We start from the raw sequence: 55,824 nt of genomic DNA, 5'->3' as shown, positions 1-55,824 counted from the left end.
CGTCGTCGGCCGCGACGCGCCGGTCGAGAACCTCTACGAGCGCACTCGCGACCGCGACCTTCCGATCGTCGGTCACGGCGCTGGCTGTCGGGGCGAGTCGCTGCGCGCGTTCGCGACCGTCGTCGACAACGATCACGAGGCGATCTCTGCCGACGGGATCCGCGAGCGAGCCGAGAGTGGGATCCACGTCGTCGGCCGCTGTGGCTCGATCCGGGAGGACCTGCCGGCGCTGATCGAGGCGTTTCCGGACCTCGATCCGGGGAGCGTCTCGCTGTCGACCGACGGCGTCTGGCCCGGCGACTTACTCGAGGGCTTCGGAATGGCCGAGATCGTTCGCCGACTGCTCGACGCCGGGATCGAACCCGCCGACGCGATCGACGCCGCGAGCCGGAACACCGCCGCCCACTTCGGACTCGAGGATCGGGGCGTCGTCGCGCCCGGTGCCGTCGCCGACCTCCTCGTCGTGGACGACCTCGAGTCGATGGCCGTCGAGACGGTCCTCTCCGAGGGCGAGGTCGTCGTCGCCGACGGCGAGCCCCTCGTCGACGCCAGGACCGACCCCTACCCCGACTACGTCTACGACACCGTCTCGGTCGACGTCTCGCCCGAGCGGTTCACCGCGCCGCTCGCAGCCGCGCCCGGAGGTTCCGTTCGCGCGATGGCGGTCGATCGCGGGCTCGTGACGACCGAGACGACCGCCGACGCCGCCGTCGTCGACGGTCCGGACAACTCGAGCTGCCGACTCGGCCCCGACCCGGAGAACGACGTCCTCACCGCGACGATCTTCGATCGCGACCCGACGACCGACGAGCGGGGCTTCACCGGTTTCCTCACGGGCTTCGGCCTCGAGTCGGGAGCCCTCGCGACCTCGGCCGTCTGGGAGGCGACCGGGCTGGTGACCGTCGCCGCGGACACCGACGACGCCGTCGTCGCCGCCGACCGCGTCGCCTCGCTGGGCGGCGGGTTCGCAATCGCCCGCGACGGCGAGGTGGTCGCCGACCTCGCCATGCCGGTCGCCGGGGCCGCCGCCGAACTCCCGCCCGAGCAGTTCGCCGCCGCGTTCGAGGCGCTCGAGGATGCCCTCCGCGAGGGCGGCGTCGACATCGACTGGCCGCTGTTGACTGCCCAGACGCTGACCTTCCCCGGGGTCCCGACGCTGAAGCTTACGGCGTCGGGCTACGCCGACGTGTTGGCTCGGGCCGTCGTCGGCCTCGAGTCCGAGACGGACACCGACGACTGATCCACCGGATCGAGCGTCGGTTCCCGTCGATCGAACCGACCCCGTTCTCGTTCACCACTCGATTCCACCGATAACTGCCGTTTCACCCGGTAACACGTCTGTTAGCGAGAGTATAACCAGTTCGGGAACGAACCGGATACCGTCATGCAACGACGAACGCGGAACGCGGATCGAACCGACTCACGACCGATCGGACCGGCCGGCGCGGCGGCCGTGGAGGTGAGCCGCTGATGGCCTTCGAGAGCGGCCTCGCCGCCGTCGTGTTGCTCGCCGGCCGATTGCTGTTCGGCGGCCTGATAATCTATCAGGGAATCGACCACTTACTCGCGCCGGACGCGATGGCCGGCTACGCCGAAGCCAAGGGCGTCCCGGCACCGAAGTTCGGCGTCGTTGCCTCGGGCGTCCTCCTCGTTCTCGCGGGGTTCGGCCTCGTTCTCGGCGTCTACCCCGTCCTCGCGGCGGGAGCGCTGGCCGTCTTCTTCCTCGTCGTGACCCCGTTCATGCACGATTTCTGGGCAGTTCCCGAGGACCAGAAACAGGACGAGCTGACCCACTTCACCAAGAACGTCGAACTGTTCGCCGCGTCGCTGCTCGTGCTAGTGCTTGCGAGCCAGCCGTGGGGCTACGCGCTGAACGTCGGCCTGTAGATCGGTTCTCGCGCGAGCGGCAGTCGACGCCCGCCCCGATAGCATCCCCTCGCGGCCAGCAGCGGCGGCCGGCGGTCCGTCCGAACCGCCTCCGTGACCGGGCGGCGGTCGATCGACGACGGGCGAAACGCGACGCGTCGGACGGGCCGCGATCGTTCGGAGATGCAGAACCGTCGCCGTCCGTCGATTTACTGACGGAAACGGCGGCGATACCTACGCCTTTCGGCGAACGGTTCAAGCGACTCGTCGGCGACCGGACCCGTATGGCAACGAACCAAACGACCCCGGGTCCCGACACGACGAAGCGGTTCCTCGTGACCTGCGCCGACTGTGCCTACGAGCGCTCGGCGGCGGGCCGCACCGAAGCGACCCGACTCGGCGACGACCACCGCCTGGAGACCGGCCACGAACTCGTCGCGCTCGAGGTCCCGGCATCCGCCGTCGGCGCGTAATCCGGGTCACGCCCGCGTCGTCTCCCGGATACTGCGTGTGACGGCCGCTCTCGTCGAGCCCTCGAGAAACGGGAAACCGGCGATCCGGCTCAGTACTCCGGCGACTCTTCGGGTTCGCCGTCGCGGGCGTTGACGACGCGCGCGATCGTGAACAGACCGTCCGAGAGCCGGTTGAGATACTGCACCGCGTCCTCGTTGATCTGCTCCTCGCCGGCGAGTGCGACCGCGCGGCGCTCGGCGCGCCGACAGACCGTCCGGGCGTGATGGAGCGCGGCCCCGTCCTCGCTGCCGGTCGGCAGGACGAACGAGGTCAGCGGCTCGAGTTCCTCGTCGTAGGCGTCGATCCAGTCCTCGACGGTCTCGACGTGGTCGGACCGGATCGCGGGGTCGTCCTCGTCGGGGTCGGGGTTGGCGAAGTCGGCTTGCACGATGTGGAGGTGGTTCTGGATCGCCGACAGGTGGTCGTTGACGTCGTCGTAGTCGGTTGGACGGATCGTCCCGAGTAAAGCGTTGAGTTCGTCGACGGTCCCGTAGGCCTCGATGCGGGCGCTCGCTTTCGAGACGCGGCTCATGTCGCGGAGGTCCGTCTCCCCGTCGTCGCCGCGGCCGGTGTAGATCGACATGGCTGGACCGACGGACGGCGACTACTTAATTGCCGCGTCAGTCTCGCCGCGCCACCGGTGTCTCGCGTTCGCGGAACCAGTAACTTCAACTCGCTCGACCCGCTATCGCCGGACATGGCTATGGAACTCGACCACGAGTGCCCCAACTGCGGGGAAGAAAAGACCTTCTACCGCGCCGCCAGCACGATGTTGCACCTCGGCGAGAAGGTCAAGTGGCACTGCCCGGACTGTGACTACGGCTTCGTCCGGATCGGCGACAACGGGACCGCCGTCGACTCGAGTACGGCGTAGCGAACCCCCGTCGCGTTCTTTCTCCCGCTATCGCTCGAGAGTGCCTCTTCAGCCGACTGCGCCTCCGCCCAACCGTCCGCACGCGTGAGGACTGAGACCGGATCGCGGTACTCGGCGGCACCGTCGTGAACGGTCCGAAACGCCGACGGTCCCGCGAAACGGGCCGCGAGCGCTACTCGTCGTCCTCGAGTTGCTGCCACGACAGCCGCGGGCTCCGCGCGGCGCTGGTCTGGTCGATTCGACGGGCAGTCGTGCGTTCTGGGGCGTCAGCGAGCGTCGCGTCGTCCTCGTCGGCGACGGCGTTGAACGCGGCGGCGAGCCGGTCCAAGGTGTCCTTGCTCTCGACCTCGGTCGGCTCGGTCATCAGTGCCTCGGGGACGATCTCGGGCCACTTGGTCGTCGGCGGGTGGACGCCGTAGTCGAGCATCCGCTTGGCCACGTCGGCGGCGTCCTGCTCGCCGGCGCTGGCGACGAACTCGTGGTGGAAGGGGCCGTAGGGGACGTCATACTCGATTTGCTCCGCGAGGTAGTTCGCGTTCAGCACTGCGGAGGCGCTGGCGTCGGCCAGCCCCTCGTCGCCGAGCCGCGCGATGTAGGCGAAGGTCTTGAGCAGCACCAGCCAGTTGCCGTGGAAGCCGTGGACCTTGCCGATGGTGTGGTCGGGTTCGAAGAGTTCGTACCGGGGCTCGCCACCCGTCGACTCGGCGTCGCGCTGCCGGACACGGGGTGCCGGCAGGAAGGGGGCGAGGTCGTCGACGACGCCGACCGGCCCGGCACCCGGCCCGCCGCCGCCGTGGGGCGTCGCGAACGTCTTGTGGACGTTGTAGTGCATCACGTCGAAGCCCATGTCGCCCGGCCGCGCGCGGCCGAGCAGGGCGTTCAAGTTCGCCCCGTCGTAGTAGAGCAGTCCGCCCGCGTCGTGGACCAACTCGGCGATCTCGGTGATGTCGCGCTCGAAGAGTCCGAGCGTGTTCGGGTTGGTCAGCATCAGCGCCGCAGTGTTCTCCGAGAGGGCCGCCTCGAGCGCCTCGAGGTCGACCCGTCCCTCGTCGTCACTGGGCAGGGAAACGACGTCGTAGCCGCCCAGAGCGGCGGTCGCGAAGTTGGTGCCGTGGGCGCTCTCGGGGACGATGACTTCGTCGCGGTGGCCCTCGCCGTTGTGTTCGTGGTAGGCCGCCGCGACGCGAATGCCGACGAACTCGCCGGCGGCCCCGGCGGGCGGCTGCAGCGTCACCGCGTCCATACCGCCGATTCGGCCGAGATAGTCCTGCAGCCGATAGAGCAGTTCGAGGGTCCCCTGGATCGACTCCGCCGAGCGGTCGGGATGAACCGCGGCCGACGGCAGTGCGGCCACGTCCTCGGTGAACTTCGGGTTGTACTTCATCGTACACGACCCCAGCGGGTAGGGCCCGCTGTCGATCCCGTAGATCATCTGGGAGAGCCGCGTGTAGTGGCGCGCCAGTTCGGGTTCGGAGAGGTCCGGTAGCTCGAGCGAGTCGCGGGTGAGGTCGTCGGGCAGCGGCGATTCGCCGTCGGCCGCGTCCTCGTCACCGCCGCCGATCTCGACCCGCGTCAGGTCCTTTTCCGAGAGCAGCGGTTCGTACTCACCGTTCTCGACGTAGCGGGCCTGATCGTACCGCACCTGCGGGTCGTCCGGCCGCTCGTCGCTCATCGGATCACCCCCTCGAGCGCCGCGACGAAGCGATTCAGCCGCTCGTCGGGGACGCCGGCGACGCAGACCTGGATCTCGTGATCGCCGACGACGTGGACCGCGAAGCCCCGTTTCTCGAGGTCCGATGCGACGGCGCGAGCGGGCTGGTCGACGCGGGCGACGAACTCCCGGAGGTGGTGGCGGTCGTGGACCGGCGCTTTGACGCCGACGAGGTCGTCGAGCCGGGTCGCGAGGTCGCGGGCGCGCCGGACGTCGCGCTCCGCGAGGTCGACCATGCCACTCGGGCCGAGGACGGCGGCGTGCATCGCGGTCCGGAGCGCGATCCAGGCTTGGTTCGTGCAGATGTTGCTCGTGGCCCGCTCCCGGCGGATGTGCTGTTCGCGGGTCTGGAGCGTCAGCGTGTACGCTCGCCGGTCGGTCGCGTCCTCGCTGGCCCCGACGAGCCGGCCGGGAACCTGCCGGAGATACTCTTCCCGCGTCGCGAACAGGCCCATCCCCATCCCGTAGCTCGTCGGGAGCCCCAAGACGCTGGCGTCGCCGACGACGACGTCCGCGCCGACGTCGGCGGGCCGCTCGAGCAGGGAGAGCGCGATCGGGTCCGAGCCGAGGACGAAGAGGGCGTCGTTGGACGCGGCGAGGTCGCCGACAGCCTCGAGTGCTTCCTCGATCGTCCCCCGGACGGTGGGGTTCTCGGCGTAGATCATGACGACCTCCTCGTCGGCGATGGCCTCGAGACCCGCGCGGTCGACACCGGCGTCCTCGACCGGATAGGTCTCGACCGCGAGGTCGGTGCCGGCGACGTAGTTCTCGAGCGTACTGCGGCGCTCCTCGCGAAGCAGTTCGGGGACGAGAACTCGATGGCCCGTGGTATCGCGGACGCGATCGGACAGCGTGGCGGCCTCGCCGAGCGCCGTCGCGGCGTCGTACATCGAGCAGTTTGCGACCGGGAGCCCGGTCAGCTCGACCAGCAGCGACTGGTACTCGAACAGGGCCTGCAGGAACCCCTGGGACACCTCGGGCTGGTACTGCGTGTAGGAGGTCAGAAACTCCGAGCGGTCCGCGAGGTGATCGACCAGCGACGGCACGTAGTAGCCGTAGTGGCCCCGCCCGAGCAGTTCGGTCACCTCGTCGTTACGGCCCAACAGCGAGCGTACCAGCCGCCGCGTTTCCCGTTCCGATCGCGCGTCGATGTCGAAGCGGCCGTCGAACGAGACCTCGGCCGGCACGTCGAAGAGGTCCTCGACGGAGTCCGCGCCGACCGCCTCGAGCATCGCCGTGCGGTCCTCCTCCGTGTGGGGAGCGTACGGGCTCCCCGTGGCGTGTGATCCGTGCATAGCTAGACGTGGCCTCGGTCGACCGACCCGATCGGTTGCCCCCGAATCGTCGGCGGCGTTCGATCCGAGACACGATACTGGCCTCTAGCGGACAGGGGATAATGAACGCACCCGTTTCGGCGTACCTGGCCGAGAGCCGCGGCCGCGGTCGCGATACGGACGACTGAGTCGCCCGCCGACCGATCAGGAATCGCCGTCCGCACCGCTCGAGTCGGCGTCCCCCTCGGAACCGGTGGCCAGCCCGCCGGCATCGGGTGTGGCCCCGTCGATTGGGTCGTCCGTTCGAGCGCGCGCGAAGCAGTCGAGGGTGAGTTTCGCCCCGCCGAGGACGACGGGTCCGATGAAAAGGCCAACGGCACCGAAGACGATGAGGCCGCCGAAGATGCCGACGACTACGATCGCGGAGTTGAAAGCACTGGACCGGCCAATCAGCGCGGGTCGGAGGTAGGAGTCCGAGAACGTGACGACCAACCCGTAGACGAACATCGCGACGCCGGCGCTCAGTCGCCCCATCGCGACCAGATAGATGGTCGCCGGGATCCAGATCCCGAAGGCCCCGACCAACGGAAGCAGCGTGAGGATGAACGTCGCGACGGTCAGGAAGATGACTGCCGGAACGCCGGCGATCAGCAGCCCGACACCGAGCATCACCGACTGAATGGCAGCGACGGCGACGTTTCCGACGACCGACGCCCACATCAGCCGGTCCAGCCCGACCTCGAGTTCGTCGAGGACGTCGTCCTCGATCGGCAACACCCACCGGAGCCACGAGACGAGCCGCTCTCCGTCACGCAACAGGGCAAAGAGGACGAACAGCGTGACGGTCAGGCCGATGAACATACTCGGCAGACTGCCCAAGAGTTCGATCGCTCCGTTCGTGACCTCCTGAACGGCCGTCGCGATCCGGCCCTGGTTCGACTCGTACAGTTCGACGAGATCGACGGCGTACCCGTTGCGCTCGAGGACGGACTCGATCGTCTCGACGTCGATCTCGCCTTGCCTGATCGACCGGACGAGTCGGAGCGACTGGCCGACAGCGAGCGAGAGGACGTACATCAGGGGCAACAATACGACGAGCAGGGTCGCCGTCACGACCGCAAGCGCCGCGACCGTCGGCGTGACGTAGGTCTCGAGACGCCGCTGGACCGGAAACAGGATGTACGCGAGGACGACCCCGAAGAGGACGTACTGAAGATACGGCAGCAGAACGAACAGTGCGAGAAGGGCGCTCGCCAGCGCGAGCAGGGTCAATCCCGGCCGCTTGACGAGCCAGTCCGGGGGATCGGGACTGTCGGACATATACGAGTGTGCTACAGCCCGTCAAATTAGTCTACTGATACGACGTTCGGGCAACAGGCCGAAATCGCCGTCGCTACTCGACGTATCGATACTTCCGCACACCCATCCCGGCGGACCTTTTTCCTCGCTCGCGCTGACGCGCTCGCTCGCAACAATCTCCACCAAAAAACACTCGCCAAAACCCCCTCGCTACTCGACGTATCGATACTTCCGCTCACCCATCCGGCCCCAGCCGTCGAAAACGAACTCCTCGTCGGGCGTGGTGAACTCCTCGACGTCGACGTCCATCTCGTGGTTGTGGGCGTCGTGGATCTCCTCGTAGTCGTCCCACGACATCTCGTAGCGGTCGGACAGCTGTTCGTCGACGTTCAGCGCCTCGATCTCCTCGACCCAGCCGTCTCGAACCGTCTCGGAGTGGATCTCCGCCTGCGCACCGCTGCCGTAGGAGCCGACCAGCAGTTTCTCGCCGACCATCCCGCGGTCGTTCTCGAGCGCGTGTTTGAGCGCGCTCGCGCGGGCGACGTGGACCGAGCCGGTGTACCAGTTGCCGACCTCGCGGGAGATCGTCAGCGTCGGATCGATCGTGGCGTCGTACCACTCGGCGTAGCGGTCGGTGTCTTTGAGCGCGTCCATGTACGCCCGGAGCGCATCGCGGTACTCGTCGTCGGAGTCGAACGCCTCGGGGCGGGGCTGGCGACCGATCTCTTCGGCGAGTTCGTCCTCGACCGCCGTGTTCCGCGTGACGTGGCGGAACGCGAGCAGCGCGGCCTTCCGGACCATTCCCGGGAACGGCGTGTGGAAGGGCGCGTACGCGAAGTCCTCCTCGTGGACCTCGCCAGCGACGCTCTCGAAGTCCTCGAGGGCCTCGCGCATCCGCGCGAGATAGACCTGCACGGAGCGTTTGCCGTCGACGCTCGGGAACTGCTGGTTGGGCTTGAGGAAGTCCGTCTCGTCGGCCGAGCCGTAGCCCTGCTCGGCGGAGAGTTCGACGAGGTTCGGATCCTCGCTGATGAGCATCGCGACGGCACCGGCGCCCTGCGTCGCCTCGCCGTCGTCGCCGCGGGCGTACAGCGCCGTGTCGGTCGCGATGACCAGCGCCGAGCGGCCGCGATTGCGGCCCGCCCGGATCCAGTTGTACGCGTCGTCTAAGCTCTGTGTCCCCGCGATACAGGCGAACTTGCGTTCGCCCTTGTTCGCGTGGTGGAAGTCTCCCTCGTAGACCTGCTCTAAGCAGCCAGCGACGTACGTCGAAACCGGCTTCGAGTTGTCGAAGGCGCTCTCGGTCGCGACGTCGATACGACCGATATCGTCGGGCTCGAGGCCTTTGCGCTCCATCAGCCGGTGGGCGGCGTTGGCCCCCATCGTGACGATGTCCTCGTAACTGTCGGGGAAGGAACTGGCGTTCAGGCCGAGTCCTTTCGTGTACTTTTCCGGATCTTCGCCCTTCTCGGGGGCGAACGTGCCGGGTAAGTCGAGTTTGAGGTTACCCGTCCAGATCTCGACGGCGTCGATGCCGACTGCAGTCATACCTTCTCAATGCAGGTGACGGTACAAGATATTGTCGTTCGACGTTTCGACGATCGACGAATATCGTGCGATGAACGACAGCAAGTGACACCAGACCAATAACCTATTTTATGTATCTATACACGAAAATGATCGTACAGGTGAAGAAAGCGTATCAGGAGCCTTCCGGTGGCGTGAACGTAACCGTCACCTCGTCAGTCGTTCCATCGGCGTACTGATAGTCGACTGTCGCAGTGATCGACCGCCCATTCATGTCGATCGGCGTATTCGTATTCCGTTGTTGTTGGAACTCGGTGAGGATCACGCTTACCTCTTGATTCCCCTCGACAGTGGCTGTGTCGTCCAAACCGATACGATCGCCGAGTCGGTAGCCGCCGCTCCCTAACTGCCACGCGAATCCATTGTCTGTACTTTGGACAAGTACCTCGGGAACGGCGAACCCAACATCGTCGCTCCGAATCTTGTCGGCTGGGCCGGTTTTCTCCACCGTAACACCCTCGACCGTTACTGAATCGGTACCCGTATTCACGAGGTCGAACGCGACCTGTGAGTCGGTCCCAAGCTGGGATCCCTCGGATGTCCGTGCCGTGCCAGCATATTCGAGACCCCGCTGCTCAGCAGAGTCTTCGTCTTCGACAGTGAACTCCATGACACGACCGTCGACGGATTCGTTCGTCCAGACGCCGCGGGTGTCCTGTGCGCGAACACCTACGGTATAAGTGGTGTTTGTCTCGAGGTTTTCCGTATCGATCGTCCCGTTCGCCCACAGGGTTGTCGCTCTATTGAACTCCTCGGACGAGAGGGTCCCGTTGCGATCGCCCTCAACGAGATACCACTCCGCATCGACGATGGGCGTCCCGCCTCGTAGATCGGTGGCGGCACCCCTGTTGTCGAATTTGCCTGCTATGTCGACCGTCTCTCCGCGAGTGACGGTAACCGGATCGAGTTCAAGATCGGTCACCTTTGGACCAGCAAGCGTGGTTCCGCCCTTTGAGTCTGCCTCCTCGTCGATATCGAAGTCCTCACAGGTGGTGTCGCTGTCTCCGATGGCAACGCAGGCCATTTGAAGATCGTACGGTTCTCCACTCTTCGCGAGTTCGATCGGTAGCTTCCCGTCGGCGTATCCGGACGGCACGACTCTTGCGTTCTCCTGTCCGGATTTCGGTCCAAAGTCGGTTCCAATAGTCTCGTTCCACACGTCCGGCGACTGCGTCGGAACCGTGATCGTAATGTTATCGCCGGTCGACTCGAGACTGACCGGATCCGTAGGGCCACTCAGCGATCTGGTATCGACGGTCGTCGCGCTGCTTGAGGACGTTGATAGGTCTCCGTCGACGAGGACGATGGTGACTCGGTCACCGTCGATCAGCGGTTGATCGGTGAGTTCGACCGTAGCGTCGCCGAAATCGTTGAACGCGAGCCCGTGTTCGATTCGAGTCGTAGGAGCGTTTCGATATTCGTTGTAGTGTGGTCCGTAAACAACCGTTCTCGTCTCGTGAGACCCGAGTACTCGATCCTCCAGTTCACCCTCACTGTACCCACCGAGAGGAGCGGTCACGTCCGCATTATCGATCGTAAGAAGGCTCGGATCGGTCGTCTCGAGGGTGCCCGTCGGGTCCGGCGGGTTCATCAGAAAGGTCCGGGTCGGATACTGGGTCCCGAGAGTCACCGAAACCGACGTTGAGCTACCCGTAATCCCGGCGTTTTTGATCGCGTTTCGAAGTTCTTGCATCTCGCCGTGGACCTGCTGGTTGTGTTCGCTCTCGATCGCCTGATTTTCCGCGGGCACGGCGTTGACCTGATAGAGTGCAAGCGCGGTGAAGACGATCGCGAGCAAGAGGACGGCTCCGATCTGGACCGTCACCGCGCGCTCGCCGTGCCGACGTCTCATAGCGGTGGATGGTCACCGGCGCTTAAACGTCTGGTGGCCCGGCGCGGCGAAAACGAGACCCCGTCCTACTCGTCTTCCTCGACGACTTCCGGATCGCTCATCGCGCTCTGGAGGCTGTCGAGTCCGTTGATCCACTCCGTGACGAGGCCGTACTCGAGGTCTTCCGCGACACCCATGTCGAGTTCCTCGCCGTCGATGATGAGCGTTCCCGCCTGGGCGGCGTAGCCGAGCGCCGCGTCCAGGTCCTCCTCGGCCTCGGCGTCGGCCGCCGCGCCCAGATAGTCCCCGACGCTGCCGTCTTCGGCCGGCCCGTTGGCGACGTACTCTTCGGCCGCGAAGAAGACACAGACCAGACTCGTCTGGACGCCGTCGACCAGGATCAGTTTCTCCTCGTCCTCGATGTCGACCTCGCCGAGGACGATCTCGCGGACGTCTTCGATCTCCGCGAGGGCGTCCTCCCCCTCGAGTTCGCCGTCGTCGTAGGCGGCGACGATCTTCGCGATCGCAATCGCGGTGTCGTCCTGCAGGTTGAGCAGGAGTCGGGCCGAGTCTTCGTCTTCCGGATCGATGTCTTCGTCTTTGATGCGACCGATCCAGTTCTGCCAGCGTTCCTCCGAGTAGAACTCGGTCGGGGGATTGCTCATACAGACACCTACACCGGCCGCTTGAAATGCCTTTCTCTACACTAGCCGCCGAAAGTGAATGTTTGGACAGGCTAGATAATCGACTAAAACGTCCCTACAGCCGCTCGTACGCGCTTAGGGGACGTTTTATCCCGCCGGATAGCACGGGCGTTTAACGATAAGAAGGGATTATCCATCCCGCTCGAGCGTCGCTTCGGTATCGATCCCGTAGACCGCCTTCGGCGTCTCGACGTGGGCGATCTCGACCGCCTCGTCGTACCCGTTCTCGAGCAGCCACCGGACCCGCCGCGGGACCGTCTTGGGACCCAGCACTGCGCCCGGTCGGTCGGGGTCGTCGATGTAGTCGGTCTCCATCAGGAACGGCTCGCCCCGCTCGGCGGCGGTCTCGAGCCGGTCCTTGTCGCTCATCACGCTCGGCGTCGGCCCCTCGAGACGGCCGCTCGCGTAGTGTTTGACGACGCGATGGGGCTCCATCCCGGCCTCGGTGGCCCAGTCGGCCACCTCGGTCATGTCCTCGCTGGCCTCGGCGTGGAGCTGGACCGCACACTCGAGGTCGGCCCCGTGATCGAACGCCCGGCGCATGACGGCGTTCGAGGCCGCCCAGACGTCGTCGTCGACCTCGTAGTGGGGGCGACCCGATTTCAGCGCCAGCGCGTCGCCCGACTCGACGTACTCCGCTGCGACGTCGATCCCCGCCTGCATGAGATCCCGCGCTTCGTCGGGCGAGAAGTCCCGGTCGTCGACCAGCCGGGTGATCAGGCCGGGGTGGACCCCGAGGACGGGCCAGGCCCGGCCCTCGAGTTCGCTCGAGGCCTCGTCGACGATGTCGATCGTGCGCTCGAAGACCAGCCGGAAGTCGTCGCCGGTCTCGGCCTCGACGCCGAGGTGCCAGGAGGGTTTGTTCACCACCAGCAGGTGGGTGCCGCCGACGCGGGCGAAGTCGCGGACGGCGTCGATGCCCCGATGGTTGTCCGGATCGAGGTGGAGGTGGTCGTCCAGCACCGGCCGATCGTCGATCATACGCGTGGATGGGCGGGCCGACCCCGAAAAGTCACCGGGTTCGGACCGCCGTCGCCGGTCCGTATCGACCGTCGCCGGCCGCAATGGACCGAACGACCGGCGAGTTCGACGACCGATTGCCCCCGATGCCGTCAGTAGGAACCGATACCTAAATGATAGACCTCGCGCGTACTGCCAGAAGGATCGATAGCGACCGACGAGAACCACGAATCCAATACTGTCAGAAATAGCTATAATGATCGATGTCAATACTACGACCGCGTGCCAATATGAGTGATCACATATGAGTGACGCTGGCGACGAACCGACCGACCAGTTCACACAGCCCGACAGCGACGGCCCCACAGTCGAGTTCTACGGCGGCCGCGGGATGAGCGCGTTCCCGATCGCCTTCTTCATCGTCTGGGCCATCGTCCAGACCGCCCTCTGGCGGATCGGGGACACCGGGGGGCTCATCGTGGGCATCCTGGTCGGGCTCATCGTCGGAATGTTCTTCGCTCGAGGCGACTGGAAGGACTACGCCAACACGATCTTCGAGGGAATGACCCAGCCCGTCGCGGTGACGGCGATCGTCGCGTGGATCTGGGCCGGCATGTTCGCCCAGCTCCTGCAGGACGGCGGCTTCGTCGGCGGCCTCGTCTGGCTGGCCGACACTGCCGGTGTCGGCGCAGCGTTGTTCCCCGCGATCACGTTCGTCCTCGCGGCGGTCTTCACGACGGGGATCGGGACCGGCTACGGCTCGAGCGTCGCGTTCGTCGGCCTCTTTTTCCCCGCCGGGGTGTTGCTCGGCGCGAACCCCGTCCTCCTGTTCGGCGCGATCCTCTCGGGAGCGATCTTCGGCGACAACTTAGCGCCCGTCAGCGACACGACGATCGTCAGCGCCGTCACGCAGGACGCCGACATCGGGGGCGTCGTCGCTTCCCGGTTCAAGTACGTCATCATCGCCGCCATCCTCACCTTCCTCGGCTACGTCGCCGCCGGCGGCGCGATGGACGGCCTCGAGATCGGGGCCGAAGCGCAGGCGATCTTCCTCGAAGAGAGCGAGGCCATCGGACTGGTCCACGTCGTCTCGATGGCCGCCGTGATCGGAACGGCGATCGCCGGCCGACACATCGTCGAGGCGATCTCGTGGGGGATCGTCGTCGCCGTCGTCTTCAACCTCGTCTTCGGCCTCGCGGGCCCCGGTGACATCGTCATGTTCAACGCCCCCGAAGACGCACCGCTGGCCGGGCCGCTCGAGTCCCTACCGATTCTGACGATCGTCGAGGACCCCGACGCGGTCGGCGTCGGCGGCAGCCTGATGAACGGCGTCGCCGGCTTCCTCGAACTCTCGATTCTCGTGTTGCTGATCATCGGCGCGGCCCAGATCATGATCCGCGGCGGGGCCTTCGAGGTGCTGCTCGAGTGGTCGATCGAGAACCTCGCGACGAACGTCCGCAACGCCGAACTGACGATGGTCGGGACCGCGGCGCTGATCAACGCGATCATCACGATCAACACCGCCGCCGAGGTCGCGATCGGGCCCTACATCTCGAAGATCGGCGAGCGGTTCAACCTGAACGGCTACCGGCGGGCGAACATCCTCGACGGGCAGACCGCGGCCATGGGCTACATCTTCCCGTGGTCGGGCGGGGTGCTGGCCGGCTACTCGGCGATGCAGCAACTGCCCGGCGACTACGACTGGTTCGAGCAGTCGATGCTCGTCACGCCGATCGACGTCGTTCCCTACGTCTTCCAGGGCTGGCTGCTGGTGGCGGTGTTCGTCATCGCGGCGCTGACCGGCTTCGGCCGCGAGTACCTGATCGACCGCGAGAGCGAGGAGGTGGCACGCGTATGAGCATCTTCGGAAAGTATCTCAAAGGCTGGACGTTCCGGGCGAACCGACCCTCCCTCGAGGTTGGGAGCGAAATAGACGTCTTCATCGCCGAGACCAACGGCTCGGCGGGACGGGCCTACATCGGCGACACCGAACTGCTCGTCGAGGGAGCCGGCCCGGAGACCGTCGAGAAGCAGGTCCGGGTCCGCGTGACCGGCTTCGACGAGACCACGGCGACGGGCGAGGGCGACCTCGTCGAGGTCGTCGGCGAAAGCTCTTATAGCGGTTAACCGTCCGTCTCGAGCGTGACGGCCTCGTCGGCCGCGTTTCGCAACGCGTCCGAGCGGCCGTACGACCCCGGCGCGATCGCGTACGTTTTCACGCCGAGGGTGCCCGCGTGTTCGAGAACGGGTTTGAAATCGGTATCGCGCGAGGCGATCGCGAGGCGGTCGATCGTGGCGTCGCCGGCCAGCGCGGTCGCGTCGACCGCGAGTTTCACGTCGACATCGCCGCTGGTGACGATCACTTCGAACCCGCGGGCCTCCGCGGCCTGAATGAGGCCGGGCGTCGCGTGTTCGTCGAGGTAGAGTCGAATGACGCCGACGCGGCCGAGTTCGCCGGCGGCATCCCGGAGATCGTCGAGATCGACGTCGAACTCGTCGCGGAAGACGTTCGGCCCGTCGACGAACAGCCCTACCGTCGGCTCGGTTTCGGTATCGGGCGCGAGACGGGTACGAACGCGGTCGAACATAGTCAGTTGCCCGCTCTTTCCCGCGCCCGGAGATAGGTGTGGCGAAACGACAGCGTCGCCGCTGTTCTCGCCGACCCGATCGATAGGCCGATCGAGACCGGAGAGTGGCGGGAAAATACACGGCCACCGGATAAGAAACAAATTTTTATTGGGTTTATTATCTACCACAACGGCGGACCGAAGACCGCGCAATCGTGGTTGCTAACAGTAATAGCGGCCATTCTATATAGTATACTACTGGTATATATTTTGTATTAACTCTCAATGAATTTGGAAATTCTTTAATACCTGAACGAAATCGTTTCACACGCATCATGGCTGATGATAACCGTTCACACGTGAATCGACGATCGATCCTCGAAGCAGCCGGTGCGTTCGGTGCGATCCTCGGTCTCGGCGGCGTGACGTCCGCAACGCCGGGACGCGAGCCGGGACCGAAAGAGGACGAACTGATCGTCGGTGTCGACGCCGACGTTTCGGATATCGAGGCGGCAGTCCAACCGAAACTCCCGACCGACGCGAACGTCGTACACACGAACGAAACGCTCGGCTACGCGTCGGTAGAGCTGCCCGACGAAGCCTCCATACAGGCCAAGGAAACCGTCCAGCGAACCCTCATGGACGCCAACGAGGTCCAGTACACGGAAGACAACGTCACGTACCACGCACTCGAGGCCGAGCCGCTCGAGTCGGGAACCGACGGCGGGACGGCGGACGCACGAGGTGGTGCGTCGCCGCTGTACACTCCGAACGATCCGAACTTCGGAAGCCAGTACGCGCCACAGCAAGTCAACTGTGAGGAGGCCTGGGAAGAGACCCTCGGCGATCCGGACGTGACGATCTCGATCGTCGACCAGGGAATCCAGTACGATCACCCGAATCTCGCGGAGAACATGGACGACAGCGTCTCGAACAACGGCGAGGACTTCGTCGACGCCGACGGCGATCCGTATCCGGAGGAGGCGAGCGAGAACCACGGCACGCACGTCGGCGGCATCGCCGCCGGCGGCACCGACAACGGGACCGGTCACGCCGGTATTTCGAACTGTTCGCTCCTCTCGGCCCGCGCGCTCGGATCCGGTGGTGGCGGATCGCTCTCGGACATCGCCGACGCGGTCCAGTGGTCGGCCGATCAGGGTGCCGACATCATCAATATGTCCCTCGGCGGCGGCGGTGAGACGGACCTGATGCGACAGGCCTGTGAGTACGCACAGTCGCAGGGCTCGTTGCTCGTCGGGGCCGCCGGCAACGATTACGGCAGCCCCGTCTCGTATCCGGCCGCCTACGACACCGTTCTGGCCGTCTCCTCGCTCGACGAGGGCGAAACGTTGTCGGACTTTTCGAACGTCGGTCCGAAAATCGAACTGGCCGCACCCGGTGGCGACGTCCTCTCGACGATTCCCTTCGACGACTACGATACCTTCAGCGGTACCTCGATGGCGTCGCCGGTCGTCGCCGGCGTCGCCGGACTGACGCTGTCTGCCTGGCCGAGCCTCTCGAACGAGGACCTGCGGACGCACCTCAAGGAGACGGCCGTCGACATCGGGCTGGACGCCACCGAACAGGGAAGCGGTCGTGTCGACGCCGGGAACGCCGTCACCACCGAGCCCGGTACGAGCCCCGATCCGGACCCGGATCCGGATCCCGAACCCGGCGACTGCGGCGACGAAGTGAACACGGCCAGTAAGGACGGCCAACTCAGCGGCGACTGGTGGGGCAATCCGAGCGACACCTACACCTACACCCTCAAAACGGCGAATCCCTGCAGCGCCACCGTCTCCCTCGAGGGGCCGGAGACCGCGGACTTCGATCTCTACCTGACCCTCGACGGACGGACGCCGACGCAGCGGGACTACGATGAGCGGTCGGTCGGTAACGACTCGAACGAATCGATCGACGTGGACCTCAGCGGCGACGAGGAGTTCGGTATCCTCGTCAGTCGATACAGCGGCAGCGGTTCCTACACCGTGAGCGTCGAAGAACTGGGCAAATAACCGTTCAGTTCTGAACCGCCGACGACGGCCGCAGTTCGAAGTCACCGCCGGAGACGACTCGCTGACCCGTCGCCGCTTCGGGAAACCCTCACTGCGTTTCTCGGGTTTCGTCCGGGTGCCGTAACCCGCCGCCTCCACATATTCATCCACTATTCGTGTATATAGTTTCGTTCTATCAGTATCCGGTCGGTTATTTCGAGAATAAATTAGACGAAGTTCGATAAGAGTTTACTAATTTCAGGTAGTGATGACTGTCGACCGATGACACAGAACAATCCGCCGGACGACGACGCCGACCGCACACACGACCGCCGATCGATCCTGACTGGTGTCGGATCGATCGCTATCGGCGGATTGATCGGCGCGTCCGGTCTCACGAGTGCAACGCCCGGCCGCGACCCGGGACCGAAAAACGACGAGATCATCCTCGGCATTTCGCCTTCGGCCTCGGACGTGGCCGATGAAGCACGCGCCGCAGTTCCCGGGAACGCAGACGTTGTGCATACGAACGACACGATTCGCTACGCAGTCGTTTCGTTCCCATCGGACGCGCCCGAGCGGGCCCGCGAGGCGTTCATCGACGCGGTCACCGACTCGCCCGCCGTCGAGTACGCCGAACCCAACGTGACGGTCCAAACGGTTTTCGAGCCGAACGACCCCTACTACGGCTACCAGTACGCCCCAGAACTGATCGGCTGTGAACGCGCGTGGGAGACGACCCGCGGGAGCGAGGACGTCGTCATCGCGGTCGTCGATCAGGGGATCCAGTACGACCATCCCGCGCTCGAGGCCACCGTGGACGATCGGATCGGCAGGGACTTCGTCGACGGCGACGGCGATCCGTACCCCGGCAGCGGCGGGGACCACGGCACGCACGTCGGCGGCATCGCTGCCGGCGGGACCGACGACGGCACCGGGCACGCGGGGATCAGCGACTGCTCCCTGCTCTCGCTCCGGGCCCTCGACGCGGACGGCGTCGGCTCGCTGTCGGACATCGCCGACGCGATCCAGTGGGCGGCCGACGCCGACGCGGACGTCGTCAACCTCTCGCTGGGCGTCGACGGCTCCTACCGGACCCTGACCGCGGCCTGCGAGTACGCGGCCGATCGGGGCGTCCTGCTGGTCGGTGCCGCCGGTAACGCCGGCAGCGATCGCGTCTACTCGCCGGCTGCCGAGGACAGCGTCGTCGCCGTCGCCGCCGTCGACGACGCCGATTCGATCGCCTCCTTCTCCAACACCGGCCCCGAGATCGAACTCGCCGCCCCGGGCAGCCGCATCGTCTCGAGTACGACCGGCGGCGGCTACGGACGGATGTCCGGCACGTCGATGGCGGCCCCGGTAGTCGCCGGCGTCGCCGGGCTCGCGCTGTCGGCCCATCCCGACCTCTCGCGGTCGCAGCTCCGCGACCACCTCCGGGAGACGGCCGTCGACCTCGGCCTCGCGGCCGACCAGCAGGGGTACGGACGGGTCGACGCGGCCGCCGCCGTCGAAACCGATCCATTCGGCGACGATCGCGACGATAGCAGCGAGACCGAGTCCGACACCGGCGAGTGCGGCGACGAAACGGTCACCGCGAGCGCGAGCGGCTCCCTCGACGGCAGCGGCTGGTGGGGTGAGAGCAAACGGTACGGCTACTCACCTCTCACCGACGATCCTTGCTCGATCACGATTTCCCTCGAGGGCCCCTCGAGAGGTGATTTCGACCTCTACGTGACCACCGACGGCAGTCGACCGACGAGATGGAGCCACGACGAGGCGGCCGCGGGCTCGGGGACGGCAGCGGCTGGTGGGGTGAGAGCAAACGGTACGGCTACTCACCTCTCACCGACGATCCTTGCTCGATCACGATTTCCCTCGAGGGCCCCTCGAGAGGTGATTTCGACCTCTACGTGACCACCGACGGCAGTCGACCGACGAGATGGAGCCACGACGAGGCGGCCGCGGGCTCGGGGACGGCAGCGGCTGGTGGGGTGAGAGCAAACGGTACGGCTACTCACCTCTCACCGACGATCCTTGCTCGATCACGATTTCCCTCGAGGGCCCCTCGAGAGGTGATTTCGACCTCTACGTGACCACCGACGGCAGTCGACCGACGAGATGGAGCCACGACGAGGCGGCCGCGGGCTCGGGGACGGCCCCCTCGATCGCCCTCGACCTCGAGGGCGACGAGTCGTTCGGGCTGCAGGTCCACGCCAACAGCGGCAGCGGGGAGTACACGCTGCGGGTCGAGGAGCGCGGGCGGTAGCGACGATCGGTCGATAGACCCGAGACGTTGTCTCTCATAGTGTACTCGAACAGACCGATCTGATTCCGACTCGGATGAGTCGACGGAAACGGAACCGGATGGCGTCGAAAAGAACGACGACGGACGGGTCGCTGCGAAGACCGTCGCGAACTCGAAGGGCGGCTGGACCTCGAGCGAGTAGCTACTCGAAGACGAAGTAATCCCGCTCCTCGCCCTGCACGGAGATCCACTTGGGCTCGGTGAGTTCGCGGGTGATCCACTCGCCGTGGTACCGGCCGAGCCCCGACTGCTTGACGCCGCCGAAGGGCGCGTTGTGGTCCTCGTTGATCGGCTGGTCGTTGATGTGGACCATGCCGGCTTCGACCCGATCGGCCAGATCGCGAGCGCGCTCTTCGTCCTCGCAGAAGACCGACGCCGAGAGGCCGTACTCGGTGTCGTTCGCCAGTTCGATGGCCTCGTCGTCGTCCGAGAACGGGATCACGGGCGCGACCGGACCGAAGTGTTCGTTACAGGCGGTCGGCATGTCGTTGGTACAGTCCGATAGCACCGTCGGCTCGACGAACAGCCCGTCGGCCTCGCCGCCGGTCTCGAGGGTCGCGCCCGACTCGAGCGAGCCCTCGATAAATTCCACGAGGGCGTCGCGCTGGGTCTCGTTTTGAACCGGGCCGAACGTGACGTCCTCGTTCTCGGAGGGGTCGCCGACGACGAGCGACTCGGCGTGGTCGACCAGCAGGTCGACGTACTCGTCGTAGACCGACTCGTGGACCAGGTGGCGGTTGATCGAGATACAGACCTGCCCCTGGTGGAAGAACGAACCGAACGCGCCGGCGCGGGCGGCCCGCTCTACGTCGACGTCGTCGGTGACGATGAAGGGGGCGTTCCCGCCGAGTTCGAGGGCCGGCAACGCGAGGTTCTTGCCGGCCTGCTCGGCGACGCCCTTGCCGACGGACGTCGAGCCGGTAAAGGAGACCACCCGCGGCGTCGGGTGATTGGCGATCCGGTCGCCGATCTCCGAGCCGCGGCCGGTGACGACGTTGACGACGCCGTCGGGGACGCCCGCGGCCTCACAGAGTTTCGCGATGAGCAGTCCGCCGGTGATCGGCGTGTCCGTCGCCGGCTTCAGGACGACGGTGTTGCCCAGCGCGATCGCGGGCGCGACCGCTCGCAGGGAGAGATGCAGCGGGAAGTTCCACGGCGAGATGACGCCGACGACGCCGACGGGTTCGTAGACGATGTGGTTGTCCTTGTCGTCGATCGAGGGCGAGGGCCGGACCTCCTCCTCGGGCGGTTCGAGGTCCAGTGCCATCTCCACGTCGCCGGTCGCAGTGGCGAACTCGCCCATGGCGCGATAGCCCGGGGTGCCGGCTTCGGTCGCGAGCAGGCCGGCGATCTCCTCGAAGCGCGCGTTGAGTTCGTCCAGCAGGTTCTGCACGATCTCGTCGCGCTCCGCTCGAGGGGTCGCCGCCCAGTCGGACTGAGCCGCCTCGGCCGCCTCGTAGGCGGCGTCGACGTCGGCTTCGGTCCCCGACGGCACCTCCGTAAACACTTCCTGTTTCGCCGGGTTCTCCACGGGGATCGTCTCGCCGCCGGTGGCGTCGCGCCACTCGCCGTCGATGTACAACTGGTTCCAATCGGCCTGTGGCTCGAGTGTCGGCGCACTCATACTGTACCCCGGATACGTTATTTTCGAACATATGTTTTCGGCAACCGGAGACAGTGGCTCGTATCGTTGTAACCGAAACGAGTTACCCCAGTCGTATCGGGATGGATTTCGACGTCGAGCGGGATTGCACACTCGTTTCGTCGGGTCGCGGGCGATCGCCGGCGCGTTCGGCCGACGAAAAGACATTACTACTCCGCGGATGACTGTGTAGATATGCCGCTTCAGACGCCGCCGTTACGTGGGTTACACGACGAGCGCGGGGCGAAGTTCACGGAGTTTGGCGGCTGGGACATGCCGGTCGAGTTCGATTCGATCCGGACCGAACACGCGGCCGTCCGAGACGCGGTCGGGATCTTCGACGTCTCGCATATGGGCCAGCTGCACGTCACCGGCCCGGACGCGACCGAGCTGATGCAACGGCTGACGTCGAACGACGTCTCGCGGCTCGCGGTCGGCGACTCCCAGTACGCGACGATCACCGACGAGGACGGAGTCATCATCGACGACACCGTCGTCTACCGGCTCCCCGACGGTGACGGGAACGCGTCGGACGACGCCGACGGCGATCCGACCTACCTGTTCGTCCCCAACGCCGGCACCGACGAGGCCACCCACCAGCGGTGGATCGACTACCGCAACGAGTGGGACCTCGAGGCGACCGTCGACAACCGGACCGACGAGTACGCCATGTTCGCGGTCCAGGGACCCGATGCGGTCGAGTTAGTCGACGGCGTGACCGAGGAGTCGGTCGCCGATCTCGAGCGCTTCGAGGCACGGTACGCGACGATCGACGGCGTCGACTGCTGGACGGCCCGGACGGGCTACACCGGCGAGGACGGGTTCGAACTGATCGTCCCCTGGACGGCCGCCGAGGAGATCTGGACCGCGCTCGACTGCCAGCCCTGCGGACTGGGCGCTCGCGACACGCTCCGCATCGAGGCCGGCCTGCTGTTGGCCGGACAGGACTTCGATCCCGACGACGACCCACGAACGCCCTACGAAGCCGGCATCGGCTTCACCGTCGCGCTCGAGACCGAGTTCGTCGGGCGGGACGCCTTGGCGGAGATCCACGAACGGGGCGTCGAGGAGCGACTGGTCGGCTTCCGGTTGATCGATCGCGGCGTCCCCCGACACGGCTACGACGTCACGAACCCCGAGGGGCGGGTCGTCGGCACCGTCACCAGCGGCACGATGAGCCCGACCCTGGAGCAGCCGATCGGACTGGGCTACGTCCCGGTCGAGTACGCCGAGCCGGGGACGACGCTGCAGGTGGTCGTCCACGGCCGGTCGAAAAAAGCAAGAGTTGAGACCACACCCTTCATCGATACAGTATGAGCTTCGACGTTCCCGACGACAGACGGTACCTTGAATCACACGAGTGGGCACTCGAGACCGACGGCGTCGTCCGGGTCGGTATCTCGGACTTCGCACAGGACGAACTCGGCGACGTAGTCTTCGTCGAACTCCCCGACGAGGGCGACGATCTCGCACGGGAGGCGGAGTTCGGCGTGGTCGAATCGATCAAGGCCGTCTCGGACCTCTACGCGCCCGTCGGCGGCGATGTCGTCGCCGTCAACGACGACCTCTTCGACGCGCCCGAACTCGTCAACGAGGACCCCTTCGGCGACGGCTGGATGCTCGAGATCGAGCCGGCCGATCCCGACGACCTCGAGGCGCTTCTCACCGCCGACGAGTACGAAGAGCAGATCGCCTGAGACGGACGATGCCGCGGGTACGGCGGTGATCTCTCAGAAGACGAACCGCTCGACGATCCGGCCGACCAATCCGGGTCGGCGGGACTCGTGTGCGTGGACGCCGAGGGCGGGCGAGTCGGTCGCGTCGATGAGCCGGTCCGCGAGGTCGTTTCCGAAGACGGGTCGCAGCCGCCCACCCGACCGGCCGACGACGAGGAATTCGGCGTCCCGCGCGATATCGATCAGTGCCGAGACGGAGCCGTCTGTCTCGACGAGTTCGGTCGTCACGGACGCGGAACAGAGCTCGCTCAACTCCGCCTGATACTCCTCGACCGTCCGCTTGAGATCGGCCGAGGCCGACGACTCGACGGCGTAGACGAGCCGCACCGTCGCGTCGAACTCGCCCGCGAGCGCGTCGGCGATCCTGACCTTCGAGGGATCGAACGGGCTCCGGTCGGTCAGGACCGTCACCTCCGAGACGGCGTCGAAGTCGCGGTCCTCGACGAGGACGACGTCACACGGCGCGTGTTCGAGGATCCACTCGACCGGGCTCCCGATCAGCTGGTGGCGGAGCCCGCCGGGCTGGCGCTCCATGAGGAGGACGTCGTCCCCCTCGTGGGCCGCGAAGTTGACGATCGCGTGTTTCGTGTCGTGGCTGACGATCTCGCCGTAGGTGATCGGCACGTCGAACTCCGCCGAGAGCTGGTCCGTCTGTTCCTCGAACTGGAGGTCGGCCGGCGACTGCGTCTCCGAGGCGTAGTCCAGCGACACCTGATCCGGCACCTCGTCGAACTGAACGACCGTGACGCCGCCGCCGCGCTCGCGGGCGACGTCGGCGGCGATGCGGATCAGTTGCCGCTCGCGTGCCTGCCCGGTCCCCTCGGTGAGGGCCACGAAGACGTCGTCCGACCCCGACTCGAGGACGTCCTCGGTCCGGTCGACGGCCGAGCGGCCGGTACTCCGCCGGACCGTGTTGACGGCGATCCCGGCGCGGTCGATCCGGGGCCGCGCGTAGAGCGCGTACCAGGCGATGCTCCCCGCGGTGATGACGGCCGCGCCAACGAGGGCGACGGTCCCCATCTGCGTGAGGAGGACGAGTCCGCTCGCGACGCCGAACAGCTGGACGGCCGGATACAGCGGCGACTCGAACGTCGGCTCGTACTCCTCGGGGTCGGCGTAGCGAAAGGCGATCACGGCGACGTTGATGAGGACGAACACGAGGATCTGGAACGCGCTCGCGAGCTTGGCGATCTCGAGGATGGGGACGAACGCGATCAGGGCGAGCATGACGCCGCCGGTCAGCGTGATCGCGGTGATGGGCGTTCCGAACCGATCGCTGACCGTCGCGAACCGGGGCGGCGCGAGGTCGTCGCGGCTCATCGCGAACGGGTAGCGCGACGAGGAGAGGATCCCGGCGTTGGCGGTGCTGACCAGCGCGAGGATCGCCGCGAGGACGACGGCGATGACGCCCGGAGACGCCAGCGCCTCCTCGGCGGCGACCGCCATCGGCGTCGCCGAGTCCGCCAGTTCCTCGAGCGGGGAGACGCCGATCATCACCGCGACGATGAGGACGTAGAGGATCGTCGTGAACGTCAGCGAGCCGAGGATGCCGAGCGGGATGTTCCGTCCGGGATCCTCGATCTCCTCGGCGACGCTGGCGACCTTGGTGACGCCGGCGTAGGAGACGAAGACGAGCCCGGTCGCGGCCAGCAGGCCGCCGAGCCCGTCGTCGAGGGAGCCGTCGAACTGTCCGGGATCGACCGTCGTCGCACCGCCGCCGACGAACCAGGCCAGCGCGGCGAGCATGACGACGACGATCGCGACCTGGAGTTGGCCGGTCTGTTTCGCCCCGAAGACGTTGACCGCGATGAGCACGACCGCCAGCGTCAGCGCGACGGGTTTGACCGGCAGATCGAGCAGGAGAACGAGATAGGGGACGCCGCCGACCAGCGCCAGCGCACCCTTGAACGCCAGCGAGAACCACGTGCCGACGCCGGCGACGGTGCCGAGCAACGGCCCCATCCCCCGCTCGATATAAATGTAGGTCCCGCCGGCCTCTGGCATCGCCGTCGCCATCTCGGACTTGCTCAGCGCCGCGGGGACGACCAACAGCCCCGCGAGCAGGTACGCGATCACGACGCCCGGACCGGCGATTTCGATCGCCAACGCAGGCAGGATGAAGATCCCGCTTCCGATCATCGCGCCGATACTGATAGCCATTACCGAGGCCAGTCCGAGGTCTCGCTCGAGGTCTTTCGTCATTGGTTACTGAGTTGCGGTGATGTGGGCGTTTGGCCCCTCGAACGGGCCCGGCATCGAGTCCGAACCCATCGTTTCGGGATACTCACCCGGGCAACGGGCATCGAGAGACACGTGCGTCGGTATCCAGAAACCGGATACTCGCTTACGAGAGGGACGGGGCGGAGACAGCATAAACGTCACGGAAGGCGAACGTATGTGGGGCGTATTCGAATCCCCACCGATTGAAAAATCCTGAAAGCTCGGAAATACACGACAGAACCCAACAAATGAGAAAGGGTTGTGTGGTGATCGGAGCGCGATCGACGGTGGGAGCGCCCACGAAACGACACGAGACGTCTCGAGCGCCGCTATTCGATCGAAACCAGACTGTCGAGGACGTCGTCCAGATCCGCGTTCGTCACGGCCAGCGAGTAGCCGTCGATGCGCGCGAGTTCCTCCGCGTGATCCCAGAGGTCGTCCTCCGCGAGGCCGTGGAGGATGACGGCGTTCGGCGTCGGGTTGACCACCCGCAGGGCGATCCCGACGCCCTCACCCTGCGTGACGTTCGTAAAGACGAGGACGCGGTTCGTACTCTGACCGTAGAGCCGAAAGAACTCCTCGCTCGAGAGCCGCGTGATCGCCTCGATGCTGTCGATGACGGTGTGACCGCTGACCCGGTCGGTGCCGCTCGAGGCGACCTCGGTCGCCTCGAGGTCGTCGTGCAGTCGCTCGAGGGGGATCGAGGTGGCGTACTCCCGGAGGTCGTAGACGACGTCGCTCTCGAAGCCCGCCGAGAGGACCCGGCCGTACTGGCGGATGCGCTCGCCGCCGCGGCGCTCGTCGATCGCGAGCAGTCCCTCGACGAGTCGGCCGACGACGCCGATGCCGGGGCTCTCCCGGCGACCGCTCTCGTAGTCGGAGATGACCGACGAGGAGACCTCGAGTTCGGTCGCCAGATCGGTCTGAGAGACATCGAAATCGGTGCGCCACTTGCGCAGGGTCGCGCCGGGGTCGTCGCTCAGCGTGATCTCGCCGGCGATCTTCTCCGCGAGTTCCCGTTTGGGTCCGCGTCCGCTCATACCCGACGGTCGCCCGGTCGGTCCAAGTAGCTACCGGAGACGACCGCGGCCGGCCGCTCGTCGCCTCGAGACCGGGGTCGATCGACCGACCGCACGATACCGGGAGCGACCACGGACGTATTTGTGGCCGGTGTTCGAAGACGGGGTATGAGCTGTCGACCGATTGACGCCCCGCCGACGTGCGAATGAGGGGGTACTATCTCCGATACCTGCAGGTCCTCGTACGGTTCCTCCCGATCGCGATCGCCTTCCTCCGGGACCGACGGCGGTTCCTCGTGTTCGGGCCGCCCAGACGGGTCGCCGAGGCCACTCACCGGGAGCGTGCTCGTCGGCTGACCGAGACGATGGTCGACCTCGGACCGGCGTTTATCAAGATCGGTCAGGTGCTGTCGACTCGGCCCGACCTCGTGCCGCCGATCTACGTCGAGGCGTTCGCGTCGCTGCAAGACGAGATCCCCGAAGACGCCGGCGGCGATCCGCTGACCGTCGTCGAGGCGGAACTCGGCGACGACCTCGATCTCGAGACGCTCGAGCCGGTCGCCGGGGGGTCGCTGGCGTTCGTCTACACCGTCGACTACGAGGGCGAACGGATCGCGCTGAAGGTCCGCCGGCCCGGCCTCGAGCCGATGATCGAGCGGGACCTCCGCGTCGTCAGGGGGCTCGTCCCGCTGCTGCGGGCCGTCGCCGACGAGGACCAGCGCTACTCGATCGAGAACGTCGCCGACGACTTCGAGGCGATCGTCCTCGAGGAACTGGATTTCGCTCGCGAGGCCGAGATCATGCGGACGATCGCGGACAACTTCGCCGACGACGATCGGGTCCGCATTCCGGCGACCTACGACGACCTCTGTTCCGAACGGGTCGTCGCGATGGAGTACATCGAGGGGACGAAGATCACCGACGATGACGCGCTCGCGGCGGCCGGACGCGGGCCGACCGAGATGGCCACGCTGATCGCCCGAACGTATCTGAAAATGGGGCTGGTCGACGGCGTGTTCCACGCCGATCCACACCCCGGCAATCTCGCGGTGACGGCGGATGGCCGACTCGTCATCTACGATTATGGCATGAGTCGGCGACTCTCCGAGGCGGAACAGGAAGACATCACGAACCTCTACCGGCACCTCGTCCGCCGCGACATCGATGGCCTGCTGAACACGCTGATCGCGCTCGAGGTGCTGGATCAGTCGGTCGACCGGAGCGCGGTCAGGCAGGTCCTCGAACTGGTGATCGAAAACCTCGAGGGCCGGTCGGAGATCACCTGGCGGCGGATCATTACCGAACTGTTCTCGACGCTCCAGGAGTTCCCGTTCCGGATCCCGCCGAACGTCATGTTGCTCGTCCGGGTCGGGACGGTCGGCGAGGGCGTCTGCCGCAGCCTCGATCCCGAGTTCGACTTCATCGCGGTCACGCGCTCGTTCCTCGTCGACCACGGGTTCATCGAGAGCGAGATCGACGCGCTGCTGGCAGACGTCCGGACCGACCTCCGCGAGTCGGCCCCCGTCCTGGCTCGGGCCCCGGCGCGGTTCGATTCCGTCTTCGGCCAACTCGAGCGCGGCGAACTCGTCGTCAAGACCGACCCGGTCGAGCCCAGCGACGGCGGCGATCCGGCCGTCGGGTACGCCGTCGTCGCCGGGTCCCTGTTGGTCGCAAGCGCCGTCCTGACGTTCCACCCGGAGCCGCTCGAGGTCGGAAGCGCCGTCCTCGCGCTCGTCTTTCTCGGGCAGTACGTCCGCCACCGCCGAACGGGGTAGGGACGCGTTCGCCGCCGAGGGTCGAGTCCGCGACACCGGCCAAACAATCAAGCCCCCGCGGTTCGAGTCGCCGAGATATGCCATCGACGGTCGTCCACGTCGCGTTCGCGGGACTGGTCGGGACCGCCCTGCTGGGCGACGAGTTCGACACGCGGGCCATCCTGCTCGTGATGGGCGCGAGCGCCCTGCTCGATCTCGATACGCTGATCGGCATCGTCGTGCCGGGGACCCACCGCGCGGCGTTGCACAACCTCTGGATCGTTCTTCTCCCCGCCGCTGCCCTGCTGTGGGACGCCCGACACCGCGAGGAGTCGCTCGTCCGGAGGCGGTGGGGCGCGTACGGCCACCGCCTCGCGTGGGCGACGCTGGCCGCGTTGCTGTTCGCACACGTCCTGCTCGACGCTTTCTTCAACGGCGTCAACCTCCTCTGGCCGGTCCACGACCGGTTCTACGACCTCTCGGGCGAACTGCTCGTCACGGATCGGCGCGGCCTCGTCCAGACGTTCGTCGAACTCGAGGGAAGCGGCGTCGCCGAGACCACGGCGCGGGGCACGACCGAGGACACCCACTACCGGACCGGCGTCGATCCGACGCGAGACGAGCCCGAAACGGGGATCGAACGGGTCTTTCCCATCGCGGCGACCGGCGAGCGGTTCGTCCTCACCGTCGCGGGCCTCACCGCGGTCGCCGTCCGAATCCTCGAGGACCGGCGGGCGAACTGACCGGGCGTCGAGGGCGCTCCCGACGGCCCGTCACTCGTGTTCGGACGGCGGCTCCGTCGTCTCGACGCGCTCGCACAGCCACTCGACGGCCGCGTCGACCGTCTCGGGATCGGTACTCGAGACGCGAAGTCGACCCGGTCGATGCTCGCTGCGGGGGTAGCTGCCGACCGCGACGTCGAACCGCTCGGCGACGCCCTCGAGGGCGTCGTGGAGCGACCCCTCGGGAGCCGGAGTATAGATCGTCCGGGCGACGGCGTCGCCCTGGAACTCGTCGGCAACGGCCTCGAACATGGCCTGCATCTCGTCGGGGATGCCCGCGAAGACGTAGACGTTCTCGACGATACAGCCGGGGGCCCACCCCTCGTCGACGACGATCGGCGTCGCGCCCTCGGGGATCGAAGCCGCGGCATCGATATCGAGCTGGAGGTCGTACTCGTCGACCAGGTCGGGGTTCTCGTCCCGGAACGCGGCGGCCTTCTCGACCAGTCGCTCGCGGATCTCGCCGTGGACGACGAACGCCCGATTCAGGCCGTCGGCGACGGCCTCGACGGTCACGTCGTCTGGTGTGCCGCCGATGCCGCCGGTGACGATCACGGCGTCGAACGCCTCGCTCCAGCGAGCGACGGAGTCGGCGATCAGATCGCGGTCGTCGGGGATCGTCAGGATGCGCTCGACGCTGCTGCCCCGTTCTGTGATCCGCTCGGCCAGCCACGACGCGTTGGTGTTGGTCGTCGACCCCGCGAGGATCTCGTCACCGACGGTGACGATCGCGACGTTCATGGGCGGCGTTGGGACTCCGAGCAGTTAGCCGCTCCGGGACGCGACCGACGGTCGATCCGGCCCGGCAGCGGCCGAGCGGTCTCGAGCAGCGGGCCCGTCTCGCCCGTAGCGCCACGGTTTTGATAGTCCTGTGCCAAGTGCCCGTATGGTGGTATTCAGCGGCAGTTCGACGACGACGGCACTGGGCCGCTCGGGATCGCCCGGGTGGAACCGATGGTAGACCTCGCCTTCTCGGTCGGGCGGCTCCTCTTCGCTCTCTTTCTGGTCTTCCTGAACGGCTTCTTCGTCGCGGCCGAGTTCGCCTACGTCCGGATCCGACCGACCCAGATCCAAACCCTCGTCGACGAGGGACGCCGGTCGGCGAAACTCCTGCAGGAGGCCGAGGAGAACCTCGACGACTACCTCGCGACGACCCAGCTGGGCATCACGATCGCCTCGCTGGGACTCGGGTGGGTCGGCGAACCCGCGATCGCCTCGCTGCTCGAGCCCGTGCTGGGACCGGTCCTGCCGGCCGGAACGTTGCATCTCGTCTCGATCGCGATCGGGTTCAGCGTTATCACCTTCCTGCACGTCGTCTTCGGGGAACTCGCGCCGAAGACGCTGGCCATCGCCGACGCCGAGCGCATCGCCCTGCTCGTCGCCGCGCCGATGAAGTTCTTCTACTACGTCTTCATTCCGGGGATCATCGTGTTCAACGGGACGGCGAACTTCTTCACGCGCCTGCTCGGCGTCGCGCCGGCCTCGGAGCGCGATGAAAGCCACAGCGAGGAAGAGATCCTGCGGATCGTCGCCAAGTCGGGCGAGCAGGGCGTCGTCGACACCGACGAGGTCGAGATGATCGAGGCGGTGTTCGACCTCGGCGACACCGTCGCTCGCGAGGTGATGATCCCCCGTCCGGACGTCGCCACCGTCTCCGCCGACATGCCCCTCTCGGAACTCCGCGGAGTCGCCGCGGACGGCAACTACACCCGCTACCCCGTCGTCGACGAAGACGCCGACGACCCGGTCATCGGATTCGTCCACGCCAAAGACGTCCTCCAGGCCATCGAAGCCGCCGACGGGGAGGACGCCCCAGCGGACGAACCGACCGCGCGCGACCTCGTGCGGGACGCGATCATCGTCCCCGAAACGCGCCGAATCGACGGCATCCTCGCGGAGTTTCGCCGGCAGGACGCCCAGTTGGCCGTCGTCATCGACGAGTGGGGTGCCTTCGAGGGGATCCTGACGATCGAGGACGTCATCGAGGAAGTCATCGGCGACATCCGCGACGAGTTCGACGCCCCCGACGCGGAGGCGTCGATCGACGAACTCCCCGACGGCCGTTACGCCGTCGACGGCGGCGTCACGCTCGAGACGGTCAACGAGACGCTGGACACTGCTCTCGAGGGCGAGGCGTTCGACACCGTCGGCGGCCTGGTCCTGAGCCGCCTCGGCCGCGCGCCGGAGGTCGGCGACTCGGTCGCGGCTGACGGCTACGAGGCCATCGTCGAGGAAGTGGACGGAACGCGGATCTCGCGGGTGATCCTCGAGGCGGCCGCGCCGGCCGAGGAATCGCAGGACTGATCGGCCACCGGCGGCCCCGCCCCGATCGCTCGCGTCTGATAGCCGGACCGTCATCGAACCCGACTGACGTCACTTCTTATTACGCCCGACGTGGTGGCTCCCGTATGACCCGCCCGACGCGCGCCGCCTCCGTCAGTCGAGGTGTCCCGACATGAGCCACGACGCGGACGACGGCCCTCACTCCACCGAGGGCTCGAGCTCGGAACCCGACTCGCCGGCGGTCGACGGGCGAAAGAGCGACGACGAGCCGGCGACGATCGAACGGGACGGACGAACGATTACGTTTCACTCCTGCTCCCGAGCCACGGTGACTGGCAAATTCGAGGACGGCGATGTCGCCTACGCGAACGCCGGGTTTTACGACGACGGGCTGTACGGCGACACGATCCTCGAGGACGGCGTCACCGTCGGCGACGACGTCGACGCGCCGTTTTCGGGGACGGTCGTCTTCGAAATCGGCGAGGGCCCGGGCGTGACCGTCGAATCGGATCGCGTCGTCGTCACGGTCTCGGACTACGGGAGCGACGGAACCGTCATCGCGTCGCTGACGACCCGACGGGAGGACTACCGGATGGGCGCGCCGACCCACGAGCATCCACGGGCGAGCGAGTGTCTCGAGGCGATCGGCCCCGATTAGGTGGCAAATTCGTGTTCGAAGGGCCGTCCGGAGACGCACGTCCGAGATGACGGTGGACGACCGCGGCCCTCTCACGCTCCCGTCGGAGGTCCGGGAACGATACGGAGACCGGTATCACCTCGTGCAGCTTCCCGACGGGATCAAGCTGATTCCGGTCGCCGACGACCCGCTCGAGGCGCTCAGAGACGGGTTTTCCGACGTCGAGAAGACCGCCGTCGAACTCCGGTCAGCGGCTCGAGCGGCGGCTCTCGACGCCGAGAACTGAACCGACTGCGTGGGAGGCTCGTATCACGACCGCCCGCAACCGATCGGCGACGAGTACCGCTCCGCAACCACTAAACGCGACTCACCCTGACCACGGGGCAATGACCGACTGGACGGAAAAATCAATAGAATATGATGTCGATTCGATGTACCGAGTGTGGTAATCGCTATTTGCGAACGAGTGGACGAGCTCGGTAGCTGCACCCACTGATGGGTATCCCGATAAATTAGGGGAATTTTTTTATTTTCGCCCACCGAACATCAAGGTATGTCAGACGTAGCGCTGGACGACCGTGGTCGCCTCACGCTCCCAAAGGAGGTCCGAGAGCGATACGGGGACCGATATCACGTCGTGCAGCTTCCTGATGGGCTCAAATTGATTCCTGTCGCCGACGACCCGCTCGAGGCACTCAGGGACGAATTCGCGGACGTCGAGAAGTCGGCCGGCGAACTTCGTAAAGAAGCACGTGAAGCAGCGCTCGATGAGGCCGGACGATAGATGTATGCGGAAACCGATTTCCTTCTCGCGCTGATTAAGAACGATGACTGGCTCGGCGACGCTGCCGAGTCGGTATACCGAGAGCACCGCGACGTGTTATGGACATCGCAGTTTACGCTCATCGAACTCCTGATGGTCGCCTACCGCGAGGAACGTGATACCGAACGCGTCGTTTCGAACGCCGCCAACCTCGTTGAGGTACGTGGTGATGTGGAGACGGTCGTTACGGCGGCGACATATGTGGAAGACCACGGGTTCACACCGTTCGACGCACTTCACCTCGTTGAATCGAATGGAGAGACCATCGTCTCAAGCGACGAGACGTACGAGGATGTCACATCCCGTCTGGACCTGAAGACGGTCGACGAGCACGAGGAGTGAGGCTCCGCAACCACTAAACGCGGCTCATCCCTACCACGATGCAATGACCGACTGGACGGAGAAGTACCGCCCGACGACGCTGTCGGAGGTACGCGGCAACAACAAGGCCCGCGACAAACTCGAGGAGTGGGCCGAGACGTGGGACGACCACCGCGAGTCGGTGATCGTCCACGGCAGTCCCGGCGTGGGGAAGACCTCCGCCGCCCACGCGCTGGCCAACGACATGGGCTGGCCGGTGATGGAACTCAACGCCAGCGACAGCCGGGGGGCCGACGTCATCGAGAAGATCGCGGGGGAGGCGGCCAAGAGCGGCACCCTCACCGCCGGCGAGTCGGGCCGGCGACTGGTCATCCTGGACGAGGCCGACAACTTCCACGGCAACGCCGACTACGGCGGCTCGCGGGAGGTCACCCGCGTCGTCAAGGACGCCAGCCAGCCGATCGTCCTCGTCGCGAACGAGTTCTACGACATGAGCCAGTCGCTGCGAAACGCCTGCGAGACCATCGAGTTCCGCGACGTCTCGAAGCGGTCGATCGTCCCCGTCCTACGGGACGTCTGCCGGCGGGAGGGCATCGAGTTCGAGGAGGAGGCCCTCGAGAAGATCGCCGAGTCGACCAGCGGCGACCTCCGGTCAGCGGTCAACGACCTGCAGGCGGTCGCGGAGGAGACCGAGCGCCTGACCGTCGAGGACGTGGTGACGAGCGAGCGCGACACCACCGAGGGGATCTTCGACTTCCTCGACGAACTCATCAAGGAGAAAGACGCCGAGAGCGCGCTGCGGGCGTCCTACGACGTCGACGAGACGCCCGACGACCTGCTCAACTGGATCGAGGACAACGTCCCGAAGGACTACGCGGGCGCGGAACTGGCCGACGCCTACGAGTTCCTCTCGAACGCCGACCGCTGGCTGGGGCGGGTCCGCGCGACTCAGGACTACTCCTACTGGCGGTACGCGACCGACAACATGACCGCCGGCGTCGCCGCCTCGAGACGCGGCGACAAGGGCGGCTGGACCCGCTACGGGCCGCCCAGCTACTGGTCGAAACTCGGCCGAACCAAAGGAACGCGAAACACCCGCGATTCGATCGCCGAGCGCATCGCCGAGCGCGAGGGAGCCAGCGTCGCCACCGTCCGTCGGGAGATCCTCCCGTTCCTCTCGGCGATGACCCACCACTGCACGAACCGCGACCTGACCGTCCGGATGGCCGCCGCCTACGACCTCGACGAGGCGGAGGTCTCCTTCATCACCGGCAGCGGGAAGGATACCAACAAGGTCCAGTCGATCGTCGAAGACGCCGCGGAACGCACGGCCGAACTGGCCGTCGAACACTCCGGCGACGCCTTCTTCGAGGCCGAGCGCTCGAGCGGGGACGCCGCGGAAACGCCGACCGGTACCGACGCCGACGGCGAGAGCCAGCAGACGCTCGCGGTGTCCGGTGCCGAGGACGGCGGCGAACAGTCCGGCGAGGAGAGAAGCGACGACGCGGCGGTCGACGAGCCCGACGACGATCAGTCGGGACTGAGCGACTTCATGTGACCGTTCGTGGCCGCTCCGTTCGTCGGTGCCGAGTTGTATTCGCCGCGAACATCTCAATTCATAGACTGACCGACACTATTACGTCGATGAACGGTGAGACTGTCTCCTGGTGATCGGCCGAATGACAGGCCACAACTGCCCGCTCTGTGCCGAGCCGTACGACGACCGCAACGGGCTTCGGGTCCACCTCGAGGTGGAACACCGGAAATCGGAGATCGTCACCACGCTCATCGATCTGAACGCCGCGGGATCCGACCGCGCCGCCGACGGGGATCGGACGACGGTCGGTGACGAGCCGCCGGCACCGCCGGTCTGAGCCCCTCAGTCGTCGCCGACTGGTAGTCGATCGCGAAACGCCGGCGACAGCGCGTCGGCGACGCCGGCCGCGAGATCGCGGGGCGTCGCGCGGTCGCCGTCCTCGAGCGGCGGCACCGTCTCGACCGCGTAGCCGGTCATTCGCTCTAACTCGTCGGGATTCGTCCGCTCGGCGAGCGTCTCGCCCGCGTACTCGTTGACGACGACGCCGCGGACGTCGATCCCCCGGTCCTCGAGCGCGTCGACCGAGAGCGCGGTGTGGTTGAGCGTCCCCAGCCCCGAGCGCGTGACGACGACCGCCGCCGCGTCGAGGTCGGCCACGAGGTCGATCACTTCCTCGTCGCCGGCCAGCGGCACCCGGAGCCCGCCGATCCCCTCGACGATCGGGACCGGCGTCGCCGCGATCTCGCGTTCGCAGGCCTCGCGGATCGGCTCGTAGGCGAGGTCCTCGCCGGCCACTTCGGCCGCGACCCGCGGGGCGAGTGCCGGCTCGAGGTAGCGCGGACAGGTGGCGGCGTCGGGGTCGTCACAGGCCGCGGCGACGAACCCGGCGTCACCGACGAGCGAAGTTCGTCGAGCCGACGACTGTGACTCGTCGACGTCGTCGGGCGGGTGGCCGGTCTGGGCGGGCTTGATCGCCCGCGCCTCGTGGCCGGCCTCGCGGAACAGCCGGGTGAGACCGGCCGTGACGACCGTCTTGCCGACGCCGGTACCGGTACCGACGACGGCGAGCGGCCGAGTCACAGCAGCCCCACCTCCTGACCTGCGGCCTGAAAGGCCTCGAGACAGGCGATGACGTCGTCGCGGTCGTGCGTGGCCATCGGGGCGACGCGGATCCGACTGGTCCCCTCGGGCACCGTCGGCGGGCGGATCGCCGGCGCGACGACGTCGCGTTCCCGGACCCCGTCGGCGAGGGCGATCGCGTCCCGCCGGTCGCCGACGACCACCGGGAGGATCTGGGAGTCGCCCCAGACCTCGAACCCCATCGACTCGAGGCCGTCCCGGAGGTGGGCGACGTTCTCCCAGAGTCGCTCGCGCGCGTCGCCGTGGCGGGCGACGTGGAGCGCCTCGCTGGCGGCCGCGGCGGCCGGCGGCGCGAGTCCGGTCGAGAAGACGAACGAGCGCGCATCGTTGCACAGACATTCGATCAGCTCCGAACTCCCGGCGACGTAGCCACCCTGACTCGCCAGCGCCTTCGAAAGCGTCCCCAGCTGGATCTGGACGCGGTCCTCGAGCCCCTCGGCCTGGACGACGCCGCCGCCGTCGGCGTAGAGGCCGGTCGCGTGGGCCTCGTCGACCATCACCCACGCGCCGTATTCTTCGGCGGCGTCACAGATCGCCGACAGCGGCGCGACGGTGCCGTCCATGCTGAACACCGAATCGGTGACGATCAGCCACGACTCGTCGGCCGGCTCCCGGCCCTCGCGGGTCGCACGCTCGGCCCGTTCCTCGAGGGTCGCTCGCAGGCTCGCGGCGTCGCAGTGGTCGTAGACGACCGTCTCGGCGTCGGCGAGCCGGCAGCCGTCGACGATACTGGCGTGGTTCAGGTCGTCGGAGAAGACGACGTCCGGCTCGAGGGCGGCGATCGTCCCGACGTTGGCGGCATAGCCCGACGAGAAGGCCAGCGCGCGCTCGGTCCCTTTGGTCTCGGCGAGCTGGCGTTCCAGATCGCGGTGAACCAGCGTGTCGCCGGTGACGAGCCGGCTCGCGCCGGCTCCGGTACCGACGGTCGCGGCCGCCTGTCGGGCCGCATCCTGAACCCGCTGATCGTCGGTCAGCCCCAGATAGTTGTTCGACGCGAAGACCAGCGCCTCTGCGCTATCGAGGACGGGAAGATCGCCGCCCGAGGGCTCGGCGAAGTAGCCCCGCTCGGCGACCCGGTCGACGGGCGAGAGGGCGCGCTTCAGATCGTGTTCCTCGAGGGCGGTGAGTCGTCCCTCGAGATCGAACCCGCGGTCGGCCATTCGGGTAGATTGACTCAGCGCCACGGTTTGACTCTCACGGTTCGTGTCGGTCGGCCGGTTCGGCTCGCAGGCGGATCGAGCCGGTCGATACGCGGCGGTATCGGGAATTGTCTAGGGTTACTCATGAAAACGATCGGACCGGAAATCGGCGCTCAGAAGCCGGGCATCAGATCCGCCGGCCCGAAGACGCCGTACTCGCCGGCGCGGTTGCGTCGGACGCCCGTTTTCAGGTACCCCAGCGCCGGACCGTTGACGTTGGCCTCCATGCTCGTCTCGTCGCCCAACTGGAAGGTGTTCGTCGCCGTCTCGCCGTCGAAGGTGCGACCGGTCACGCGGACCGTCGTCGTCGTCGGCTTCTCGTCGTTGCGCACGTCGAGGATCCCGCCCACCGTGACGTCTTCGGCGTCACAGACGCCGGCGCGCTCGAGGAGGACGTCGTCGGCGTGTTCCATGTCCTCGAACTCGATGACGCCGTCGTGGTCGTCGATGATCGCCTCGATCTCCGCCTCGGAGAGGTCGCGGGCGGTCTCGATGTCGTACTCGGGGAGGTGCGCGATGTCCTCGCGGACGGTGCCGCGGTTGTCCTCGTACCCCGATTTGAGGCCGACGCCCCAGTGGATGTCGACGTCGGTGACTTCGACGAACGACTGGGCGGCCAGCGCGGCCGCGCCGGTCAGGAGCCCGGGCGTCGCGCCCGCACCGCAGACGAAGGTGATACCGGCGTCCTCGAATTCCTCGCTGCGGTCGTCGAGCATGTCGATCACGCGAGAGCGCTTGAGGACGTCGATCATCACGCCCGAATACCCGCCCTCGGCGAAGCGGTCGGCGGTTCGGGGAATGAAGTCGTGTTCGTAGTTCGGGAGCGCGAGCAACACGGCGTCGATCCGGTCGCCGCGGTCGATGATCTCCTGAATGGGCTCCTCGCTCGGACGGGCCTGACTCGAGGCGACGACGCCCTGCTGCTCGCCGTGTTGTTTGACGCCGCCCGCGGCCGTCGCCGCGGCCGGGCCGCCGTCCGTCGCCACCTCGTTGTCTATATTGCCCTCCGTCGCCGCGAGCAACTCGTCGACGTCGAGGCCGTCGAAGTCGACGGCGACGCCGTGGCGGTCACACGCCACGACGGGCGTCAGCGCGTCCTTGTGCTGGCTCACTTCGAGCGCTCGTCGGCCGATGCCTCCGGTTCCGAGTACCGCAAACGTGATTTCGTCCATGGTGTCGATGTGCTGCATTCGTCGCGTCGTCAGTCGTCGCTCGGTTCCGCGCCGGTACTCGCCGTCTCGGTCGACGATTCCGCCGCCTCGCCGTGTCGGGCCTTGACCGCCTCGGGGTCGAACTCGTTCGTGTCCGTGTTGGGCTCGAGTCCGGCGCGTTCGATGATCTCGATGTCGTCGCCGGGGGATTGCCCCTCGGTCGTCAGGTAGTCGCCGGTGAGGAGGCCGTCCGCACCGGCTTCCAGCGGCAGGTGTTGCTCTTCGGGCGCTAAGTTGACTTCGCGGCCGCCGGTCAGGCGGACCCGCGAGTCGGGGTGGAGCAGCTTGTACACCGCGACCGTCTTGACGATCTCTTCGGTGGTGATGTCGACCCCCTGCTCGGCCAGCGGCGTCCCCGCGACCGGGTTGAGGACGTTGACCGGCAGCGAGGAGATCCCGATCTCCTGTAAGGCGATCGCGGCCTCGACCCTGTCGGTCGGCGTCTCGCCCATCCCGAGGATCACGCCCGCACAGAGGTCCATCCCGGCCTCCTTGGCGACCTCGAGGGTCTTCACGCGATCCTCGAAGCTGTGGGAATCGACGATCTCCGGGAAGTAGTTCGGGGAGGTCTCGATGTTGTGATTGTAGTGGTTGATCCCCTCCTCGGCGAGGATCGCGGCCTCCTCTTCGGTCAGAATGCCAAGCGAGGCGTCGACCTCGAGATCGCACTCGTCGCGGACGAGGCGGATCGACTCGAGGACCTCCGCCCACTCCTCGGGGCGGTGTTCCTTCGAGACCCCCTTCTCGGCGACGACGATGCCGAAGCGCTGGGCACCGTCGCGTTCGGCCCGTTTGGCCGCCTCGAGGATCTTCTCGGGCCCGAGGAAGCCGTAGGTGTCGATGCCGGTGTCGAAGTGAACCGACTGCGCGCAGAAGCCACAGTCCTCCGCGCAGTTGCCCGCCTTCGCGTTGACGATCGAGCAGGCGTCGACCGTGCCGTCGCCGAAGTGATCCCGCACGGCGGCACCGGCCTCGGCGAGCGCGTCGACCGGTTGGGCCATCAGCGCGACCCCGTCGGTCCGATCGAGTCGTTCGCCGGCCATGACCCGCTCGAGCGCGTCGTCGACCGTCTCGTTGCCAGTCTCGTAAACCACAATTCGAATGGGGGTTGACGATAATATAATGATTGTGGATTCTCACTGTGGGTGAAACGCACTGGTTGTCGGAGCGGTTCGATCGATCGGCGGACCGCTCAGTCGGTATCGAGGACCCGCGTCGAGACCGCGTACGTCTCGCCGTCGTAGTGGTAGTAGCGAGTGTCGTCGATCCCGAAGATCGGCGTCCAGGCGTCGTACTCCTCGAGCCGGACCCGGTCGGCGTCGTACTCGCGGGCCAACGCGACGGCGTCCCGCAACTGATCGTTCCGCAGGAGCGTTTCCCCGATCAGTTCGGTTCCCGCCACGTCGTCGTTCGTTCGGACGAGTTCGTACGCGCCCAGTCGCGCGTCGTCACCCTCTGGTGCCACGCGATCCGAACTCGCAACGAGGAGATCGTCCTCCCACTCGATGCTCGTGATCGCGTCCGTCGTCGTCAGCGACAGGGAGTCCGCCTCGAGTTCGAATCGGGCGCAGAACCCGACCGAGCCCTCAGCGGGGCCGTCGTCGAAGTCCCCGTCGGTTCCGAAGGCGTACTCGCCGCCGCCGAGACCGGCGATCGGATCGGGTTCGGCGACGCCGTGACCACCGGTCGATCGCCCGTCCTCGATCCCGTCGTTATCGACGGTGAGATCCCAGGCGAAGCTGTCGCCCGGTTCGAGGGTGTGTGCCGGCTCGTTTATCCCCCGTGGCGCAACGTAGTACCAGCGGCCGTCGACGCGCTTGTGCAGGGACCACCGATACGGGTTGTGTGTGAACCCGCTGTCCGACTCGTTGGACAGCGTGAACGTCAGTCGCTCGGACTCGGTGATCGACGCGGCCGACGGCTCGAGGCAGATCGCGGTCTCCGCGGGATCGATCTCGTCGAACGCGACGAGCCGATCGACGTCGTAGTCGGGGTAGCCGTCGGGATCGGTCCCCGGCGGCGGGAGCGTTCGGTCGTCGTCGGGAAGCGGCGTGAGGTCGTCGTCCGGACGCGAGTCGTTCGCGAGCGACTCGTCGTCGCCGGCGAGACAGCCGGCGAGTGCCATGCTACCGATCGCAGCGAGGAGGGAGCGGCGCGGGCGGCGCATGACCGTTTCTGCAGCCGACACTGGTAAGTATTTTGTCGTTATATGGCGGTGGTTTAGGGAGCCGTCGAAGCTATAGCAACAACTGAAACGATTTACACACCGATCGCACAGCCGTCGTGCGATCGGGTGTGCAATGACTGTCAGTGGCTACTATAGGTGTGCAGTGACTGTCGGCGGCTACCATCGGAGTTGGCCGACGACCGGTCGGACCCGCTCCGACGGGACGACCCGCGTCGGATCGACGACGGTGTCCGAGCGCAATACCGATCGGGTCGTTCACGTCGATTTCCCAATTTTTGTATAGTGTTGTATGATATCGTGCAGTATGGTTGTTAGTATCACTGAGGAGCACTTCGAGGACGTTCCGGACTTCGACTACGAACCGCAGTACGTCGATATCGGCGAGTTGGACATGGCGTACGTGGAAACGGGCGGTAGCGAGGGCAACGGCGACGCCGAGGAGACGTTCCTCTGTCTGCACGGCGAGCCGACCTGGTCGTTTCTCTACCGCAAACTGATGCCGACGCTGGCCGAGCGCGGCCGCGTCGTCGTCCCCGACCTGATCGGCTGTGGCCGCTCGGATCGGTACGAGGACCGCGACGACTACACCGTCGAGATGCACTACGACGCGCTCCGGACGTTCGTCGAGGAACTCGAGTTGACGAATATCACGCTGGTCTGTCAGGACTGGGGCGGGCTGCTCGGCCTCGCGCTCGCCGCCGAGCAGTCCGAGCGGTTCGCCCGCCTCGTGCCGATGAACACCGGCCTCCCCGACGGGACCCAGGAGATGACAGACACCTGGCACGCGTTCGCCGAGATGGTCGCCACCGCCGAGGACCTCGATATCGGCGAACTGGTCGCGAACGGCTGTTATCGGGACCTCTCCGAGGACGTGATCGACGCCTACCGCGCGCCGTTCCCCGACGAGCGATACATGGCCGGCGCGCGGACGTTCCCCGGCCTCGTCCCGCAATCGCCCGACGATCCCGGTGCCGATCTGTTCGCCGATGCACGGGACCGACTCGCGCAGTGGGAGAAACCCGCGTTCGTCCTGTTCGCGAAGGAAGACCCGATCACCGCCGACAACCGCGATCCGCTGCGCGAGTTGCTCCCGACCGCGAGCGACCAGCCCGACGTCTGGATCGACGAGGCGGCTCACTTCCTGCAGGAAGACGCCGGCGAGGAGATCGCCGACCGCATCGTCGACTTCGTCGACCGGACCTGACCCGGCCTCCGAATCGGGGTCGCTCGCACGAGATCGGTTTCGATCCGACGACCGACGACTACTGGCGGTCTTCGAAGAACTCCCTGAGCAGGGGAGACCACGCACCGCAGACCGCTCCGAACACGAGCAGCGCGTAGAACGCACCCCAGTGTCGGTACGGCACCGGAGACGCGTTCGCGGTGACGAGGCCGAACGCGAACGGCGCTCCGTAGGCGATGACGGCGACCCACAGCACGACGCCGTAGGCAGTTCCCAGACAGGCACAGAGGAACGGGTTCCGATAGCTCTCCGCAAGCGGTCGCGGAACGCGTCGCTCCCTCCGCAAGCGGTTCACGAGCGCGACGAACGGGCCGGTGGCGAGGACGCTGTGTCCGAACACGAGCGTCCACTCGTTGACGACCCCCTCGAGTCCGTAGATGGCGGCGACCGTTCGAAGGTTCCCGGTTACATGTAACACGCCACCGAGGGCCACGCCGGCGATCAGCGCAGCCGTCACCGTCGTGAGAACGGTGACCGGTGAAGGGAACCCACCGCGCCGTGATCGTCTATAGGCCATGTGTAGCCAGCCAAACTGCACCCATAATAATCTCTCCAAATTACTAGACAAACGTCTAGTTTTTGATAATATCTGCTAAGTCGTCGAACAAAAGACGGCACTCCCTGGAGAGGAACGGTATCGCGACGTCTCCGAACCGATATCGGTCCGCACTCGACACCCCAATCGTACTGGCTGACCTGCACACGCTCGAGTAGTAGGCGTTGTATCGATTCACAGTCGGCGAGGAACAGCCGAATCGACGTCGATGTCTCCGAAACGTTGATTCTGCGAATCACCAGCCATGACGCAGATTGACTGGACAATTATCAAATATCGTTTCCATCAGATGCACCCGGCGGCCAGTAGACTAATACGACAGCGATCTCATCCTTCGTGACTGAAAAAATTCCAAAAATTAAAGTCGTGTGATAATCCAGTAGTAGAGAGCGAGCGTATGCACGATAGTACGACGGACATCACTCCGGGCGAGGGCGCGTTCGAGGCGGGCTCGAGCGCCGCCGACCACCTCGGGGGCCTCGAGGCGGCAGCCGAGTCGGGCGACGAACACGCGACCGGAATCGACGCCGTCGAGGACCGGACGGCGGCGGACGTCTTCGATCAGCTTCGGGACGACGCCGACGCGGGCGGGGCCGACGACATTCTCGCCGACGAGAGCCCGGACGATATTATCGCAAGCGCGGACGACCCCGATCCGGAGACGGAGGCGGTCGACGACGCGCTGCTGGCGGACGAGGACGAACTCGCGGACCTCCTGCTGACCGGCCGTTCGACCGACGGCGAGGGCGAGTTCCACTGGGTCGATCCCGACGATTCGGGGGAACCGACGGCGGCCGCCGATTCCGAGTCGGCGTCGGACGCGGAGTCGACATCGGCCTGGGAAGCCGACGGGACGGACCTCGACGACGTCTTCGGCGACGCGGTCGACGACGAGGACGCCGAGTCCGAACTCGACGGGACGGCCGAACCGGGAGAGGTCGACGACACGGCGGACGAGCCCGAGGCCGGGGCGGGGGCGGCCCTCGAGTTCGACGACGCGTCGACCGACACGGAGACGACCACGGCCCTCGAGGACGAATCCGACGACGCGACGCCGATCGAATCCGAATCGCCGTCCGACGGCGACGCGGCGCCCGAAACTGACGACGCGAGTTCGGACGCCGACGTCGAGGTGTCGCCGGCGGACGCCGAGACCGAGGACCCCCTCGAGGACGCTGACGCCGACACCGCCACGAGCGAGCGCGACGACGAGAGCGGTGCCGACGCCGACGACGCGCCCGACGCGGTCCCCTCCCTCGGGACCGACGACCGCGACGCGTCCGCGGACGGGGCCGACGGTCCCACGGACGACGAGTCCACGGCCGGGGACGACGGATCCGCGTCGGATGCCGACGGCTCGAGCGGACTGCTCTCCCGGCTCCGGTCGGTGCTGAAGGGGTTGTTCTGATCGCTCGCTGCCGTCGCCTCGCCCGCGCGGTCAGGCGGGTCGTCCCTTTTCCATGATCTGACGCCGGTCCCGAGCCGGCCCGACCGTCACGGATCGGGGTGCCAGTCGAGTCCCGACCGCCGAACGGAGAACGACCGCTCGCCACACGACGGACAGCGCGTGCCGCCGCCGGGTACGGCTTCTCGCTCGGGAATCGTTCCCTCGAGGCCGCAGCCGTCGCAGTCGACCCAGGCCGGCATAGCCGTGACTCCGAGGGCCATCCGTCTGAAACTGTTGCAGGAATTCGACTGCAGTCGCCGCTCGAGCGGGTCGACGCGACACAGAGAAAAGAACGGAAAGGGAGAGTAGCCGCCGCGCCGGTCACGGACCGACACAGAGGCCGACGGCGTTAGTCGAGGAAGCCCTCGATGTGGTCGGCGACTTCCTCGGGGGTGTCGCCGACGGGGACGCCGGCGTCGTTGAGCGCCGAGATCTTGCTCTCGGCGGTCCCGGTGCCGGAACCGGAGACGATCGCGCCGGCGTGGCCCATCCGTTTGCCCGGGGGCGCAGTACGGCCGGCAATGAAGCCAGCGACCGGCGTCTCGACGTTCTCGCCGATGAACGCGGCCGCCTCTTCCTCGTCTTCCCCGCCGATCTCGCCGCACATGACGATGGCGTCGGTGTCGGGGTCGTTTTCGAACAGTTCGAGGGCGTCGACGAAGTCGGTCCCGATGATCGGGTCGCCGCCGATGCCGATAGCGGTCGTCTGACCGATGCCGCGAGAGGTCAGACTGTCGACGACCTGGTAGGTCAGGGTGCCCGAGCGAGAGACCAGCCCGACGTTCCCCTCGGCGAAGATGTTGCCGGGGAGAATGCCGAGTTTGGCCTCGCCGGGGGTGATGAGGCCGGGACAGTTCGGCCCGATCAGGCGGGTGTCGGTCTCGGAGAGGCGCTTGTTGACCCGCGCCATGTCCTGGGTCGGGATGCCCTCCGTGATCGCGACCGCCAGATCGAGGTCGGCGTCGAGCGATTCGAAGATGGCGTCGCCGGCGAACGCCGGCGGGACGAAGATGACCGAGGTGTCGGCGTTCTCCTCCGCAACCGCTTCGTGGACCGTGTCGTAGACGGGGACGCCCGCGGCCTCCTGCCCGCCCTTGCCGGGGACCGCGCCAGCGACGACGTTGGTGCCGTACTCCATCATCTGTTCGGCGTGGAACTTGCCCTCCCCGCCGGTGATGCCCTGTACCACGACGCGCGTGTCGTCGTCGACTAGTACGCTCACGCGAACCACCCCGTGGTGGTGAGCGTGAGGTTGATAGTCGCAGCCGAGCGAGCGTCGCGAGCGTTGGATCGTCTATCAGAACTCATTGTTCGTTCACCTCGTCAGCGTATTCGACAGCACGCTGGACCGCGCCCTCGAGGGTCTGATCGACCGTCACGAGGTCCTCGTTCAGAATCTCCATGCCTTCCTCCCAGTTGGTGCCGGCCAGTCGGACGACGACCGGCTTGGGGATCTCGTCGAACTGCTCCAGGGCCTCGTTGATCCCGCGGGCGACCTCGTCGCCGCGCGTGATGCCGCCGAAGATGTTGAAGACGACCGAGTCGACGTTGTCGTCGGAGAAGACCATATCGAGCGCGTTCGCGATGCGGGCGGCCTTCGCGCCGCCGCCCACGTCGAGGAAGTTGGCGGGTTCGCCGCCGTAGTAGTCGACCAAGTCGAGCGTCGTCATCACGAGCCCGGCACCGTTACCGATGATGCCGACGTTACCGTCCAGCCGGACGTAGTCGAAGCCGTACTCGTCGGCTTTCTGCTCGAGTTCGTCGCCGCCGGCCGCCTCTTCTTCCATCTCGGCGAGTTCGGGCTGGCGGAACAGCGCGTCCTCGTCGATGTTCATCACGGCGTCGGCCGCGATGACCTCGTTATCGCTGGTGACCATCAGCGGGTTGATCTCGGCGTCGGAGCCGTCTTTCTCGTCCCAGAGTTCGTACAACGTCGTCAGGACGCTCGAGACGTCGCGCGCGATCGACTGGTCGACGCCGGCGTCGTAGACGGCCTTGCGGGCCTGGTAGGGGTGCATTCCGAACGCGGGATCGATGTGTTCGCGGGCGATCGCCTCGGGATCTTCCTCGGCGACCTCCTCGATGTTGACCCCGCCCTTGGTCGAGACCATCGCGACGGGCTCGCCCTCGCCGCGGTCCATCGTGATCCCGACGTAGAGTTCGTTCACGAAGTCGACCGCTTCCTCGACGAGGACCCGATCCACGTGGTAGCCCTTCAGGTCCATCCCGAGGATGGAGTCGGCCGCTTCCCGGGCCTCGTCCTCGTCCTCGGCGAGTTTGATTCCCCCGGCCTTCCCGCGGCCGCCGACCTGCACCTGCGCCTTGACCGCGACTGGATAGCCGATCTCCTCGGCCGCGGCGACGACGCCGTCGACGTCGGACGCGAGCTGCGAGTCCGGCGTCGGTACCCCGGCATCGGCGAAGACCTGCTTCGCCTGGTACTCGTGTAATTTCATACCATTCGAACGGCCGTTCCGGCCTTGCTTAAATCCTGCCAGTTTCCACTCGCCACGGGGAATCCGTCGACGCACATTAACGACACTGCCGCCCGATTTCCCCGACCGTCGTTTCGTCCCCCTTCTTTGTGTGGGTTTTCAACTGAAGCGAGCGTGTGTGGGGGCACACGTTCGAACTCCGACCGGAACCCTCGTCACGAGTGGTCGATTTTCGACCCGCCGACCGACCGTCCCACGGCAGGCACACGCCGTCGTGTCGGTCGCCCGACCGGGTCCGTCCTCGCGGATGTCGACGCCGAATCGACCTGGTTCCGTCCCGCGAACCGACACGTCCTAGCACAGCATTCAACCCTCGGCTCTCCTAACGGTCGAGACGAGACACCGCCGTGACGAACCCCACCGCGACCCGTCGCCCCTCGAATTGGGCGTCGTCGCTCGCTACCGTGGCCCGATTCCTGGTCCACAGTAACCTCTTTATCTCGCTGGCGACGGTCAGCGTCGTCGTCACGACGACCCGGCTCGCCGACCTGCCGCTCGAGGCGCTGCCGGTCTTTATCGTCTTCGCGGCGACGATGTTCGTCTACACGGTCAATCGGTTTACCGACCTCGCGGAGGACGAGCAGAACGTCCCGCGGCGCGCGGCGTTTACGAAGCGGTACGGCCGCTACTGGCTGCCGATCGGCGTCGGCCTCTACGTCGTCGCGGTCGCCGTCGCCGTCGCGCTCGGACTCCCGGGCGCGCGCTATCTGTTCCTCCCGCTCGCGGTGGTCCTGTTGTACTCCGTCGGCGGGATCAAGCAGGTCTTCCTCGTGAAGAACCTCGTCGTCGGGTTCGCGTGGGGCGCGATCCCGCTGGGCGTCGGCTACTACTACGGGCAGGTGTTCGCCCCCGAGATCCTGTTTCTGGCTGCCTACGTGACCGTCATGATCACGATCGCCGCGGTGATCTTCGACGTGAAAGACATCGAAGGCGACCGCGCCGAAGGGATCCCGACGGTGCCGAACCTGTTCGGGACGGCGCGGACGCGACGACTGTCGCTGGTGGCGACCGCGGCCGTCGCGCTGGCGGTCGTCGGCTGTGTCGGCGGCGGCGTCGTCCCCGGCGAGTTCCTCGCGGTCCTCGCGATGAACGCCTACGTCTGTGCGTACATCCCCTTCGCGACGCCCGATCGCGGGCCCCTCTACTACGGTTTCGTCGTCGACGGCGAACACCTCTTCCTCGCGGCCGTCGTCCTCGCCCTCGAGTGGTTGGTCTGGTGACCGATCGCCGGGGAGGGGTATCCCCGGTTCGTTCGGCGTCTCGGTCGCACGTATCGTCACAGCGATGATCGTGCTCGTCTTCGTCGTCCTCTCGGCCGCGATCCTCTCGACCGGGGCGATCGTCGCGGGCGCGGCCCCGGTCTCGGGACTCGCGAACACCGATCAGTAACGCGTTCGATCCCTGATTTTCGAGGCGAGACGGCGACTCTCGGAGTCGGAAAACACGTCGGTAGCCGCGGTGTCCCGTCGACCGTTCGGTCGCGGCTAGTCCCGGTCCGTCTCGCTCCAGTCGCAGTCCTGACACTTCCAGCCGGTCACGAGTTCGGTCACGGAGGGCATGTACACCACCTTCAACGCGTTGCCCCCGCAGTCCGGACACGGCTCGTCGGCCTCCTCGATCGAGTCGACCTCCATCACCGACTCGCCCTCGATCAGTTCGGCGAGTTTTGCTGCCGTTACCATTCGCCCCTGAACGACGCGGTTCTCGCTCACGGTCGGACTACCGGCCGCGACCGACTAAGCGTTTCCTGATACGGTTTGCTGTACCGGGTTACCCGTGAGACCGTAATGCGGTCGCGGTCCCACCGGAAACGACTTCCAGTAGACCGTCCGAACCGGTCGCCCCAGCCGTCGCTCCAGAACATCGGATCGGTATCGAAAGCGCGTGAGGACGACCGGCGATCGCTCACGGCGTCGCCGGTCGGTGGGTCGTCAGTCGGAACGTCGTGGCCCGTTGCGTACTCCCCCATCCGTGGGCCGTCAGCGCGGTTTGCAATCCACCTACCGCGATCAATTGCACGGCCGCCGTGGTCATTAGTGTACCTCGCACACTGTGTGCGCACCATGCACACTGCGGGGCGTAACCGCGACCTACGACTCCAATGCGAACGACGTCGCATCTCGCTTGAGGGCGTCGAACCGCTCGAGCGCCCGCTCCCTGACGCGGTCGTCCGTCGACTCGAGCAGTGCCGTCGGGAGCCCGCTGTCGTCGTGGACGCCGAACTGGACGGTCCGGTCGACGACGCCGAGATAGAACGGAACGCTCTCGTCGACGATACCCACCGAGACGGACGGTTCGTCGAGTATCGTCGCGAAAGCGTCGGTCAGCGCCGGATCCGCCCGCACGCTCTCCGCGACCGGTTCCGCCAGCAGCACTTCGAAGACCGCGCCGTCCGCGATGGCCTCTCGCGAGGCCTCGAGGGGCTCGACGCCGGTCGCCGGCAACACCGCCCGCACGCGATCGGCCTCTGCCAGCGTCGCCGCGTGGCGGGTGACCGGCGCGTACGGGTTCGCCGTCGTGGCCTCGACCACCGTCGCGTCGATCAGTCTGGCGGGATCGACCCCGAGCCACTCCTCGTCGAGCCGCTCGAGGACCGGCCGCAGGCGAACCGCCGCGTCGGTCCGTTCCAGCGCCGCGGCCACCCCCTCGGCGACCAGCGAGCCGGCCGCCGTGATCTCGTAGCGGTTCCCCCGTTCGCGAACCAACCCCCGGTCGACCAGCGCGGACAGGCTCCGGCTCAGCGTCGTCCGCACGACGCCGACCTCGGCCGACAGCGCATCCCGCGAGACCGTCCCCTCGGCGTCGAGGCGCTCGAGGATTCGGACCCGGCTCGGCGACCGGGTCACGAACTCGAGCGTCTCGACCGCGGCGTCCGTCCGATCGCTCATCACACCGACCCTCTCGTCGGCCCCTACTTTATCGCACTGGCCGTGCGGGGGATCGATCCGACTCCCCGACCCGGAGTCGGCACCGGCATGGTTCTGCGCGCACAACCGTATAACGACTCCACCCTGAACGGACGGGTATGGAGACGCGCTGGGCGACCGTCGACGGCGTCACCCTCGAGCTACCGGACGACAGTACCGCGGGCGAACTTCGGGACGCCCTCTACAAACCCGACGACGCGGTCCTGATCGCGGTGACCGGCGATCTCGTCTCGGTCGTCCACGACGAGGACCGGCCGCTCTCGGAGCTGGTCGCCGGCTGTGCGGATACCTACTACTTCTACCGGCCCGGCGAACCCGACCGCAACGAACTGCTGGCCGCGAGGGAACTCGAGGATGCCCTCGAGGCGGAGACCGGGGCTCGATCGGACGCCGAGACGACGTTCCAGCGGCCCGGTATCGATCACTGACGACCGGTTTCGACCGGCTCGCCGACCGTGAGGGTGCAGCCGCGGTCGCGCTCGGGAACGCGCGCGATGATCATCAGTGTGTAGTAGTGATCGAACGCGTCCCGGTCAGCCCAGTCGGGGAACGTCGCTTCGCGCTTTTCGACGAACCGCTGCCGGAACCCGTCGGTCGGCTCGCCGGTATCTGGATCGCGCTGGGGGACGACACAGCGGCCACAGGGCGTGACGCCCTCGAATCGAACGTCGCCGACCTCGAACGCCGGGGCGTCCTCGCCGACGAACCGGTCCTCCCAGAAGGGGTCGACGCCGCCGATCTCGACGTTGGCCCTGAGCCGCCGCCGGACGCCGTCGACGGTCGTCCCGTCGAACCACGAGGCGACGGTCTCGAGCGTCGCCGTGCTGATCACCGACGGCCCCATCTCGCGGCGGTCGACGAACCCCAGCGACGCGTCGCGCTCGAGCGACAGGTCAGCATCGAAAAAGTCGCCGAACCAGGCCGCGGCGGCCTCGCGGTCCGCCTCGAGGTCGAACCGCCGGCGATCGCCGTCCGGTGCCGTCACCGACAGCGTCGCCGTCGACGGCTCGTAGTCGGTCTCGAGGTCGTGGACGCGGTCGGTCCGCTTCCCGTTTACGACCTCGCCGTCGGCGTCGAACAGGGCGAACTCCCTGTCGTGGGCGAGCGTCCCTCCCTCGCGGACCGCGGCCGCCTCGAGTTCGATGCCGTCCAGTCCCTTCACCGGATACACGGTGAGCCGGTCGAGTCGTGCCATTGCGGGGAGCTATCCGCCGACGGTCTATTAGTCTTCGTTCGAACCGAATCGCGTCGGAACCGAGCCCGGCACCGCGGAGTCGATCCGATCGGCCGCACGTCGGGACCCGGCGGTCAATCGATCGTCACGACGGGGTCGTCGCGTTCGTCGAACTCGATGCGGACCTCGTGGCCCGCGTACGTGAAGCCGACGTGACCGGACCGGCGACCGCCCGATTCGGTGGTCGCGAAAAGCGCCGTGAGCGCATCGGGATCGACCGCGTCGAAAAGCGGGGGTAACGCCGTCGGATCGACTCCCTCGAGCGCCGCGATACCGGCGACGATCCGTTCGTGTACCGCGTCAGTATCGGCCGCTATATGATGGGTCTGGTCCATTGCCGACTACGGCCACACCGCCGCATTAATAGCTTTTGGAATACCGACGCGTTCTGAGCGGCGTCAGAACGCTCTGTTCGTCAGTTTCGGACCGTCAACGGCCGTTCGACGGATCGGGGTCGGACCGCTCGAGCGTCGATATCGATTGCCGCCCCGGCGCTCACCGATCCGCCCGCTCGGGCGACGTCGACGCGGTGACGGGGATGGCGTCCGATCCCGCCCGGCTCGAGTCGGCGGGCCGAACCGTCGATGCCCTCGCGGTGTCGGCGGCCTACCCGGCGTACGGACCGGCGCTGATCGCGGCGGAAGGCCTCCTCCGACGGGAACGGGACCGCTTCGCGGCGTTCCTCGAGACGGCGCTGGCGGACTGGGCGAAGGCCGTGTGCGCGCCCGAGTCGATCGCTCGGACGGCCGCGACCGACACCGACGGGTCGGCCGACCGCCTCGCCAGGACCTTCGAGCGGGCGATCGATCGCTTCGCCGCGAGCGAGGGGGTCCGGCGTCACGGCTGGGGCTGGCACTCGCCAGAGGAGTGGCGAAACCTCCGAGACGCGCTGGCACAGGGCGGGCTGCTCGAGGCCGACTGAACCGCCGGCGGTTATCGGACCGAGAGGTCCTCGCCGCCCGCCGGTGCCGTAAACTCGAGTTCGACCTCGAGTTCCCGGTCGCGCTGGTCTGCGACCTCGATCTCGACTTCGACCGGGTCGTCGTACTCGAAGGGGAGCTCCCACTCCGAGGCGGAGATCGTAAACGAGGAGCCGGCCTCGGCGTAGCCGCGGCGTTCGTCTCTCTCCCGGACCTCGCGTCACCGTCGAATCCGTCCGGCGGAACCGGCCGGCGCTGGCGGTCGACAACGTGATCGGCAGCACGGTCTTCTACGTGACCGCCAACGCCGGCATCGTCGCCGCGGTGCAACCGATCGGGACCGGCGGGGACGTGCTGACGGTCCACTGGCCGTTTCTCGGTGCTTGTCCGCTCGTCGCGCCGCCATGCTCGCCCGCGGCCGCGTCGCCCGCGTCGGCGGCCTCCCGCTGTGTGGGCTCTCCGCTGCCTACTGGGTCGCGAACTACCTGTGACCGGTGAACCGCCACGGGACGGCCGAACGGTCGCGATTCCCAGTTCCTCGGGGCATAGTAACGACATACGACCGAGTTCGGGCGAACCGAAACAACCAGTTAGGCGACAGCAAGCCGGTGTTGGAACCGCTCGAGTCACCCAAGTCGCTCTTGAGCGGGGAACGATCGGACCGGTTTATTGCGCGTTATCGAGACCTCGATATCCAGTACGCGGTCGGGTGCGGATCGCTACCCGGCGTGCTGATCACTATGACACGGAACGACGATCACGCGTTCTCGAGGCGGCGGCTCCTCAGAGCATCGGCGGCGCTTTCCCTGGCCGGCGTCGCGTCGACGGCGCTGGGACAGGAGTCGCTCCCGAGCGAACTCGAACTCGGCGGTCGAGTCAGTAGCTGGGTCGGGCAAGCGCCCGACGAGATCGCCGACGAGCGGAACCCGACCCTCCGACTCGAGGCGGGTCAGGAGTACACCCTCACGTGGGAGAACCTGGACGGCGCGGCCCACAACTTCGTCATCGTCGACGAGAACGACGAGCGACTCGTCGAGACGGATCTCGTGGCCAGTTCGGGCGAGACCCAGACCGTCGAGTTCACCGCCGAGGAGGGAATGGTCGAGTACTTCTGTGGCCCGCATCGCCCCTCGATGACGGGCGAAATCGAACTCGTGGGGAGCGGCGACGGCGGCGACGAGGCGGCGACCGACGACGGCCCGCCGATCGGCGAGGGACCGACCGTCGGCCTCGAGTCCGTCGCCGACGGGTTCGCCAACCCGATCACGCTCGAGACGGCCGACGAGGACGCCGACCGCCGGTTCGTCGTCGACCAGACCGGCACGATCTCCGTCCACGGCGAGGACGGCCTCGCGTCCGAGCCGTTCCTCGACGTCTCGGACCGACTGGTCGACCTCCGCGAGGGGTTCGACGAGCGCGGCCTGCTCGGACTGGCCTTCCATCCCGACTTCGCAGAGAACGGCCGGTTTTTCGTCCGCTACAGCGCACCGCCCACCGAGGACGCGCCCGAGGGGTACGATCACGCGTTCGTCCTCTCGGAGTTCCGGACGGCGGACGACGACCACGCGAGCGCCGATCCCGACTCCGAACGACGGCTCCTCGAGATACCGGAGCCGCAGTTCAACCACAACGCGGGGCCGATCGCGTTCGGCCCGGACGGCTATCTCTACGTCGCCACCGGCGACGGCGGCGGGGCCAACGATTCGGGCGAGGGACACGTCGAGGACTGGTACGACGAGAACGAGGGCGGGAACGGACAGGACACCGAGGAGAACCTACTAGGTGGCATTCTCCGGATCGATGTGGACGGCGGGACGTCGGAGACGTCCCGAGACGGAGGCGGCGACGCCGCCGACGAGGGCGACGAGCGCGCCTACGGCGTCCCCGACGACAACCCGCTGGTCGACGCTGAGGGCCACCGCGACGAGTACTACGCGTGGGGACTGCGCAACCCGTGGGGGATGACCCTCACCGGCGAGGGGGCGATCCTCGCGGCTGACGTCGGTCAGGAGCTGTTCGAGGAGGTCAACCACGTCGAACGCGGCGGCAACTACGGCTGGAACGTCAGGGAAGGGACCCACTGTTTCAGCACCGAGTCGCCGACGGAGCCGCCCGCGGAGTGTCCGGCGGAGACCCCCGAGTCGGTCCGCGGGGGCGAGCCGCTGCTCGATCCGGTCCTCGAGTACCCCCACGAGGCCGACGGGGAGCCGGTCGGCGTCTCCGTGATCGGCGGCTTCCTCTACGAGGGCGAGGCAGTCGACGCCCTCGCCGGCACCTACGTCTTCGGCGACTGGAGCCGGGACGGCCAGAGCCCCGGCCGGCTGTTCGCCGCCCGCCCGCCGACCGAGTGGCTCGAGGAGAACGCGGCGGTCGAGACGGACACCGGGGAAGACGACGGCGGCGACGAGGCTGACAGCGGGGAAGCCGAGAGCGAGGGCGGGCGCTGGCCGATCGAGGAACTCGAGGTCGAGACCGCGAGCGGAGGCGACGACGGCGGCGACGAAGCGGACGACGGCGACGGTGAGGAGGACGACGGCGAGCCGGTCGCGTCCGACGGGGCCATGAACCGATTCGTCTACGGCTTCGGCCGCGACGACGCCGGCGAACTCTACGTCCTGACGTCGGCGACGCCGTCCATCGAGGAAGACGACGGCGCGGTCTACCGGATCGTCCCCCAACAGCGATCCGAACACTGATCGCGTCGGACGCGACGCCGGGCGCCGACGCGGTCGCTCGCGATTCCGTCCGCGCGCGAAAAAAGCCGGCCGGCCCCTCAGATCTCGAGCGAGAAGACGGCCAGCGTGGTCCTCAGTTCGACGTCGGTGTGGTGGCCGCCGCCGGCGGGCATCGCGGCGTACTGTTTCTCCTCGTGGGGGTCGACCCAGGACATCGGCGCGCCGTCGACGCCGTGGTCGCCGACCTCGAACTCGGCGAGGCGGTCGCCCGACTCGACGTCGTAGGCGGCCATCACGCCGTTGGGCGTGCCCGCGAAGGCCAGCCTGATCGGCGTGGTAAAGGACCCGCCGCGGGGATGGTAGTTGGACCGGTCGCACCACTCCTGCCACTTCACGTCCCCGGTGTAGGGATCGATGCCGGCGATGACGCCGATCGTACCGTTCCACTCCGGCGGATAGGCGGGACGGCCCGACGCGTCGCCGTCCCCGTCGGCCGCGGTTTCGGCGTCGTCGCCGTCCCCCTCGTCGACTCCCGCCTCGAGGTGTGGGTCCTCGCCCTCGGCGTCGAGGGGCGGCTCGTCGGGTTCCTCGATATCCTCGGGTGGGTCTCCGCCGACGATATCCATGCCCATGTACCCCTCACCGACCTCGTACTCCTCTTCGTACCACGACAGCGCCATCGGCTCGTTGGCCCCCTTGACGACCATCGTCCGGGTGTTGGGATCGAAAGAACTCGGCTGGGGGTTGGTCCCGCCGGTGAGGTGGGGCATCATCCACTCGGCGCTGTCGATATCGTCGTACAGCGGCAGGGAGAACGTGTTGACGTGCTGAGTACTCCTCGATGTGATCGGGGGTACAGGCCGGCAGAGCCTCCTCGGCACTCGCGAAGAATTCGACCTCCGCGAGGTGGTCGTTGATCGTCCACGCGGGCGTCGTCAGCTCCTGATAGGCCGACGCCCCCCCACTCGGGGACCCCCATCGACGCCAGCTGGGGCACCCGCTCGAAACCCCCCTCGAGTCCCGCCAGTTCCTCGGCCAGTAGCGCGCCGTCCAGCGTGCCGGTCAGTCCGGCACGTACCGCCTCGCCTATCCGGCGAGACCGCCCGCAGCGCCGCTTGCGACCTCCCCGGGCAGATTGCCGTGACGACGCGTCAGCGGGACCGCGAGCGAGAGCAGTCACCGATCGATGCAGACAGTCCCGGGCCGCAGTAGACCGTTAGCTGTCCCCGTCCGTCTCGAGTTCGAACTGCTCGTTCTCACACACGGCGTTGAGGACGATACTGGTACTCGACTGGTTGATGTCCGGGTCGGTGATCAACTGCTTGATCTGGTCGTTCATGTCGTCGGTGTCTTTGAACTTCCCGATGGCGATCACGTCGTAGTCACCCGTGACCTCGTAGACGGAGATCATCTGTCGGTGGTCTTTCAGCGTCTCCGTGATCTCGGGAAGGGCGTTCCCCTCTGCCCTGAGTTGCATGACCGCAGTCACGTCGTAGCCGACCGCGTCGTAATCGATCTTGGGCGTGTACCCCTCGATCACGCCCTCGTCTTCGAGGTCCGAGAGGTGGTTCGAAACGGTCGTCACGGAGACGTCGAGTTCCTCCGCGAGGCTGCGGAGACTCGAGCGGCCGTCGTCGAGCAGTTCGTTTACCAGATCGGAATCCAGATTCTCGTACGTCATTGGTTGATCTAAACGGCTGCTTATATTAGGAGTTTACGGATAGCAACTTCTCTCTGGCGCGAGAGAGCGAGTGTTTCGACACTGACGGTTTCGACTCTCCCCTGTCCACCCACAGGACGAAAACGCGACCGTTCCGACGACTCCCCGGCGCTCCCCGCGCCTTCGACGGACAGGTACGCTCTATAGTAGCCGCTGCAACGAGTTACACACTGATCGCAGCGCTGTCGTGCGATCAGGTGTGCAATGACGTTCAGTGGCTACTATAGTGGCGTCATTCCTAACCGATCGGTATAACAGAGCCAGCCAAACCGGTCGTCGGCCGCCTCGAGACGGTCGCAGTCAGCGGCACCGACGCGACCGAAACGGTCGTCGCGAAGGCCGACACCGGGGCGGACCGGACAACTACCGGCGACCCCCTCCTCGAGCGGATCGGCAGCACCGGCGCGATCGACGACGTGATCGTCAGGTCCGGCGGCAGCGCCGAGCGCCGCGACATCGTCGCGATCAGCGTCGACGTCCGAAGCGTCGATCGGGCCCCTCGAGTCGTGTTGGTCGACGTGGACGACCGCCAGCCGTACACGGGCGAGGTCCTGTTCGGAAGCGGTCTGCTGGACGGGTTCTACGTCGACTGCGAACTGCGAAACACCACCGCGAACGCCGAGTAGCCGT

56 protein-coding genes and 1 pseudogene (1 of these 57 running past the window's edge) are annotated in these 55,824 nt (G+C 66.8%); 27 read left to right on the top strand and 30 right to left on the bottom strand.

The annotated features are described in order from the left end of the window. The 3 genes from A6E15_RS06765 to A6E15_RS06755 all read left to right on the top strand — a co-directional run. Nucleotides 1-1,240: the 3' portion of an adenine deaminase C-terminal domain-containing protein gene (locus A6E15_RS06765; protein ID WP_076144941.1), read on the top strand. It extends 530 nt beyond the left edge of the window; only the last 1,240 of its 1,770 coding nucleotides appear in the window; its start codon lies beyond the left edge, outside the window; it ends in the stop codon at nt 1,238-1,240. Nucleotides 1,241-1,470: 230 nt separating this feature from the next. Continuing rightward, nucleotides 1,471-1,887 carry a DoxX family protein gene (locus tag A6E15_RS06760; protein ID WP_076144939.1) on the top strand — a complete coding sequence of 139 codons (417 nt, stop codon included), beginning with the start codon at nt 1,471-1,473 and terminating at the stop codon, nt 1,885-1,887. A gap of 263 nt (nt 1,888-2,150) precedes the next feature. Then, complete coding sequence (locus A6E15_RS06755; RefSeq protein ID WP_076144938.1) at nt 2,151-2,339, top strand: hypothetical protein; 189 nt, start codon at nt 2,151-2,153, stop codon at nt 2,337-2,339. Nucleotides 2,340-2,428: 89 nt separating this feature from the next. On the opposite strand, the gene A6E15_RS06750 is transcribed toward A6E15_RS06755, so the two are convergent. Then, nucleotides 2,429-2,962: a cob(I)yrinic acid a,c-diamide adenosyltransferase gene (locus A6E15_RS06750; protein ID WP_076144936.1), complete on the bottom strand. Its 534-nt coding sequence runs from the start codon at nt 2,960-2,962 to the stop codon at nt 2,429-2,431. Nucleotides 2,963-3,076: 114 nt separating this feature from the next. Here A6E15_RS06750 and A6E15_RS20830 point away from each other — a divergent pair, with 114 nt between their 5' ends. Then, on the top strand, nt 3,077-3,253 hold the full coding sequence (locus A6E15_RS20830; RefSeq protein ID WP_175607216.1) for a DUF7838 family putative zinc beta-ribbon protein: 177 nt from the start codon (nt 3,077-3,079) through the stop codon (nt 3,251-3,253). A gap of 172 nt (nt 3,254-3,425) precedes the next feature. Here A6E15_RS20830 and gcvPB read toward each other — a convergent pair whose 3' ends face one another. The 7 genes from gcvPB to A6E15_RS06715 form a co-directional block, all read right to left on the bottom strand. Continuing rightward, complete coding sequence (gene gcvPB, locus A6E15_RS06745) at nt 3,426-4,925, bottom strand: aminomethyl-transferring glycine dehydrogenase subunit GcvPB (protein ID WP_076144935.1); 1,500 nt, start codon at nt 4,923-4,925, stop codon at nt 3,426-3,428. Further along, a complete protein-coding gene (gcvPA, locus tag A6E15_RS06740) occupies nt 4,922-6,259 on the bottom strand; it encodes an aminomethyl-transferring glycine dehydrogenase subunit GcvPA (protein ID WP_076144933.1) in 1,338 nt (445 codons plus the stop codon). The genes gcvPB and gcvPA overlap by 4 nt, the downstream gene beginning before the upstream one ends. A 183-nt stretch (nt 6,260-6,442) precedes the next feature. Beyond that, nucleotides 6,443-7,558, bottom strand: a complete 1,116-nt coding sequence (locus tag A6E15_RS06735; protein ID WP_076144931.1) for an AI-2E family transporter — start codon at nt 7,556-7,558, stop codon at nt 6,443-6,445. 189 nt (nt 7,559-7,747) lie between these two features. Further along, a complete protein-coding gene (hmgB, locus tag A6E15_RS06730; protein ID WP_076144930.1) occupies nt 7,748-9,085 on the bottom strand; it encodes a hydroxymethylglutaryl-CoA synthase in 1,338 nt (445 codons plus the stop codon). Nucleotides 9,086-9,239: 154 nt separating this feature from the next. Further along, nucleotides 9,240-10,949: a hypothetical protein gene (locus A6E15_RS06725; protein WP_139326569.1), complete on the bottom strand. Its 1,710-nt coding sequence runs from the start codon at nt 10,947-10,949 to the stop codon at nt 9,240-9,242. A 92-nt stretch (nt 10,950-11,041) separates the two neighbouring features. Beyond that, nucleotides 11,042-11,620, bottom strand: coding sequence for a DUF2150 family protein (locus A6E15_RS06720; protein ID WP_076144927.1), 579 nt, complete (start codon nt 11,618-11,620; stop codon nt 11,042-11,044). Between the two features lie 168 nt (nt 11,621-11,788). Further along, nucleotides 11,789-12,640 carry a TatD family hydrolase gene (locus tag A6E15_RS06715; protein ID WP_076144925.1) on the bottom strand — a complete coding sequence of 284 codons (852 nt, stop codon included), beginning with the start codon at nt 12,638-12,640 and terminating at the stop codon, nt 11,789-11,791. Between the two features lie 283 nt (nt 12,641-12,923). On the opposite strand from A6E15_RS06715, the gene A6E15_RS06710 reads away from it, so the two are divergent. Continuing rightward, entirely contained in the window at nt 12,924-14,477 is a 1,554-nt protein-coding gene (locus A6E15_RS06710) for a Na+/H+ antiporter NhaC family protein (protein ID WP_076144923.1), read from the top strand. After that, nucleotides 14,474-14,746, top strand: coding sequence for a DUF7513 family protein (locus A6E15_RS06705; protein WP_076144921.1), 273 nt, complete (start codon nt 14,474-14,476; stop codon nt 14,744-14,746). Before A6E15_RS06710 ends, A6E15_RS06705 begins: the two co-directional genes overlap by 4 nt. Here the strand turns inward: A6E15_RS06705 and A6E15_RS06700 are convergent. Next, nucleotides 14,743-15,207, bottom strand: a complete 465-nt coding sequence (locus tag A6E15_RS06700; RefSeq protein WP_076144920.1) for an NYN domain-containing protein — start codon at nt 15,205-15,207, stop codon at nt 14,743-14,745. The two genes, A6E15_RS06705 and A6E15_RS06700, sit on opposite strands and share 4 nt — an antisense overlap. A 314-nt stretch (nt 15,208-15,521) precedes the next feature. On the opposite strand from A6E15_RS06700, the gene A6E15_RS06695 reads away from it, so the two are divergent. The 3 genes from A6E15_RS06695 to A6E15_RS06685 all read left to right on the top strand — a co-directional run bounded on the left by A6E15_RS06695 (nt 15,522) and on the right by A6E15_RS06685 (nt 19,446). Next, a complete protein-coding gene (locus A6E15_RS06695) occupies nt 15,522-17,201 on the top strand; it encodes a S8 family serine peptidase (protein WP_076144918.1) in 1,680 nt (559 codons plus the stop codon). Between the two features lie 261 nt (nt 17,202-17,462). Beyond that, nucleotides 17,463-19,094, top strand: coding sequence for a S8 family serine peptidase (locus tag A6E15_RS06690; protein ID WP_084177342.1), 1,632 nt, complete (start codon nt 17,463-17,465; stop codon nt 19,092-19,094). 25 nt (nt 19,095-19,119) lie between these two features. Next, nucleotides 19,120-19,446, top strand: a complete 327-nt coding sequence (locus tag A6E15_RS06685) for a hypothetical protein (protein WP_076144917.1) — start codon at nt 19,120-19,122, stop codon at nt 19,444-19,446. Nucleotides 19,447-19,627: 181 nt separating this feature from the next. Here A6E15_RS06685 and A6E15_RS06680 read toward each other — a convergent pair whose 3' ends face one another. Next, nucleotides 19,628-21,109, bottom strand: coding sequence for an aldehyde dehydrogenase family protein (locus A6E15_RS06680; protein WP_076144915.1), 1,482 nt, complete (start codon nt 21,107-21,109; stop codon nt 19,628-19,630). A 213-nt stretch (nt 21,110-21,322) separates the two neighbouring features. Here A6E15_RS06680 and gcvT point away from each other — a divergent pair, with 213 nt between their 5' ends. Together gcvT and gcvH are read left to right on the top strand one after the other, a co-directional pair. Then, entirely contained in the window at nt 21,323-22,444 is a 1,122-nt protein-coding gene (gcvT, locus tag A6E15_RS06675; RefSeq protein WP_076144913.1) for a glycine cleavage system aminomethyltransferase GcvT, read from the top strand. Beyond that, on the top strand, nt 22,441-22,824 hold the full coding sequence (gene gcvH, locus A6E15_RS06670; RefSeq protein WP_076144912.1) for a glycine cleavage system protein GcvH: 384 nt from the start codon (nt 22,441-22,443) through the stop codon (nt 22,822-22,824). Before gcvT ends, gcvH begins: the two co-directional genes overlap by 4 nt. A gap of 33 nt (nt 22,825-22,857) precedes the next feature. Here gcvH and A6E15_RS06665 read toward each other — a convergent pair whose 3' ends face one another. After that, nucleotides 22,858-25,065, bottom strand: a complete 2,208-nt coding sequence (locus A6E15_RS06665; protein WP_076144910.1) for a universal stress protein — start codon at nt 25,063-25,065, stop codon at nt 22,858-22,860. Nucleotides 25,066-25,412: 347 nt separating this feature from the next. Then, nucleotides 25,413-26,123: a helix-turn-helix domain-containing protein gene (locus tag A6E15_RS06660; protein ID WP_076144909.1), complete on the bottom strand. Its 711-nt coding sequence runs from the start codon at nt 26,121-26,123 to the stop codon at nt 25,413-25,415. Nucleotides 26,124-26,308: 185 nt separating this feature from the next. Here A6E15_RS06660 and A6E15_RS06655 point away from each other — a divergent pair, with 185 nt between their 5' ends. Both A6E15_RS06655 and A6E15_RS06650 read left to right on the top strand, forming a co-directional pair. Continuing rightward, complete coding sequence (locus A6E15_RS06655; protein ID WP_076144907.1) at nt 26,309-27,877, top strand: ABC1 kinase family protein; 1,569 nt, start codon at nt 26,309-26,311, stop codon at nt 27,875-27,877. Between the two features lie 77 nt (nt 27,878-27,954). Beyond that, on the top strand, nt 27,955-28,599 hold the full coding sequence (locus tag A6E15_RS06650; protein WP_076144905.1) for a metal-dependent hydrolase: 645 nt from the start codon (nt 27,955-27,957) through the stop codon (nt 28,597-28,599). A 30-nt stretch (nt 28,600-28,629) separates the two neighbouring features. Here the strand turns inward: A6E15_RS06650 and A6E15_RS06645 are convergent, their stop codons facing one another. Beyond that, the gene (locus A6E15_RS06645) at nt 28,630-29,379 is read right to left on the bottom strand and encodes a competence/damage-inducible protein A (RefSeq protein ID WP_076144904.1); all 750 of its coding nucleotides are present in this window, start codon (nt 29,377-29,379) and stop codon (nt 28,630-28,632) included. Between the two features lie 213 nt (nt 29,380-29,592). Here A6E15_RS06645 and A6E15_RS06640 point away from each other — a divergent pair, with 213 nt between their 5' ends. The 7 genes from A6E15_RS06640 (at nt 29,593) to A6E15_RS06610 (ending at nt 34,576) form a co-directional block, all read left to right on the top strand. Continuing rightward, nucleotides 29,593-30,942 (top strand): hemolysin family protein, encoded by a 1,350-nt coding sequence (locus A6E15_RS06640; RefSeq protein ID WP_076148226.1) that lies wholly within the window; start codon nt 29,593-29,595, stop codon nt 30,940-30,942. A gap of 151 nt (nt 30,943-31,093) precedes the next feature. Next, nucleotides 31,094-31,579 carry a hypothetical protein gene (locus tag A6E15_RS06635; protein WP_076144902.1) on the top strand — a complete coding sequence of 162 codons (486 nt, stop codon included), beginning with the start codon at nt 31,094-31,096 and terminating at the stop codon, nt 31,577-31,579. 46 nt (nt 31,580-31,625) lie between these two features. Further along, nucleotides 31,626-31,844: an AbrB/MazE/SpoVT family DNA-binding domain-containing protein gene (locus A6E15_RS06630; protein WP_076144901.1), complete on the top strand. Its 219-nt coding sequence runs from the start codon at nt 31,626-31,628 to the stop codon at nt 31,842-31,844. A 267-nt stretch (nt 31,845-32,111) separates the two neighbouring features. After that, complete coding sequence (locus A6E15_RS06625; RefSeq protein WP_008012443.1) at nt 32,112-32,342, top strand: AbrB/MazE/SpoVT family DNA-binding domain-containing protein; 231 nt, start codon at nt 32,112-32,114, stop codon at nt 32,340-32,342. Beyond that, entirely contained in the window at nt 32,343-32,723 is a 381-nt protein-coding gene (locus A6E15_RS06620; protein WP_076144899.1) for a PIN domain-containing protein, read from the top strand. It abuts the gene before it with no gap. A gap of 43 nt (nt 32,724-32,766) precedes the next feature. Continuing rightward, nucleotides 32,767-34,260 (top strand): replication factor C large subunit, encoded by a 1,494-nt coding sequence (locus A6E15_RS06615; RefSeq protein WP_076144897.1) that lies wholly within the window; start codon nt 32,767-32,769, stop codon nt 34,258-34,260. 121 nt (nt 34,261-34,381) lie between these two features. Further along, a complete protein-coding gene (locus A6E15_RS06610) occupies nt 34,382-34,576 on the top strand; it encodes a hypothetical protein (RefSeq protein WP_076144896.1) in 195 nt (64 codons plus the stop codon). 5 nt (nt 34,577-34,581) lie between these two features. Here the strand turns inward: A6E15_RS06610 and bioD are convergent, their stop codons facing one another. The 5 genes from bioD to A6E15_RS06585 form a co-directional block, all read right to left on the bottom strand. Next, nucleotides 34,582-35,319 carry a dethiobiotin synthase gene (bioD, locus tag A6E15_RS06605; RefSeq protein ID WP_076144894.1) on the bottom strand — a complete coding sequence of 246 codons (738 nt, stop codon included), beginning with the start codon at nt 35,317-35,319 and terminating at the stop codon, nt 34,582-34,584. After that, nucleotides 35,316-36,539 carry an aminotransferase class I/II-fold pyridoxal phosphate-dependent enzyme gene (locus tag A6E15_RS06600; RefSeq protein WP_076144892.1) on the bottom strand — a complete coding sequence of 408 codons (1,224 nt, stop codon included), beginning with the start codon at nt 36,537-36,539 and terminating at the stop codon, nt 35,316-35,318. The genes bioD and A6E15_RS06600 overlap by 4 nt, the downstream gene beginning before the upstream one ends. Nucleotides 36,540-36,691: 152 nt before the next feature. After that, a complete protein-coding gene (locus tag A6E15_RS06595) occupies nt 36,692-37,750 on the bottom strand; it encodes a transcriptional regulator (protein ID WP_076148224.1) in 1,059 nt (352 codons plus the stop codon). Between the two features lie 29 nt (nt 37,751-37,779). After that, nucleotides 37,780-38,883, bottom strand: a complete 1,104-nt coding sequence (gene bioB, locus A6E15_RS06590; RefSeq protein ID WP_076144891.1) for a biotin synthase BioB — start codon at nt 38,881-38,883, stop codon at nt 37,780-37,782. 98 nt (nt 38,884-38,981) lie between these two features. Further along, nucleotides 38,982-39,956 carry a hypothetical protein gene (locus tag A6E15_RS06585; RefSeq protein WP_245800538.1) on the bottom strand — a complete coding sequence of 325 codons (975 nt, stop codon included), beginning with the start codon at nt 39,954-39,956 and terminating at the stop codon, nt 38,982-38,984. Between the two features lie 325 nt (nt 39,957-40,281). Between A6E15_RS06585 and A6E15_RS06580 the strand changes: the two genes are divergently transcribed. Continuing rightward, nucleotides 40,282-41,181 carry a haloalkane dehalogenase gene (locus A6E15_RS06580; protein ID WP_076144889.1) on the top strand — a complete coding sequence of 300 codons (900 nt, stop codon included), beginning with the start codon at nt 40,282-40,284 and terminating at the stop codon, nt 41,179-41,181. A 58-nt stretch (nt 41,182-41,239) separates the two neighbouring features. Here A6E15_RS06580 and A6E15_RS06575 read toward each other — a convergent pair whose 3' ends face one another. Beyond that, the gene (locus tag A6E15_RS06575; RefSeq protein ID WP_245800537.1) at nt 41,240-41,737 is read right to left on the bottom strand and encodes a hypothetical protein; all 498 of its coding nucleotides are present in this window, start codon (nt 41,735-41,737) and stop codon (nt 41,240-41,242) included. Nucleotides 41,738-42,173: 436 nt separating this feature from the next. Between A6E15_RS06575 and A6E15_RS06570 the strand changes: the two genes are divergently transcribed. Then, nucleotides 42,174-43,184: a putative sodium/potassium/calcium exchanger gene (locus tag A6E15_RS06570; RefSeq protein WP_076144885.1), complete on the top strand. Its 1,011-nt coding sequence runs from the start codon at nt 42,174-42,176 to the stop codon at nt 43,182-43,184. Between the two features lie 86 nt (nt 43,185-43,270). On the opposite strand, the gene A6E15_RS20825 is transcribed toward A6E15_RS06570, so the two are convergent. The 3 genes from A6E15_RS20825 to sucC form a co-directional block, all read right to left on the bottom strand. Continuing rightward, nucleotides 43,271-43,423, bottom strand: coding sequence for a hypothetical protein (locus tag A6E15_RS20825; protein WP_175607215.1), 153 nt, complete (start codon nt 43,421-43,423; stop codon nt 43,271-43,273). A 149-nt stretch (nt 43,424-43,572) separates the two neighbouring features. Further along, nucleotides 43,573-44,445 (bottom strand): succinate--CoA ligase subunit alpha, encoded by an 873-nt coding sequence (gene sucD / locus A6E15_RS06565; RefSeq protein WP_076148220.1) that lies wholly within the window; start codon nt 44,443-44,445, stop codon nt 43,573-43,575. Nucleotides 44,446-44,527: 82 nt separating this feature from the next. Then, on the bottom strand, nt 44,528-45,679 hold the full coding sequence (gene sucC / locus A6E15_RS06560) for an ADP-forming succinate--CoA ligase subunit beta (protein WP_076144884.1): 1,152 nt from the start codon (nt 45,677-45,679) through the stop codon (nt 44,528-44,530). Nucleotides 45,680-46,065: 386 nt separating this feature from the next. On the opposite strand from sucC, the gene A6E15_RS06555 reads away from it, so the two are divergent. Next, nucleotides 46,066-46,938, top strand: coding sequence for a UbiA family prenyltransferase (locus A6E15_RS06555; RefSeq protein ID WP_076144882.1), 873 nt, complete (start codon nt 46,066-46,068; stop codon nt 46,936-46,938). A gap of 264 nt (nt 46,939-47,202) precedes the next feature. Here the strand turns inward: A6E15_RS06555 and A6E15_RS06550 are convergent, their stop codons facing one another. The 3 genes from A6E15_RS06550 to A6E15_RS06545 all read right to left on the bottom strand — a co-directional run bounded on the left by A6E15_RS06550 (nt 47,203) and on the right by A6E15_RS06545 (nt 48,606). Continuing rightward, nucleotides 47,203-47,430: a DUF5795 family protein gene (locus A6E15_RS06550; RefSeq protein ID WP_066296321.1), complete on the bottom strand. Its 228-nt coding sequence runs from the start codon at nt 47,428-47,430 to the stop codon at nt 47,203-47,205. A gap of 193 nt (nt 47,431-47,623) precedes the next feature. Next, a complete protein-coding gene (locus A6E15_RS21660) occupies nt 47,624-47,752 on the bottom strand; it encodes a hypothetical protein (protein ID WP_277612896.1) in 129 nt (42 codons plus the stop codon). A 56-nt stretch (nt 47,753-47,808) separates the two neighbouring features. Continuing rightward, nucleotides 47,809-48,606, bottom strand: coding sequence for a helix-turn-helix transcriptional regulator (locus tag A6E15_RS06545; protein ID WP_076144880.1), 798 nt, complete (start codon nt 48,604-48,606; stop codon nt 47,809-47,811). 137 nt (nt 48,607-48,743) lie between these two features. Between A6E15_RS06545 and A6E15_RS06540 the strand changes: the two genes are divergently transcribed. After that, nucleotides 48,744-49,073 carry a hypothetical protein gene (locus tag A6E15_RS06540; protein WP_076144878.1) on the top strand — a complete coding sequence of 110 codons (330 nt, stop codon included), beginning with the start codon at nt 48,744-48,746 and terminating at the stop codon, nt 49,071-49,073. Here A6E15_RS06540 and A6E15_RS06535 read toward each other — a convergent pair. Both A6E15_RS06535 and A6E15_RS06530 read right to left on the bottom strand, forming a co-directional pair. Beyond that, on the bottom strand, nt 49,067-49,840 hold the full coding sequence (locus A6E15_RS06535; RefSeq protein WP_076144877.1) for an MOSC domain-containing protein: 774 nt from the start codon (nt 49,838-49,840) through the stop codon (nt 49,067-49,069). The two genes, A6E15_RS06540 and A6E15_RS06535, sit on opposite strands and share 7 nt — an antisense overlap. A gap of 113 nt (nt 49,841-49,953) precedes the next feature. After that, entirely contained in the window at nt 49,954-50,214 is a 261-nt protein-coding gene (locus tag A6E15_RS06530; RefSeq protein ID WP_076144875.1) for a HalOD1 output domain-containing protein, read from the bottom strand. Nucleotides 50,215-50,417: 203 nt separating this feature from the next. On the opposite strand from A6E15_RS06530, the gene A6E15_RS06525 reads away from it, so the two are divergent. Next, a complete protein-coding gene (locus A6E15_RS06525) occupies nt 50,418-50,801 on the top strand; it encodes a hypothetical protein (RefSeq protein ID WP_245800536.1) in 384 nt (127 codons plus the stop codon). Between the two features lie 11 nt (nt 50,802-50,812). Here A6E15_RS06525 and A6E15_RS21360 read toward each other — a convergent pair. Then, nucleotides 50,813-50,980 (bottom strand): annotated as a pseudogene (locus tag A6E15_RS21360) (amphi-Trp domain-containing protein); the annotation flags it as partial. A 559-nt stretch (nt 50,981-51,539) separates the two neighbouring features. Between A6E15_RS21360 and A6E15_RS06510 the strand changes: the two are divergent. After that, nucleotides 51,540-53,495: a PQQ-dependent sugar dehydrogenase gene (locus A6E15_RS06510; protein ID WP_076148218.1), complete on the top strand. Its 1,956-nt coding sequence runs from the start codon at nt 51,540-51,542 to the stop codon at nt 53,493-53,495. A 77-nt stretch (nt 53,496-53,572) separates the two neighbouring features. On the opposite strand, the gene A6E15_RS06505 is transcribed toward A6E15_RS06510, so the two are convergent. After that, nucleotides 53,573-54,244, bottom strand: coding sequence for a PQQ-binding-like beta-propeller repeat protein (locus tag A6E15_RS06505; RefSeq protein ID WP_245800535.1), 672 nt, complete (start codon nt 54,242-54,244; stop codon nt 53,573-53,575). 446 nt (nt 54,245-54,690) lie between these two features. Next, on the bottom strand, nt 54,691-55,155 hold the full coding sequence (lrp, locus tag A6E15_RS06495; protein WP_076144874.1) for an HTH-type transcriptional regulator Lrp: 465 nt from the start codon (nt 55,153-55,155) through the stop codon (nt 54,691-54,693). 455 nt (nt 55,156-55,610) lie between these two features. Between lrp and A6E15_RS21355 the strand changes: the two genes are divergently transcribed. Continuing rightward, the gene (locus A6E15_RS21355; protein ID WP_245800534.1) at nt 55,611-55,820 is read left to right on the top strand and encodes a hypothetical protein; all 210 of its coding nucleotides are present in this window, start codon (nt 55,611-55,613) and stop codon (nt 55,818-55,820) included. The last annotated feature ends 4 nt before the right edge of the window (nt 55,821-55,824 follow it).

It is taken from the genome of Natrinema saccharevitans (genome assembly GCF_001953745.1).
GTDB lineage: Archaea > Halobacteriota > Halobacteria > Halobacteriales > Natrialbaceae > Natrinema > Natrinema saccharevitans.
The sequence above is the reverse complement of the archived record's forward strand: the minus strand, read 5'-3'. Positions and strand labels throughout refer to the sequence as shown.

Bases quoted from the DNA above. Each gene is read 5' to 3' on its own strand.
- A6E15_RS20830 (WP_175607216.1), top strand. From the start codon at position 3,077: ATGGCTATGGAACTCGACCACGAGTGCCCCAACTGCGGGGAAGAAAAG.
- A6E15_RS06645 (WP_076144904.1), bottom strand. From the start codon at position 29,379: ATGAACGTCGCGATCGTCACCGTCGGTGACGAGATCCTCGCGGGGTCG.
- A6E15_RS06665 (WP_076144910.1), bottom strand. From the start codon at position 25,065: ATGACGAAAGACCTCGAGCGAGACCTCGGACTGGCCTCGGTAATGGCT.
- A6E15_RS06600 (WP_076144892.1), bottom strand. From the start codon at position 36,539: ATGGCCGACCGCGGGTTCGATCTCGAGGGACGACTCACCGCCCTCGAG.
- A6E15_RS06615 (WP_076144897.1), top strand. From the start codon at position 32,767: ATGACCGACTGGACGGAGAAGTACCGCCCGACGACGCTGTCGGAGGTA.
- A6E15_RS06525 (WP_245800536.1), top strand. From the start codon at position 50,418: ATGGCGTCCGATCCCGCCCGGCTCGAGTCGGCGGGCCGAACCGTCGAT.
- gcvT (WP_076144913.1), top strand. From the start codon at position 21,323: ATGCCGCTTCAGACGCCGCCGTTACGTGGGTTACACGACGAGCGCGGG.
- A6E15_RS06750 (WP_076144936.1), bottom strand. From the start codon at position 2,962: ATGTCGATCTACACCGGCCGCGGCGACGACGGGGAGACGGACCTCCGC.
- A6E15_RS06690 (WP_084177342.1), top strand. From the start codon at position 17,463: ATGACACAGAACAATCCGCCGGACGACGACGCCGACCGCACACACGAC.
- A6E15_RS06610 (WP_076144896.1), top strand. From the start codon at position 34,382: ATGACAGGCCACAACTGCCCGCTCTGTGCCGAGCCGTACGACGACCGC.
- A6E15_RS06660 (WP_076144909.1), bottom strand. From the start codon at position 26,123: ATGAGCGGACGCGGACCCAAACGGGAACTCGCGGAGAAGATCGCCGGC.
- A6E15_RS06760 (WP_076144939.1), top strand. From the start codon at position 1,471: ATGGCCTTCGAGAGCGGCCTCGCCGCCGTCGTGTTGCTCGCCGGCCGA.
- A6E15_RS06505 (WP_245800535.1), bottom strand. From the start codon at position 54,244: ATGCCCCACCTCACCGGCGGGACCAACCCCCAGCCGAGTTCTTTCGAT.
- A6E15_RS06680 (WP_076144915.1), bottom strand. From the start codon at position 21,109: ATGAGTGCGCCGACACTCGAGCCACAGGCCGATTGGAACCAGTTGTAC.
- hmgB (WP_076144930.1), bottom strand. From the start codon at position 9,085: ATGACTGCAGTCGGCATCGACGCCGTCGAGATCTGGACGGGTAACCTC.
- A6E15_RS06530 (WP_076144875.1), bottom strand. From the start codon at position 50,214: ATGGACCAGACCCATCATATAGCGGCCGATACTGACGCGGTACACGAA.
- A6E15_RS06705 (WP_076144921.1), top strand. From the start codon at position 14,474: ATGAGCATCTTCGGAAAGTATCTCAAAGGCTGGACGTTCCGGGCGAAC.
- A6E15_RS06570 (WP_076144885.1), top strand. From the start codon at position 42,174: ATGCACGATAGTACGACGGACATCACTCCGGGCGAGGGCGCGTTCGAG.
- A6E15_RS06595 (WP_076148224.1), bottom strand. From the start codon at position 37,750: ATGGACGAAATCACGTTTGCGGTACTCGGAACCGGAGGCATCGGCCGA.
- A6E15_RS06685 (WP_076144917.1), top strand. From the start codon at position 19,120: ATGGAGCCACGACGAGGCGGCCGCGGGCTCGGGGACGGCAGCGGCTGG.
- A6E15_RS06720 (WP_076144927.1), bottom strand. From the start codon at position 11,620: ATGAGCAATCCCCCGACCGAGTTCTACTCGGAGGAACGCTGGCAGAAC.
- A6E15_RS06695 (WP_076144918.1), top strand. From the start codon at position 15,522: ATGGCTGATGATAACCGTTCACACGTGAATCGACGATCGATCCTCGAA.
- A6E15_RS06510 (WP_076148218.1), top strand. From the start codon at position 51,540: ATGACACGGAACGACGATCACGCGTTCTCGAGGCGGCGGCTCCTCAGA.
- A6E15_RS06655 (WP_076144907.1), top strand. From the start codon at position 26,309: ATGAGGGGGTACTATCTCCGATACCTGCAGGTCCTCGTACGGTTCCTC.
- A6E15_RS06535 (WP_076144877.1), bottom strand. From the start codon at position 49,840: ATGGCACGACTCGACCGGCTCACCGTGTATCCGGTGAAGGGACTGGAC.
- A6E15_RS06630 (WP_076144901.1), top strand. From the start codon at position 31,626: ATGACGGTGGACGACCGCGGCCCTCTCACGCTCCCGTCGGAGGTCCGG.
- A6E15_RS06540 (WP_076144878.1), top strand. From the start codon at position 48,744: ATGGAGACGCGCTGGGCGACCGTCGACGGCGTCACCCTCGAGCTACCG.
- A6E15_RS06735 (WP_076144931.1), bottom strand. From the start codon at position 7,558: ATGTCCGACAGTCCCGATCCCCCGGACTGGCTCGTCAAGCGGCCGGGA.
- A6E15_RS06755 (WP_076144938.1), top strand. From the start codon at position 2,151: ATGGCAACGAACCAAACGACCCCGGGTCCCGACACGACGAAGCGGTTC.
- A6E15_RS06640 (WP_076148226.1), top strand. From the start codon at position 29,593: ATGGTAGACCTCGCCTTCTCGGTCGGGCGGCTCCTCTTCGCTCTCTTT.
- A6E15_RS06700 (WP_076144920.1), bottom strand. From the start codon at position 15,207: ATGTTCGACCGCGTTCGTACCCGTCTCGCGCCCGATACCGAAACCGAG.
- A6E15_RS06635 (WP_076144902.1), top strand. From the start codon at position 31,094: ATGAGCCACGACGCGGACGACGGCCCTCACTCCACCGAGGGCTCGAGC.
- sucC (WP_076144884.1), bottom strand. From the start codon at position 45,679: ATGAAATTACACGAGTACCAGGCGAAGCAGGTCTTCGCCGATGCCGGG.
- lrp (WP_076144874.1), bottom strand. From the start codon at position 55,155: ATGACGTACGAGAATCTGGATTCCGATCTGGTAAACGAACTGCTCGAC.
- A6E15_RS06710 (WP_076144923.1), top strand. From the start codon at position 12,924: ATGAGTGACGCTGGCGACGAACCGACCGACCAGTTCACACAGCCCGAC.
- A6E15_RS06575 (WP_245800537.1), bottom strand. From the start codon at position 41,737: ATGGCCTATAGACGATCACGGCGCGGTGGGTTCCCTTCACCGGTCACC.
- A6E15_RS06545 (WP_076144880.1), bottom strand. From the start codon at position 48,606: ATGAGCGATCGGACGGACGCCGCGGTCGAGACGCTCGAGTTCGTGACC.
- A6E15_RS06625 (WP_008012443.1), top strand. From the start codon at position 32,112: ATGTCAGACGTAGCGCTGGACGACCGTGGTCGCCTCACGCTCCCAAAG.
- A6E15_RS06650 (WP_076144905.1), top strand. From the start codon at position 27,955: ATGCCATCGACGGTCGTCCACGTCGCGTTCGCGGGACTGGTCGGGACC.
- gcvPA (WP_076144933.1), bottom strand. From the start codon at position 6,259: ATGCACGGATCACACGCCACGGGGAGCCCGTACGCTCCCCACACGGAG.
- gcvH (WP_076144912.1), top strand. From the start codon at position 22,441: ATGAGCTTCGACGTTCCCGACGACAGACGGTACCTTGAATCACACGAG.
- A6E15_RS21660 (WP_277612896.1), bottom strand. From the start codon at position 47,752: ATGACCACGGCGGCCGTGCAATTGATCGCGGTAGGTGGATTGCAAACC.
- A6E15_RS20825 (WP_175607215.1), bottom strand. From the start codon at position 43,423: ATGCCGGCCTGGGTCGACTGCGACGGCTGCGGCCTCGAGGGAACGATT.
- gcvPB (WP_076144935.1), bottom strand. From the start codon at position 4,925: ATGAGCGACGAGCGGCCGGACGACCCGCAGGTGCGGTACGATCAGGCC.
- A6E15_RS06715 (WP_076144925.1), bottom strand. From the start codon at position 12,640: ATGATCGACGATCGGCCGGTGCTGGACGACCACCTCCACCTCGATCCG.
- A6E15_RS06585 (WP_245800538.1), bottom strand. From the start codon at position 39,956: ATGCGCCGCCCGCGCCGCTCCCTCCTCGCTGCGATCGGTAGCATGGCA.
- A6E15_RS06620 (WP_076144899.1), top strand. From the start codon at position 32,343: ATGTATGCGGAAACCGATTTCCTTCTCGCGCTGATTAAGAACGATGAC.
- A6E15_RS06580 (WP_076144889.1), top strand. From the start codon at position 40,282: ATGGTTGTTAGTATCACTGAGGAGCACTTCGAGGACGTTCCGGACTTC.